We start from the raw sequence: 57,671 nt of genomic DNA, 5'->3' as shown, positions 1-57,671 counted from the left end.
GAACAAGCCGGAGAGCCCGTTATTAACTATTGTGCAATATGTGAGTTTTAACCTATTTTTGCTATAATGCGGGGGGTTCAACCCCTGTAGGACTGTCGGTAAAACGCGCGGTATAGTTGACAGCAATATCCTATAAAATAAGCCTTGTCCGCATAAAAAACCTCTCAACAAGCCGCAAATAATGAAGACAAAAAAGTATAAAAGTTGGTTGATATTAGCAGGACTTACAGCATTTTTATGCTGCTTGCAAGTGCCTATTTCTACTAGGATTGCAGGTGCGATCGCCCCTCAAACCAGCACCCAACTAATCGCCGCCCAAAATCTCCAATCAGCCGGACTTTACCGCCAAGCTTGCAATAGTTTGCTCCCTGTTTTAGAAATTGGTAATTTCAACTGCCAAAGCTTGATCGACAATCAACTATCTCCGACAGAAAAAGCGACAGTTGAAAACTTGGCAGACACGGAACTCAGCGCATCGGGATTGAGAACTTTAGGCGATGTACTGCGCGTCACGGGTGCTTTGAAAACTTCCGCAATCATGTTAAACCGCAGTTTAAAAATTGCCCAAAATTTGCAGTTAAATGAAGCTATCAGCGCCGCTTATCTCAGTTTGGGAAATCTCCAGCGAGCGATCGCCAAACGGCAAGAAGATATCCGCAAGGATGCTAAGGTTAATTATGCCCAAGCTTTGGAATTTTACGAAAAGGCGATCGCCCTTGCTGCCCAAACCGAACAATTGCAAGCTAAATTAAGTAAACTGAGCCTGCTTGTGGAAACTCAACCATACTCAGATATCAGCAATTTGTGGCAAGAAATCCAGTCAAAAGTTGACAATTTGCCCGTCACCACTGAATCCATCTATGCCCGCATCGACTTTGCCGAAAGCCTGACTTGTTTGAAAGTGCAAACAATGGAGCGATCGCACATCGAGAAAATCTTACTACCTTTGTCGCCTGCAGTCCAACACTGTGCTGTCGCAGCCAAAAGTCAAACCCTAGGAAACCCAGAATTAATTTATGTTGCGAAACTATTGGCATCCGCAGCCAAAGATGCTACAAAATTAGGCGATTTGCGAGCAGAATCCTACGCCAAAGGCAGTCTCGGCGAATTGTACGAAATCACCGGACAATTATCCGATGCCAAACAATTAACCACGGAAGCTTTAGGTATTGCACAGTCAATTCAGGCGGCAGATATTGCCTATCGATGGCAGTGGCAATTAGGCAGATTGACGGTGAAAAGTAAGGGAGACAAAAAAAGTGCGATCGCAGCTTATCAAGCATCAGTTCAAACCCTCCAATCTTTACGCAAAGATTTAATTGCCGTCAATCCCGACGTGCAGTTTTCCTTCCGAGATAATGCCGAACCAGTTTACCGCCAACTCGTAGATTTACTCGTGACAACTGAGGGAAACACTCAACCAAATCAAGCAAATTTAGAACAAGCAATCCAACAGATTGACGCACTTCAACTAGCCGAAATTGAAAACTTTTTGCGGTGCAGTTTATCTCCTACCGTTGCCATCAATCAAATACCCGATCCAGAAGCTACACTAATTTATCCAATTATCTTAGAAGACAAAATAGCACTAATTTTTCAAGTAGCAGGAAAGCCCCTGACATATCGCGAAACTCCTGTACCTCGAAAAACAGTAGAAACTACCCTGCAACAACTCCGCAAGAATTTGCAAACACCGGGCAATAATCCTGAAGTAATAGCGGATGCCAAAAAAGTATACCAATGGTTGATCGCACCGCTGAAACCCGAACTCGACAAAAATCCTCAAATTGAAACATTAGTATTTGTCCTTGATGGCGATTTGCGGAACATCCCGATGGCGGTGCTTTACGATGAAAAAACAGAGCAATATTTAGTACAAGATAAATATGCGATCGCCATTTCGCCACAACTCACACTTTTTGCACCTCAACCGCTACAACAAAAACTCAAAGTCTTCGTCGGCGGCATCGGTCAATCACAAAACATTGACGGCAAACAGTTTGAAACAATCCAAAAATTAAAGGAAGAATTAGAAGGAATTAGCCAAAAAGTTCCCGCCAGTCAACCCCTGCTTGAGGCAAATTTCACCAAAGCCAATATTCAAAATAAGCTCCAAACAGGCAACTTTTCAGCAATACACCTAAAAACTCACGGCGAATTCAGTTCAGACCCAGATGAAACCTATATTGTGGCTTACCAAAAACTCCTGAAAGGTCAAGATATCGCTAATTTAATCGAAACCGAAACTCCGCAGCAGCAAACTAATATTGAATTGCTTGTTTTGAGTGCTTGTCAAACTGCATCGGGAGATAATAGAGCAGTTTTAGGACTTGCGGGAATAGCGGTACGTGCGGGGGCGCGCAGCACTTTATCAACTTTGTGGGAAGCGCAGGATGCACCAAATACGGAACTGATGTTACGGTTTTATGAGGAACTGTCGAAACCCGGAATGACTAGGGCAAAAGCGCTGCATTTTGCACAAAAGTCTCTGTTGGAAAGATATGAGCCGGCGAATATTTGGGCGACATATATTTTAGTTGGCAATTGGTTGTAATACCATTTCTCTAAATCATGCAATACTCTTTGACCCCCCCTAGCCCCCCCTTGCTAAGGGGGGGGACAAGAATACTGTTGCATTATTTTTTGAAAGTGCTACAAACGGTTTTTGTTACGGTAATCGATCAGACATCATATTAGTCGATCGCCCGTTAGCCTAAGCCTCCCGCAATTTGCGATCGTCCCGCGCCCCATTGCGAAGTTTTGGAGTTGCCATCCGCAACACAAAATCTAGCAACCAAGGAGCAATTCGGTGACACAAAACTGCTAGATGACTTTGGTATCCCACCAAGATTTCCGGCGCATCTTTGTGCAATCCCGCCACAAGCGCTAGGGCAACTTTTTCGGGAGTTGTGGGCACTACCCACCGGAATTGTTCCAAATCTCGCACCATGTCGGTATCTGTTAGAGATGGTAATAAAGCTGTGACTCGAACATTGTACTGAGTTAACTCGCTACGCAAGGCTTGGGTGAATCCCAAAATTGCAAATTTTGTAGCAGAATACGTCGCCATTGTCGGAGCCGCAATTTTGCCCATCAAGCTCGAAACATTGACAATTGTTCCCTCTTTTTGCGCCGCCATTCGCTTCGCTATTAAGCGGGTAATTGTGTAGGTTCCGAGCAAATTTAAGGCGATTTCTTCCTCGATTAACGGTAGCGGGGCACGCAAGAATGATGCTTGGTGCGCTACGCCCGCACAGTTGACTAGCAGGTGAATTGGGCCGCAATCGCGCCAAGCTTGGGCGATCGCAATATTCACCGCTACTGACTGAGTTAAATCCAAAGCTAACGGCACTATTTCTGTACCAAAAACATCGATTTCCTCTGCCAGTTCAATTAATTGCCGGCGGTTGCGCGCTACTATTACCAAGCGTTTGATTCCTTGTCGCGCTAATTCCAGAGCGATCGATCGCCCAATTCCGCGCGAAGCTCCTGTCACTAGAGCTGTTTTTCCTTGAAGTTGCATACATTAAACCCTCTGGATTTGAAGTGATCGCCGCGCGCGGAGTTATAAGTTGCGAGTTGTGAATTTTGTGGAGTTAATTCAAAACTTTTGAATCGCTAACACGCGCGCGATTTAAACTCAATTAAACCGTGACTTATGCAAAAAATCCTTCGATGTGGTATTGCTGTAAGGTGCTTGTGGGCGAACCGTACAAACAGAGTTTGTGCATAAGTCCTCTAAACTTTTGGTTGGCATAAATTTGCTAGAAATTTGCCAGAAATTTGCCAGAAATTTGCCAGAAATTTGCCAGAAATCTGGCTGCTATACCTTACTCAAGCAGATAAACTTGAGATTGTAAAACAAGGTAAGAAATCTTACCGAATTTGGTTGGCTTAATTCCCCTGTTTGGTTAGTCAGCGCAGGCGGACTTTGTTTGTGCAGCCGCGAATTATATTCGCCGGGGATTTTTGAGCAATATAGAGCATCAATCACATACCTCCTAGATATGAGTTTTTCGCTTCTACACACACCTTAACAACTTGACAGAAAAGTGGCAACAATTTTTAATAAATCTTCCGCAACACTTCTTTACAATTTTCTCATCAGGCGGATTTCCAAGTACCGTGAAAGCTCAAAGGTATGACACCGGGCAATTCTAGCTGACAAATAGGAGCGCTGTTTAGTCCGTCGCTGTCAAATATCCAGACTTCGCTGCTATCAGAATTCCCATCATAAACAACTGTCAAAATCCAACCTTTCTCCGAGGAAATATCTGGAACGTAGATGGGTTCTGTGGGGTAGCGATTTTCGCCGCAATCGGCAATTGTGAGATTTCGGGTTTGTGTGTCCAAACGGGCGATCGCCCCGTAACGTTCCGCTACAATATCAACATCAGACCGATATATTGCCAGATAAATATACCGCGAGTCTTGACCAATTTCGGAAGCAGGTACAACCGGAAACTCGCAAGCTTGATCCAGCAATTGTTCGGCTGCTATCACCTCGGCAGTTTCAGGATTTAAACATACCCGCCACAGAGAACCTTCCGCGTCAGTGCGAGTTTCACCTGTCGGTACTTCTTTCAGTCGCTGATTAGTTTGAAAGTCAGCGAAACGCACAAAATCTACCACCACCGAACCATCTTCCTTGACAAAACCGTTAGCAAAGTGCCACTGAAACCAAGCATCAGTTTCGCCACAACTAACCAAAGACAGAGTTTCCGAATCAATAACTAATATCTGCGTTTTTAACTCCGGTTTCCAGTCAAACGAGTCGCCATAACTACTAATTCCAGCTAACACTGGCAAAACATTGAGTCGAATCGGCGGCACAAAAAATATTAGATACTTTCCCGCCAAAACAAAATCGTGTACGAGAGAAATCCCCTTTAAAGGAATAGTTGCTTTTTGCACGATTTTGCCCGTGCAATCGCTTTTATACAAATTCAACTTGGGACTCGCACTGCTGGTAATTCCAAAGTTAAAAATATTGCCAGTAATCGGGTCGCGCTTGCAGTGAGCTGAATAAGAAAATTTACTATCTAAATTGCCTAAATTGTCGATTCCTTTAGTTTCCAGAGTTTGCAAATCTAGGCTGTGAGGCGGGCCGCCTTCCCATAATGCCAAAAGGCGATCGGGCAAAGCTAAAACTGAAGTATTGGCAGCATTTTTAACAGATTTAGTCCACCGCAACCACGCAGGCCCCGGTGCTGTCATGCCATAATTAGTATAGATAAATCTATTAGCTTTTTCTTCAGCTAAATATCCCGCTGTTTGCACGTAGCGATAAACAGCAGTAGCACCTACATCAGTAAAATGTACTGCCAAAATTGCACCGTCGCCATCAAACCAGTGTCCCGCAGTCATGCCGCCGCGTTCCAAACGTCCAGGCCCGTTGCGATAGAGACTGCCGCGCAATCCGTCGGGAATTTTACCGCTTTTAACCGATAGCTGAGTCAACGGAAACTCCGCAGCCGGAGTGGCTAAAGCTTTAGCCCAGGATTTTTTAGCTGAGATGTTAGTGTCTGTTTTCATGTTAAACTGGCAATTTTTAACTGGGCTGGCAGCAATTTCAATATACAATTATATAGCCTTTCAAGCTCTCATAGGAGGTACTGTGCGGCATAGGCCAAACCGGGCATAGGGCATAAGGCATACCTTACAACGCGATCGAACCGCTATAGCAGAAGTTATCTATAGCCGTTCTCAAGCGAGTCAAGTATTCACCAATTAATTAACAATTCCTCAAATATAAAATTTAAAACTCGTACTGAGCGAAGCCGAAGTATCTAAAATTTCACTTAATTGAAAAATGGTATAACATTTATGACTCTCCCCCGCCGCTATCTGCTCAAAACTTTTGGGTTGACTGCTATTGGCACGATACTTTTGCCTATCGCCCAAAACAACATTTTACCCCAAACAATTATTAAGCCTCCCCGCCTGCAAGTCGGTGATACAGTTGCTTTAATCAATCCTGCCGCTTTCAGTTACGAAAAAGAAATCCAGGATTTTTTTAAAGTATTGGATAACCTGGGTTTAAAAGTTAAACTGGGAAAGCATTTTTACGATCGCTACGGCTATTTAGCAGGGAAGGATGCCGATCGCGCCGCCGATGTCAACAGCGCCTTTGCCGATAACTCCGTGCAAGCTATTTTTACCGGGATGGGCGGCTGGGGCTGCAACCGAATTTTGCCGCTCCTAGATTACAATATTATCCGCAACAATCCTAAAATAATTATGGGATTTAGCGATATTACAGCACTTTTATTAGCGATTTATGCTAAAACTAATATAGTTACTTTTCACGGCCCTTTAGGTGTCTCAAGTTGGAGTCCCTTTACAGTAAATTACGTCAAAAAAGTTTTGTTTGACGGAGGTGCTGTCACCATGCAAAACTCCCAAAGCGTGCAAGTTCAAGTTATCCGGCGCGGCACAGCTAGGGGAAAACTAATCGGCGGCAATTTATCAGTAATTGCAGCAATGGTAGGCTCTACTTATTTGCCGGAATGGGAAAATAGTATTTTGTTTGTCGAGGAAGTGGGCGAAGAAGTTTATCGAATCGATCGAATGTTAACGCAGCTTAAATTAGCGGGCATTCTCGATAAAATATCCGGTTTTATTTTCGGACAGTGTACCAAGTGCGAAGCTGAAAAACCGCAAGAGTCCTTAACCTTAGATCAAGTGTTGACGGATCGGATTCGCCCCTTGAATATTCCCGCGTGGTACGGTTCCATGACGGGACACATTCGGGATAAGTTCACTTTGCCGATCGGCAAAGAAGTCGAAATCGATGCAAATGCTGGTACAATAAAACTGTTAGAATCCGCTGTCAATTAAATAGTGAAATATTTTCGCTCTTGCCGAGGCAGAGCCTCTGGATCTGCGTTCCCAGGCAGAGCCAGGGAACGAGAAACAACGAGCCAATATTCAAACACAAAATCCGAAATATCGTCGTGAAAAAAGCCGCACAGTTGATTAAACCATTAACAGTAATAATCCTGACAATTATTTGCCTGTTCTCCCAGACTGCTTGCACCGCAGCACAAGCAAATAAAATTGTCGGCAGCGACACCATTTATCAGCAGCGAACCGTCCACAATCCCGACGGTATAGGCAAATTTTACATGGGTCGAGAAATTGCCCAAGTCATGGGATATGAAGGCGCTGGTTGGCTGGAAAGACCATCTCGCGGCATGGAAGAAAAATCGGCTCGATTAGTCAACAATCTCGATTTAAAACCAACTGATATTGTAGCAGATATTGGAGCCGGAACCGGGTATTTTAGCTTTCGCATCGCTGCCCTAGTTCCCGAAGGAAAGGTTTTCGCCGTTGACGTGCAGCCGGAAATGATTAATTTTCTTGAGTTGAAAAAACAAGAAAAAAATATTACTAATGTTGAGCCAGTTTTGGGCAGTTTCGACAATCCGAATTTGCCGGAAAATAGCGTGGATTTAGTTGTGATGGTGGATGCTTATCACGAGTTTGCATATCCTAGAGAAATGATGGAAGGAATTGTCAAAGCACTAAAGCCGGGAGGGCGCGCGGTATCGATCGAGTATCGGGGCGAAAATCCAATGATTCCCATTAAAGGCTTGCACAAAATGACCCAAAAACAGGTAAAAAAAGAAATGGCCGCCGTCGGTTTAGTATGGAAAGAGACAAAAGATATGTTACCCCAGCAGCATTTAATGGTGTTTGAGAAACAATCTCAAGTTTAGTAACAAAAAATACCAATTGTTTACCATATTTTCTAAGTTTTGTCAAGGGACATAAACCGTATTAATCTGAACGAGCGATCGCCAAAAAAAACTCATCTCAGTTTCACAAAAAATGTTACCGCTCCTCTTAGCTCCAAACCCTTAGAGCATAAGTCATTCCCCATCAAAAATATCAAATCAGCAGCAATCAAAAATGGTATAAGCCTTAAGTAAGCATTAAGATAGGGATTGCACTCAAAATGTCAATTTACAATTAAAAATTGACAACCCAGAGTTGCTTCCCTAATTGTTCAAGCGAAGAAGTGTCGCTACTACTAAGGTATCAGCGTGAACATTCCAAGTTCCATCATCACCATGCTCGCCGGTATCGGAGTGACTCTGATCAGTCTCTGGTACGGGCAGAATCATGGTTTAATGCCGATCGCCGCATCTGAGGAGGCATCCCAGATAGACGGACTCTTCAACACAATGATGACCATTTCCATCGGACTATTTATCATGGTTCAGGGAGTGCTGATCGTTGCTGCAATTAAATACCGCCGTCGTGAAGGAGACAACACAGACGGCCCGCCTTGGCATGACAACTTTCCTTTAGAAATTCTATGGACAGCCGTGCCAGCGGTGATAATTTTAGGAATCGGAGTCTACAGTTTTGAGATTTACAACTCAATGGGAGGCCTCGATCCGATGGGCAATCACGACCACGGCACCATGCAATCGCAATCTCAAATGCGCGGAAGTGCGATCGCGGCCACACTGTCAGATACACCCCAAAACGCCCCTAAAATTCCCTCTCAAAAGCTCGTTGCTCTTGGCGTTGGCGCATCCCCAAAAAATGAAAATAAAGCACCAGACTTAGTTGTAAACGTCATGGGTTTGCAGTACGCCTGGATTTTTAGCTATCCAGAAAGCGGTGTTAGTTCCGGCGAACTGCATATGCCAGCCAACCGCGACGTGCAGCTAAATATTGCAGCTCAAGACGTGCTGCACGCATTTTGGATGCCGGAATTTCGCCTCAAACAAGATGCAATTCCCGGGCGGCCGAGCGAACTAAGATTCACAGCAAATAAAGTCGGCGAATACCGGGTTGTTTGTGCAGAATTGTGCGGCGCTTATCACGGAGCGATGAAAGCTTTAGCATTCGTTCATACCCCCGAAGACTTCGATAGTTGGGTGAAGGAACAGCAAATTGCTAGCACTCAAAACTTAGAGGAAGCAATAGCAATTAATCCTGGGGAAATGTCAGACGGAGAATTTTTAGCTCCCTACGTCAGGGAAATAAAAATTAATCCAGAAACCCTAGAAAAACTTCACCCAAACCATCACTAAAAATAGTCCGTACCTTCATCTAAAAGGTTCGTAGTAAGGACTTTAGTCCGGCTCAAGATTGCAATGACTAAAATCCTTACTGCAAAAAGGTTCGTAGTAAGGACTTTAGTCCGGCTCCCAAGGGTAGAAAAAACTGAAAAAGTTACTACAAACTAAGATTGAAGTTTTCACGGCAAACTAGGAAGCCTTTATATTGTTCTTATGACACAAGCACAGTTCCAAGAAACTGCCAACCTTGAGGCTCGCGGCACAGCGCCCGCCGACAGACATTGGCGAGATTACTTCGGTTTTAGTACCGACCACAAAGTAATCGGCATTCAATACCTAGTTACAACTTTTTGTTTCTATCTAATCGGCGGCGTGATGGCGACAATAGTGCGAACCGAACTCGCCACCCCCGATAGCGATTTTGTCACCCCCGAACTCTACAACAGTTTATTTACCGTTCACGCCACGGTGATGATCTTCCTGTGGATCGTACCAGCCGGAGCTGGATTTGCTAACTTTTTGATCCCCTTAATGATTGGGGCAAAAGACATGGCATTTCCTAGGCTGAATGCGGTTGCCTTTTGGTTAATTCCAGTAGGCGGCGTATTGCTGCTGAGCAGTTTTTTGGTGGGAGCTCCGCAGGCTGGTTGGACTTCCTATCCGCCTTTGAGCTTAGTTACTGCTCAAGCCGGAGAAGAAATCTGGATTCTCAGCGTCTTGATTCTCGGAACTTCTTCGATTTTGGGAGCGGTGAATTTTGCCGTTACCATCTTCACGATGCGGGTTCCGAGCATGAGTCTCAATGAAATGCCTTTGTTTTGCTGGGCAATGATTGCGACGGCAGCGCTGACTTTAATTGCTACTCCAGTGTTAGCTGCAGCTTTGATTTTGCTGTCGTTTGACTTGTTAGCGGGAACGGCATTTTTTAACCCGACAGGTAACGGCGATCCCATCGTCTACCAGCATTTATTCTGGTTTTATTCGCACCCAGCAGTTTACATTATGATCATGCCCTTTTTTGGGGTGATTTCAGAAGTTTTGCCGGTGCATTCGCGTAAGCCAATTTTTGGTTATTTGGCGATCGCCTATTCCAGTCTCGCGATCAGCTTTTTGGGCTTAATCGTGTGGGCGCACCATATGTTTACCAGTGGCACTCCTGGCTGGCTGCGGATGTTTTTCATGATCACAACTATGATCATCGCCGTGCCCACTGGGATTAAAATATTTAGCTGGTTGGCCACTATTTGGGGAGGAAAACTCCGCCTAGTTAGCGCCATGCTATTTGGGATGGGTTTTATCTCCACATTTGTCCTCGGTGGCATCACCGGGATCATGGTAGCTTCCGTACCTTTTGACATTCACGTTCACGATACTTATTTTATCGTCGCTCACTTACACTACGTGCTGTTTGGCGGCTCAGTGTTTGGAATTTACGCTGCTTTTTACCACTGGTTCCCGAAAATGACGGGGCGGATGATTAATGAATTTTGGGGTAGAGTTCACTTTGTTTTAACCTATGTGGGCTTTACTGTAACTTTCTTGCCAATGCACGCTTTGGGGATGCAAGGAATGCCCCGGCGGGTGGCAATGTACGACCCGAAATTTACCACGATTAATGTCATTTGTACTGTGGGCGCTTATATGCTGGCAGTCTCGACAATCCCGTTTATTGTTAACGTGATTTGGAGCTGGAGATACGGCCCGAAAGCAGGTGACAATCCTTGGCAAGCTTTGAGTTTGGAATGGATGACGACTTCGCCACCGCCGATAGAAAATTTTGAAGGAGTGCCGGTATTAGCAACCGGGCCTTACGATTACGGCATGGAAAAAATTCAGCATACTGGGGAACGTCTCAGGCTGAAGTTGAGGGAAAATGCCACCCGTAACGCCAAGAAAGAAGGTATTCCGATTGCAGAGGCTCAAGCTTCAACTTTCTTTGGCGGTACTGCAACTTTAGTCGCTCCTGAATCGGAAATAAAAGCTGATTCTCCTGCGGATGAAAGTCAAGATGACAATTAGTCATCAGTCATTAGTTATTGGGAATTGGGAATTGGGAATTGGGAATTGGGAATTGCTAATTAGTTATTATAACCAACAACTAACAACCAACAACTAACCGATGACTGATGACTGCTAAGTAAGAAGGGCGGGCACAGGGGCACCGCCCCTACTGATGACAACAACCAACTGCCAACAATCAACTGCCAACTGACTTCTTGATTACCAACTAGCAATTTATCATGCAACAAATTCCAACGATAGATCCAGAAAAAACAGCTCTCAATTACCACCACAGCGCCGAAATAGAAGGGCACGAAGAGCATCCCGACCACCGAATTTTAGGGGTGATTGTGTTCTTGGGCGCTGAAGGCATGATTTTTCTCGGTATGTTTGCGGCCTATTTGATTTATCGAGCGATGGCCCCGGCGTGGCCGCCTGAAGGTACGCCCGATCGCGAGTTATTGCTGCCGGGAATTAATACGATAATTTTGATTGCTAGCAGTTTTGTGATTCACAATGCCGATACTGCAATCAAAAAGAACGATGCGGCGGGTATGAGGAATTGGTTGCTTGCAACTATCCTCATGGGCGTAGTGTTTTTGTGCGGTCAGGTTTACGAATACACTCATTTAGAGTTTGGCCTGACAACTAATTTGTACGCTAGTTGCTTTTACGTTTTGACTGCTTTTCACGGCTTGCACGTTACGTTTGGAGTGCTGCTGATGGCCGGGGTAGTTTGGCGATCGCGCGTGGAAGGTCATTATTCTAGCGAACACCACTTCGGCATCGAAGCGACCGAGATTTACTGGCACTTTGTCGATGTGATTTGGATTGTTTTGTTTGTACTGTTGTACGTGATTTGAACCTGTAGGTAGTTCTACTTAGGGGCAGGCAAGAAGGCTGCCCCACTAGAAATTAATATGACCCCCCGTTGGGGGTTTTTTATTGTTTGCAAAGTGCGATCGACCTTTATATCGTTTCCGGTTGCATCGGAATGATTTAACCTTACTAGAACACAGAGAACACAGAGAGATTAGAGAGAAATGAATACAGGACGATGAAGAGAGGAATTGATATTACTCACTTTCTGAAAGCTGATCGCCCTAAACTACGCTAAATTAAAAGAAGCAATTGCCTATCAAACAGCATTGAAAAAATTATGCAGTGCGAATTGTGCGATCGACAAATGGCAGCATTAACCGCCCACCACCTGATCCCCAAACAAAACACCAAGCGGAAAAACGAAGATCCCAGCCCGACGATCGACATTTGCTCCGCTTGTCACCGCCAGATTCACTCTCTGTTCGACAACAAACACCTCGCCCAAGAGCTCAACACCCTAGAAAAGCTCAAAAATGACCCCCAATTCCAGAAATTTCTCTCTTGGGTGAAGAAACAAAAAACCGACAAACGCATTCAAGTACACGGCAAAAAAGCGCGACTGCAAAACTAGCACTCAGATATAGCCTTTTTCATAAAGATGAGGTACTATGCGGCATAGGGCATGGGGCCTAGGGCATAGGGCATACCTCACCACGCTTGATAACCGCTATATCTAGTCCCCAAGTTCGATCGTTCGGACTTTAGTCAGCATTTATCAAGGACTCAAGTCCGAACGATCGAACCAATTTTATTGTTTTTAATTAATAGATAGCAATTGCTCAAACACCGGGTTATGGCTGCTGAGAAAGCCCGTGAAACTTGCGGTAAAGCATCGCCTCTACCGGCTTTCCTCCCCGCAAATGTCGATCGGTAATTGCCGCAACTTCCTCAGCACAAACCCCACTGTACCAAACCTCTTCGGGCAGCACCAACACCATCGGCCCGTTGCCGCACTGTCCCAAACAACTGCTAGCAACAACTTCAACTTCTGAGGGGGACAATTTCTCAAATGCTGCTAGTACCTCTGCTGCACCTTGCTTGCGACAAGTGCGGTTTTGGCAAACAAGAACTCGCCTAGAAGATTCTGTGATTTTCATGTTTTTTTACTTGACATTCGACTACATATATGCTATTTTTTTATCATGGGAATAGGTGCGGCCATATATAACCAAATCTGACTATCGACCTTTTAATGCTAACTATTGGCTCGCCTGAAATAAATTTTTGATAAATCGGTTAACCGCAGATTTCAGGCAGATGCAACACCGATTGACGCGGATAATTTCCAGATTGATCTCGATACACCTGTGCAATGCGGAGGCTAATCTGATGATAAACCTTTTGAGGCCAACCATTGGCGATCGAACAAACGCGACTGATACCTCGCCCCGCCGTCGCAGAGTACCGTAACAATCGTATGTCCCGGCCCCATTTGCTTCGCCAAAGCCACCGCCGCCCCCACATTAATCCCCACAGAACCGCCCATAAACAGCCCTTCTTTCCTCAACAATTGGTAAATCACGCGGACAGCTTCAGCATCATCAATTTGAATAGCATCATCTACCGGCGCATTCTCCATATTCCCAGTGATGCGACTGGTACCAATTCCCTCAGTAATCGAACTACCTTCAGTCTTAATTTCTCCAGTTTTGAAATAACTGTAAAGCCCGCTGCCCATCGGGTCTGCCAAAACAGCTTGAATCGCGGGATTTTTTGATTTCAAAAACATTGCTACACCCGCAAAAGTCCCGCCCGTACCCGTCGCAGCCACCCAAGCATCAATTTTTCCCTCGGTTTGTCCCCAAATTTCCGGACCGGTTGTCTCGAAATGAGCTTGGCGATTGGCTAAATTGTCAAATTGATTTGCCCAAACTGCATTTTCCATTTCGGCTGCTAATCTTCCCGACAATTTGACATAATTATTCGGGTCTTTGTAAGGAACAGCAGGAACAGTCCGAACTTCCGCGCCCAAGGTTTTCAAAGCATCAATTTTTTCTTGGGATTGAGTATCGGGAATCACAATCAAACATTTGTAACCTTTGGCGTTGCAAATGTGTGCTAAACCGATGCCCGTATTGCCTGCAGTGCCTTCTACAACAGTGCCGCCCGGTTTTAACAAGCCTTTTTCTTCGGCATCTTGGATGATGTAAAGTGCGGCCCTATCTTTAACGGAACCGCCGGGATTTAGAAACTCTGCTTTGCCGAGAATTTCGCAGCCTGTTTCATCGCTGAAACTGTTTAACCGAATTAACGGCGTGTTGCCGATTGTGCCTACAAAGCCGCTTTTGATATCCATATTTTTTGCCTACTGCATTCTATTATTAAGTCTGACAATAAGTTGATATTTATTGTTGTGCTACCAAATTTTGCTCATATTGAGTACGAATCCCGGCAAAACTGGGTCGCCGCTGACTGTAGCCGGATTCTCCAAACATTCTTCTGGCAAATCGGGACGGTAAATGTAAACTCGGCGATTTTTGCGGTCTATTAACCAGCCCAACTGCACTCCTGGTTCTCTCATGTATTCTTGCATTTTTTCTTGCAGCGGCTTGAGATTGTCTGAAGCAGACCTGAGTTCTACTACAAAATCCGGGCAAATAGGAGCAAATTTTTGCTTTTGTTCTGGTGACAAAGCATTCCATCTTTCCAGTTTAATCCAAGCAGCATCTGGAGACTTTTCTGCATTAGTTGATAAAGTAAATCCTGTACTGGAAGTAAACGCTAAACCTGTACCATGTTGTTCTGACCAAACCCACAGAGGCCCAAATATATTGCCTTCTCGGTTTCCCGTTTCCGAACCAGTAGGGGGCATAATTAGCAATTCTCCCGATTTGTTGCGTTCAATGCGTAATTCACTATTGATTTGACAGAACTCGAAAAAATCGTCGTCTGTCATTTGCAATTTGGGCGGTATTCGCAACAGGATTTTTGATGACAGCATAATTGAGTTTTCAGGTGGGTTTCTCCTGTGCTAAGCTTACCAAATTTTGCTCATATTGAGTACGAATCCCGGCAAAACTGGGTCGCCGCTGACTGTTGCGGGATTGTCCAAACATTCCTCTGGCAAATCGGGACGGTAAATGTAAACTCTGCGATTTTTGCGGTCGATAAGCCAACCCAGCCGCACTCCTGGTTCTCTCATGTATTCTTGCATTTTTGATTGCAGCGGCTCTAAGTCCTCAAAGTCGGGTCTGAGTTCAACTACAAAGTCAGGGCAAATCGGCGCAAATTTTTCTTGCTGTGCTTTTGATAAAGCATTCCACCTTTTCAGTTTAATCCAGGAAGCGTCGGGCGATCGCACGGAGCCGATCGATAAAGTAAATCCCGTACAAGAAGCAAAGCCAACGCCTGTTCCGTCTTCCTGTGCCCAAATGCCCAGTTCTCCAGTTAAAATAGCATTGCGGTTGCTGCTGATTCCGCCAACAAGAGTCAACAATAGTATTTCTCCTTGCTGGTTGCGTTCAATTCGCAAGTTGCGATTTAATTGACAGAAGTCGAAAAATTCGTCCTCTGTCATTTGCAATTCTGGCAACATTCGCAATACGATCGGAGATGACAGCATTTTGCCTTTCCTCAAATCTAAATTGTTCTGAACAAGATTGCAAAATTTATTGGTTTGCAGTGAGGACTTCAGTCCTCAAAAATCACGAAGGACTAAAGTCCTCACTACAAACTTGTTTGTAAATCAAACCTATTTATTCGGTTGAGGAGTCATCCGCAAATAAGGTTTGACTGGTGTGTAACCTTTAGGGAATTTTTCTGCTAACTCAGCAGGGTCGGTAATCGAAGGTATAATTACGCAGTCGTCGCCGTCTTTCCAATCAACCGGAGTCGCAACGCTGTATTTGTCCGTAAGTTGCAAGGAGTCAATTACTCGCAGAATTTCGCCAAAATTCCGACCGGTGCTGGCTGGATAAGTAATGCTCAAACGCAGTTTCTTTTCTGGGTCAATTACAAAAACGGTGCGGATTGTTAAGTTGTTGAGGGAGTTGGGATGGATCATGTCGTAAATGTCGGAAACTTTACGATCGCCATCTGCTAAAATCGGATAATTGAGGGTGACATTTTGAGTTTCCTCAATATCTTTGATCCAACCCATGTGAGAATCTACATCATCGACGCTGAGGGCGATGGTTTTCACGCCACGTTTGTCAAATTCCGACTTGAGACGGGCTACTGCACCGAGTTCGGTGGTGCACACTGGGGTATAGTCTTTCGGGTGTGAAAACAATACCACCCAACTATCGCCGGCCCAGTCGTAGAAATTGATTTCCCCTTTAGACGAGGCTTGGGTAAAGTTGGGAACTGTATCGCCTAATCGCAGTGACATAACTGATTTCCTCTAATTTTATTTAACGACGGTTCTCTATCATCCCATAATTGCCCGGTTTATCGATCGCACTGTAAATGATTCTAAACTTTTTGGTCGATCGCCCGCCAATTCCATTACTGTAATCTATAGCCCGCCTTGTACCGCTAAATTTTCTGCCTATGCTTTATTTTTTGCTTCAGGCAATACGACCTATTTTAGTTCCGCTGTGTTTTGTCTCCGCTTGGGCTTTAGTTTTTTTGCTGTGTTCGAGTGTCGGGCGCGCTGTCGCCGACTCTGTGCACCGAGCTGGGCGGATGCACCAAATCCCTTGCGCTAACTGCGTATTTTTTACCGGCAACTACCACCTCAAGTGTCCCGTTCAGCCTACAATAGCTTTATCTGAAGATGCGATCGACTGTCCTGATTATCGATCGCATTCGGGAACTTACGGTTAAAAAATCGACCGCCTTTTTAAACATTTCTTAATATTCCTCGCTCTTTCAATTAAACTTAAGTTGTGCTCAAGAGATTTTCAGGAGTGTGGAAAGAATGCTAATTCAAAAGCTCAATGACTGTGACGAGTTTATTGCTGGCGACGGTACTCAACTGCGAGAATTGCTGCATCCAGACAAACAAGCTGTGGATTTGCGTTACAGTTTAGCCCACGCCGCTTTGCCAGCGGGACAAACTTCGGCGCTGCACTCCCTGACAACTTCTGAAGTTTACTACATCCTCAGCGGCGTTGGAGAAATGCACATCGACGACGAAAATCAATTCGTGGAAGCCGGAGATGCAGTTTACATTCCGCCCAACGCCAAGCAGTTTATTTACAACTGCGGTCAAGAACCGCTAATATTTATTTGTATCGTCGATCCCGCGTGGCGAAAGGAAGACGAGACAATTTTTCAGTAAGTGTCGATAATTCTGTTTTAACAACTTTAACAACAACAGCACCCAGCCATATATACCGAGTGATTTCCTCTTTTTCAACTTTGATTCGGAGCTGCAATAATCCTCGGATTAACTTGCATTTCTCCCTTCTAATTAGTTGAGGAAGTATCAGCTTTGTTGGTGGGTGCTGCTATTGGTTTTTAATGAGACAGATGTGAGATTAAACAGCGTTTTACTCCTTAGATTCTATTATGAACTTCGCTGTGGTATCTGGATGTGGTATCTGTCAGAGAAGCTTTTTGTTCGCTTCATATTTTTAATTTACCACCTTTTTCGAGAGGCGCAAGTACCTGCAACTAAACTTTACAAAAGAAGTCATTAGTCATTAGTCATTAGTCATCAGTCATTAGGAAGAGGGAAGAGGGAAGAGGGAAGACAACCCTCTAGGGGCGTAGATAATTGCGGAAAATTGTGAAGTTAAATGAAGCATTGAGCTTTGTGGATGCTCAGGTAAAATCCTAGAGTTCGGCTGTGGTTGCTGCTGCGAGAAACAGGCATAATATTTTTATGAAAACAACCAAACTCATCAAACTGTGTGTTTTATCGCTGAGCATTTTCCTGCTGTGTAGCAATGTGATAGCGACAGCAGAACCGACTGTGAAGCCTCAACCGCAGCAAACTTACACTAACCAAGAGATTCTGCAACAGTTGGTGAAGGCGAAAATTGTGTATCTGGGAGAAACTCACGATAGCGCGGCAGACCACCAGGCTCAACTGAAGATAATCCAAGAAATGCAGCGACAAAATCGTAAAATTGCGATCGCCCTAGAAATGTTTCAGCGTCCCTTTCAAAGTGCGATCGACAACTACTTAGCAGGTAAACTCACAGAAGAGCAATTAATCGAGCAAACAGAGTACGATCGCAGGTGGCGTTTTCCCTGGGAATATTACGCTCCCATTTTGCGGTTTGCCAAAGAAAATCAACTACCTGTCCTCGCCTTAAATACACCATCCGAAGTAACGAGAAAAGTTGCCAGTCAAGGTTTAGAAAGCCTCACAGCGGAGGAAAAAAAGCACATTCCGCCAATATCCGAAATTCGCACCGACAACGCCGAATACCGGCAAATGCTGCTAGAAGTTTACCAGCAACACCAAAAGGCAGGACAGGGAAATAGTTCGGCTTTTGAAAGATTTTTGCAAGCCCAAGTTTTGTGGGACGAAACTATGGCGGAAAAAATAGCTGAATTTGTCAAAGCCAACCCCGACTATCAAGTTGTCGTGTTGGCGGGTAAAGGACATATTATTTACGGTTACGGCATTCCCAGCCGCGTCGAGAGGCGTTTGGGAGTCGGGAATGTAAAAGTGCGATCGGTTTTATTCAATTCCAGTGACAATCCTGCTTTATCGGCAGATAGACCCATTGCTGACTTTGTTTGGAAGCATTGATTTGATATGATTTCAAAAATATAACCCACTAAGCCAGAGGGAGAACCAAATCGTGAAAGTCAAGCGTCTAAAAATGAACTCATTCCGAGGCATCAGCGATTTGACCCTGGAGTTTGATAAAGATGAGCCGACTGTGTTCATCGGTATCAACGGTGTGGGGAAGTCCAGCATACTTGAGTGTTTGGCTATTCTTCTCTACTGGCTGACAAAGCGAATTCAAACTACCAATAGTCATGGACGTTTTTTCCACGAAGATGAGATCAAAAAAGGATGCAAAGAAACTCACAACGAAATTACAATTTCAATCAATGACTGGCCGGAAGTGGTATGGTCTTTAACCAAGGTCAGGAAAGGGCGAAGCCAGGATACTAGCAGCAACCTTGTGGAGTTAAAAAGAGTTGTTGAGCACATACACAGTCAGTTATATGCTAATTCTTACGCAACATTGCCTCTGGCTGTTTACTACCCAACTAACCGTGCCGTACTTGATATTCCTTTGAAGATTAGGACGAAACATTCGTTTGAGCAGATAACTGCTTATGACGAGGCTCTCACGGGAGGGCAGATCGATTTTAGGCGCTTTTTTGAATGGTTTAGAGATCGGGAAGATTTAGAAAACGAAGTACGACTAAATGATTCCGATCAGTATCGCGATCGCGAACTAGAAGCAGTCAGATATGCGATCGCTAACTTACTAGACGGCTGGTCAAATTTACGGGTTAGGCGATCGCCTTTACGAATGACTGTAAACAAAGAAGGCGATGAACTGATCGTCAATCAACTATCCGATGGTGAAAAATGCTTGTTAGCACTAGCAGGAGATTTAGCAAGGCGTTTGGCGATCGCAAATCCGAATCCAGATTGCAATCCGCTTGAGGGTTCCGGCGTTGTTTTGATTGACGAGATTGAGCTCCACTTGCACCCAAAATGGCAACGGGCGATTATTCCGAATCTGAAAAAAACATTCCCAAATTGCCAGTTTATAATTACGACTCATTCGCCACAGGTAATCAGCGATCTCAAATGGGTTCATCTTTTGAGGTCAACATCTGAAGGAATTGCGATCGAGCGAGTACCATCCTTTGGGAAAGATAGTAATCGGATTCTAGAAACGCTTATGGGAACTCCAGAACGTCCGCAGGAAATTAAGGAAGATTTACGTGAATTGTTTCGCTTGATAGACAAGGGCGAACTCGGAAAGGCACGGAAATTTCGCCAAGAATTAGCACACAGAATGGGAGAAGAAGATCCTGAATTTGTGAGAGCAGATTGGCTAATTCAACGCAAGGAAATTCTCAATAAATGAAATATATTCAAAAGGGGAAAGAACCTCAAATTCTTTCCAACTGGAAGGTTATACAGAAGCCTACCCCCAACTATCATTACAAACATTTTCTCAACCCTGAGAGAGCAGCGGTACACATTTCTTTGCTAAGTGAACAAGGCTATATTTGCTGCTACTGTTGTCAAAGAGTTGATAAAACCAATAGCCATATTGAACATCTAGACCCTCAGAGCAAGACAGATGCAGAATTATCTGTTGAGTACACAAATATGCTAGCTTCTTGTGGCCGAGATACAAATAAGCCAGGGTATCGTTGGCCAGAGTATTGTGGTAATAAGAAGGGGGATCGTGCGATCGGGGTTTCGCCACTACAAGCCAACTGTGAAGAATTTTTTGATTACTCTAGCACTGGTGAGATACTGCCAACTGCAAATAATTTAGCTCATCAAATAGATGCTCAAACAACCATTGAAGTTTTGGGACTCAATCATTATGACTTAACACAGGGACGAATTCAAGCACTTGAAGCATTGCAAGGAATCATGACACAGGAAGAGGCAGAATTATTAGCTCAAGTTTGTCAACGAATGAATGCACAAGGGCGATACCAGCCTTTTTGTAACGCGGTTTTGTATTTTCTCAAACATTATTTTGGTGTTTCTTAACTTTAATGTTACCCAAAGATTGTGCGATCGCGCCTTCCTTTGCTAAAATTTATCTTGAAAATGTCAAGATTATCTTGTCAAAATATCAGGAAGTACCATGAACAATACACCAAAAATACTGGCATTTGCCGGAAGTACCCGCGAAGCATCCTACAACAAACTGCTGGTAAAAGTTGCTGCTGCTGGTGCTAGGGCGGCGGGTGCAGAAGTTACCTATGTAGATTTGCGCGATTTGCCGTTGCCGATATTTGACGAAGATTTGGAAGCAAAAGAGGGAATGCCAGAAAATGCCCGGAAGTTGAAGGAATTGATGATAGCGCATCACGGGTTTTTGATAGCTTCCCCTGAGTATAACAGTTCGGTTACGCCTGTGTTGAAAAATGCTATCGACTGGGTGTCGCGCCCCGCTCCCGGCGAACCGGGATTAGTGGCATTTACTGGCAAAGTAGCGGTAATTATGAGTGCTTCTCCTGGCGGACTTGGCGGTTTGCGGGGATTGGTTCATTTGCGCTCTATCCTGGGGAATATTAGCGTGTTTGTCCTCCCGGATCAGAAAGCAATTCCCAAAGCTTTTGAAGCGTTTAATGATGACGGTACGATGAAAGATGCCCAACAGCAGGAATCTGTGGAAAATCTCGGTGCTAAATTGTCGAATATCCTGTCTAAATTAATCGCATAAGGCGATAAATTGATGGGGCGGTAGGGACATAACAATGTTGTGTCCCAATCCTAATTTTTGTTATTTTAGTTGCTGTATAAAGTACGTGCATCTGGGCTATCCCGATCGCAAATCGCGTCCTAAAATTGCTACAATTATATAGCGGTTATCAAAAAAGTGAGGTATGCCCTATGCCCTATCCCCTATCCTATCCCGGATAGTACCTCATCTTTCTGAGAAAGGCTATAGTTGATTGCTGGTGATTCTCACCCCAAAATTAACATGACATTCACCGGAAATCCAAACTCAGCACCTGTATTACTTACAACTGAAGAAGCAGCGCTAGCAAAAACCAGCAGCCGCGCTTTAGCATCGCACTTAGAAAATCATCCGTCTGACGAATCCCTGAACTCGCAGAAAGATTACCACAAATTTTACCACTACCGCATCACCCGATCGACCTAAAGAAAACCACCCGATCGCACATTGGCAGAAATGCACAAGAGCAAGCATAATTTAACCATCGGTCATCGGTCGGTTATACTTGTTACAAACCGCACGGCAGGCGTGGGAGACTCCTCCGTCACACCTGCCATGCAGTTTTATTTAAAATTGTCCGATTAGGTCATCCCTGCACGACGATAAAACAGGTTCGAGGCTACATTAATATCAGCCCATTTTCTTTTTCTTCCAAGCTTCCACAAACGGCAAAAATACCGACACTAACTCCTGCCGGTTCATTACCAAAGTCGGATAAGAAACCCTCCCGTAATTCTTCCCCACTTCCAACGGAAAAATCGCCTGGGACTCCAGCGGCAACCAAACCGCACCCGCAGCCTTCACAATTACCCAACTCCCGGCAATATCCCAAATTTTCGGAGTCGCTTCCACGCCTCCCATAGCGACACCCGAAGCCACCATCAAAAAATTGTAACTAGCCATCCCCAACATCCGAATTTTACTCGGAAGATTAGGCCCGATTCCCACACTCCGGGAACACAAATTAAAAATATGATTTCCGCTCATTTTATCAGGACTAGGGCGAATTGGGCGATCGTTTAAAAACGCACCTTGAGGCATATTTGTCAATACATCATTGCCCGCCAAATCCTCTGCATAAAAACCGTGAAAAGTTTGATTCAACGGCGGCAAATGCACGCAGCCAAAAACTGGAGTTCCGCGATACAATAAGCCTAAAGAAATCCCCCAAATTGGAATTCCGCGAGCAAAATTAGTCGTAGCATCCAAGGGATCTACAACCCAACACCATTCAGTATCGGGCAAAACGTGTTCTCCTTCTTCGCTCAAAATCCCGTGGCTGGGAAACGCAATTGCGATCGCACTTCTAATTTCCGCATCCGCCCAATTGTCAGATTGCGTAACCAAAGTGCCATCATCTTTCTCATCCGCTTGTACGCAACCGAAATCTTTCAAAAACTGCTGTCCAATTGTCTTGACAGTAGTTTGAGAAAAAGTTAAAATAGAGTCCCAAAAATTAGTCATTAGTTATTGGTTATTGGTTATTGGTTATTGGTTATTTGTTGTTGGTTATTGGTTATTGGTTATTTGTTGTTGGTTATTGGTTATTGGTTATTAGTTATTGAAACTAACAACGGGCAACGGGCAACGGGCAACTGCCAACTGCCAACTGCCAACTGACAAAATATCAGTCTAGTTCATTTTCAAGAATAGTGGCGATCGCACTTTTAGCATTATCCTGAAACTCCCGCACATCCACCCTACCCAACAGCCAAACAGCCAGAATCATACCCACCGCCGGCACAGCAAATACTAACCCGTAAGCCAACATCGGCACCCCAAACAAACTCCTGCCAAAATCCAAAATAGCACCGCCGCTAACAGTCGCCACACCCCGCGCCATCGCTTGCGACAAACCCCAAGCGCCAATAAAAGTCCCCGCCGTTTCTGCAGCAGTCAAATCCAACATCAAACTTAGCGCACCAGTCGTCGTAATTCCTGAAGCTAATCCGAAGCACATTAAAGCCGACTTAAACACAATTGGATTACCAGTAAATCCCGATAAAATAATCAAACAAAAACAAGCAGCCACCGACAAACAACCCAACCTAATCGTATTTTGCTTGCCAATTCGCGGCACAATTAAAAAACCAGTGGCACTCAAACCAAACAGCACGCCAGTACCGTAAATAGCATTCAACCGCGTAGTTTCCGAAATCGGCATCTTAAAAATTTCCCCGCCGTAAGGTTCCAAAACCGCATCCTGCATAAACAAGCAAATTGTCATAATCAGCAGGAAAGTAAAAAATAAACCGGTTTGACGGCTAGCAGTCAAAATCCGCAGCGCACTTCCCAGAGTAATTTTATCTTCTCGATTAACTGAGATCGATCGCACCCCGTACCGCGAATACTTTTTCTCAACCCCAAAAGTTGCAACCGCCACCAACAGCAAAACAACTGCCGGCACTTTCACAAACAAACCGTTAATCGAAGCCTGCAACACTTCCCGAGGCACATCCCCATCAATTTGCTTCAGCAAACCGCTGCTGACAATCGCCCCGATAATGATACCAACCATCAGCATCGACCACACAACACCAATCAACTTCGATCGGTCTTCCTCATCCGAAACATCCACCAACAAAGCAGTAAAAGGAGTCGAACTCGAACAAATCGCGATACCGTAAATTGCAAAAACCAAACCCAACAAACCCACCCAACCGTAAGTAGGAGTCGTCCATCCCACAGCCTCCAAACTGTCGCCCAAGCACCACATCACCTGCACCGCCAAAAAAGCCGAAATTACAAACAACAGCCCTCCCAGCCACACATAACCCGTGCGGTGATGCCCGAACAAAGGCTTAGCATCAGACATTTGCCCGAACCACACCCTAGCCGGGGCGACAAACTGGTGCATCGCCAGAGTACCCGCCACCACAGTAGCCGGAATCGCCAACTCCTTAATCATCACGCGATTGAGCACCCCCAGCGTCAAAATCGACATCATACCCAGCCCCATCTGAAACAAACCCAGCCGGAACATAGTCACGAGGGTAACTCTCTTGATAGCAGCAGTCGCGGAATCTGTTAATCTAGAATCTGGCAAACGGTCGATCGACATAACTATTAAAATAAATACAGCATGACTCATTTATAGTAACTGAGATACAGCCGCCTTTCCTCCCAAAGCCCGAAGCTCAAATGCGATTATTCGTATAAATTCATATAAAAATAAAGAGAATCAATAACTGTGGATTTACCAACCGTGACAACCATTACCCTAGGACAAAACGGCCCAGCCGTCATTCCCCTGTGCGTCGGAACTTGGGCTTGGGGCGATAAACTATTTTGGAACTACGGCAGCAACTACGGCGCCACCGAAGTAGAAGCAGCATTCAAAACAGCCCTAGACGCAGGAGTCAACTTTTTCGACACAGCCGAAGTCTACGGTAACGGCTTGTCAGAAGAATTGCTGGGACAGTTTATCAAAAAAACCAGCCAACCCGTCCAAATAGCCACCAAATTCGGCCCCGTACCTTGGCGGATTACCGGAAAATCTGTTTCCGACGCTTTGAGTGCCAGCTTAAAACGCTTGCAAGTAGAACAAATAACCCTCTACCAAGTCCACTGGCCTTTCACTTTTTTACTGAGTCAAGAAAGCCTAATGAACGCCTTAGCAGACGAAGTAAAAAAAGGCAGAATTCAAGCAGTAGGAGTCAGCAACTATTCAGCAGAACAAATGCGAGAAGCCCACAAAATACTCGCAGCCAGAGGCGTACCCCTAGCAACCAATCAAGTCCGTTATTCATTGCTGTCGCGGCAAGTAGAAAAACAAAAAATTGTCAGTACAGCCTCGGAATTGGGAGTAACAATTTTAGCTTACAGCCCCTTAGCCCAAGGATTGCTGACAGGTAAATACACCGCCGAAGAACAACCGGCAGGAGCCCGGAAACTGGATTCCCGCTTCAGCAAAACAGGCATCGAAAAAATCGAATTAGTCATGTCCACCCTGCGGAAAATGGGCAAAAAGCGATCTCGCACGCCCGCCCAAGTAGCCCTAAACTGGCTAATAGCCCAAAACGGAGTCATCCCCATTCCCGGCGCTAAAACCGCAAGACAAGCCCAAGAAAATGCAGGCGCATTAGGTTGGACTTTAAGCCAAGATGAAGTCAACCAACTAGAGCTAATGACACGTCCTTGGCTAGAATAAATTTGTTAATTGTTGACTGTTGATTGTTGACTGTTGACTGTTGATTGTTGACTGTTGACTGTTGACTGTTCGGCGTAGGTTGGGTTTTAAGCTGTAGCGCATTTTAATTGCATATTCAGGGCGGGCAGGATGTCCACCCCACAAGAGTTTTATTATTTGTTGACATACAGTTTAAATGCCGCAACAGCTTACTTCCCTCTTCCTTATTCCTGATGACATTGGACGGAAAGCTCGGCGGGGACAGCACTAATGACTAATGACTAATGACTTCTTCCCAATTCCCAATTCCCAATTCCCAATTCCCAATTCCCAATTCCTTCAACTATGAAAATTTTAACTGACTGGGGTTTCACCCGCGAAAGCTTGCGTCACAACAGCCGTGGCGAATATTTAGTATTACTGCAAGGAGCATTACTAGCAGGATTTGCCATTTTACCAGTTTATCAAATGCCGGGATTCAAAATTCAATCAACTCAATTAATTTATGTTACCTGGTTTCTCGCAGCTATGCTCGGCTTAGGCGCGCTAATTTTAATCGTCAAAGGATTGATAGACTTAGGAAAAAACCTCACACCTTTACCCTATCCCATAGAAAACGGAGAATTAATCCAAACAGGAATTTACAGCATAGTGCGGCATCCCTTATACAGCGGCTTAGTTTTAGCAGCTTTCGGTTGGACAATTTTTCAAATGAGCATATCGCACTTAATAGCAACTGCAATTTTACTGATATTTTTTGATATCAAAGCCAATCGTGAAGAAACCTGGTTGAGTGAAAAATATCCCGACTATTCAGAATATCGCCAGCGAGTCAAAAAACTCATTCCGGGCATTTATTAATAGAACCCATCGACCTCTGAGTTAATCCGCGTAAATCTGCTTCAATCTGCGGTAAAAAAAATATGAAAAATCGCAAAAAGTTACACATTAAAATGTGTGCATTAATCCTATTTTTGTGCTCGTTTTTAACAATAATTAATGGATGTAGCTTTTTTATTGCAACAAAATCCTTTAAACTTCCCGACTCAGCCAAACAAGAACCCTGGCCAGTACAAACAGGCCTCCGAGTCAACATCCTCCGCGAAAACATCCCAACAGTTAATCGCATAGTTTTAGTACCAGACGAAGCCACATTCTTAGCAGCAATCCAAAAATGGAATCTCAAAGGAAACTGGCCCATTCTCATCGAAGATAAAAAATATGCGCCGATGTTTGTACAGCGCTTCCAACCCGAAGAAATCATCCGTTTGCCGAGCATCAAACAGCAACTCCCAAAAGGTCAAAAACTCCAACAATTAATGCTCAACAGCGCAGCAGCAGCCTGGAATGCCACGGATACTAAAACCTTAAAAGCAAAATGGACTGAGCTGGGCTGGGAACCTCCAGGAGTAGTAATCACATCAGAAAACGACCCCGCACGTACAGCAGCAGTTGCCTTAGCAGCAGCCCGCGGCGAACCTTTAGTATTTCTCGAAGGTAACTTCGGAAAACCCAACGATAACCTCAATGATACACAGTGGAAAAATCTGCAAGCAGCGGTTACAAAAGCCGTCGAATCCACTGGATATTTTTACTCTCAACTCGGAGATCCGATCGACACAATTACCATTGTACGCCAACTAGCAGTAAAATATCAATCCCCCAAAAACAAAGACGAACAATGGGCTGTTACCGACGGTTTAGGAAGGCATCCCAACGGCGAACGGTGGGCCGCCGCAGGCTGGATTTACGGCTCCGAAGTGCGATCGATCTATCAAGCCATGTGTGCGATATTTCTTGACAGCCAAACAGCTATGCTTTATAACAGCTACCCCACAGAAGGAAACTGGGGAAAATATGGAATGGAAGAAGCATCTAACAAACTAAAAAGCATAGGCATTAACGTAGAATTAGTGCAACAACCACAAGCTAGCTTGGAAAGATGGCGGAGTTTAGCAGCAATACCGTGGGCATTTGACTTAATATTGATGAATTCCAAAGGCTATCCAAAATCATTTCAAGTCGGTAACGGCGACGCGGCAGTTGACGACATACCAAAGCTGCAATTTCCTGCAGCAATCCACATGATTCACAGTTGGTCAGCATCAGCTCCCGATGATGTAAATACCGTTGCTGGTAGGTGGTTGCAAAATGGCGCTTACGCCTATATTGGTAGCGTCAACGAACCTTTTTTGGCTGCATTTCTTCCACCTAAAATAATGGTCGATCGCCTAACACGAGGTGCACCCTTTTTAATGGCAGCCCGCCAGCTAGAATCCCCTCCCTGGAAAGTCGCCACCATCGGCGATCCGTTAATGTTAATCGCCAAAGCCAGACCAAGAATCCCGCCGGATAAACAACATATCTGATGTTGCGCGCGATCGATTTTAGCTTTGAGATTTGTGGTTTTAAGGTAGAATCTCGCATCGCCAATTCTTCAATCGGAATGTTGTATTTCACTGAATTATACGATTTTACAAGTTCATGGATGCGATCGCCCGCTAGCGCCAACACTGTAAATATAGTTAATGAGCATTATCGCCAGAATCTATCTAAGTTTGAATGTAACTGAGAATTAGATCGCGCCCAATTTGCTGACTCTCAGAATCGGTCGTTCCACCCCAGCCACTGGCCGCCAAAATCTACCGTAAAATACGCCTTAATTAAGTTGTCAATTCCCCTAAAATCACTCAAAATGAAAATAAGAAATAAAATGTAATATTTATCTAACTTCTCACAGAAGAATTAACCGTTCAATGACAGCCACCCCTCCTGTGGATCTGCCGCCACCTGAGCCAACCGCAGAAACTCCCGACGCCTCCCGCCTCAGCCCGTTGTTCACCCGCCTGCACCCTAGCCCCGAAACCCTCCTGCTGATCCTCTCCCTAGTCATTGGGGGAGTTACGGGCGCGGGCGTTGTCACCTTTCACTATCTGATCCACTTCATCCACAGCGTGATGCTGGAAGACTTCATGGGGGCGATCGCCTCGAAAGGCCCTTGGACGCTAGCCTGCATTCCCACCCTAGGCGGAGTCATCATCGGGCTGATGCGCTGGCGGTTTCGGGATTTTGGCCCGAATATGTCATCGTTAATTGCAGCCACCCGGGGGCTGCAAGAACTCTCCCCCCTCAAACCCATCACCAAAATGGTGGCCGCCTCAGTATCCCTCGGCACCGGCGCATCTCTCGGCCCGGAAGCCCCCAGCGTCGAAATCGGCGCCAACTTCGGAATGCTGCTAGCTCAAGTCTTGCAGCTCTCCCCAGAACGGCAGCGCTTGCTCCTGGGCGCGGGAGCAGCAGCAGGTTTATCCGCCGGGTTTAACTCTCCCATCGCCGGAGTCTTTTTTGCGCTAGAAGTCGTGCTCGGCAGCACCTTCGCCACTTCGTCAGTCAGCGTTGTCTTGCTCTCTGCTGTCGTTTCGGCGCTGATCGCTCAAATTTGTTTGGGAGCTCAGCCGGCCTTTGCTTTGCCTGTCTACGATGTCCGCAGCCCCCTGGAACTGCCGCTATACATGGGATTGGGGCTTTTGGCGAGCTGTGTGTCCCTAGCTTATACAGAAGCAATTCAATTGACCGATCGCTGTTTTCAAGGAAAAATCCGAGGATTTGGTTGGCTCGGACGACTGCCCCGCCCGTTTCATCCGATCGTCGGCGGTGCGATTGTCGGTTTAGTCGCCCTGCAATTTCCTCAAGTTTTGGGCGTAGGCTACGAAACAGTTGAAGCCATGCTGCAAGATGTGAAATTTTCCTTGCCTTTGCTGTTGTTGCTGCTATTCGTCAAACTGGCGGTGACAGCAATCAGCCTCGGCAGCGGTTTGGTAGGGGGGATATTCGCTCCGGCGATGTTTTTGGGAGCTTGTCTGGGTTCGGCTTACGGCATCTTTTTGGAAATGTTGCCGGCAATGAGCGATCGAGTTGCAGGCCCTGCTGCCTATGCAATGGTGGGCATGGCCGCGATCCTTGCCGGCAGCGCCAAAGCACCGCTGACAGCCATCCTGTTGATGTTTGAATTAACCCGCGATTACCGCATTGTCTTGCCTTTGATGGCTGCTGTCGGATTGAGCGTTTGGTTGGTGGAGTTTGTCAACCGCCGATCGACCACTCACAGCCTTAACCTGCACCAAATGGGCGTAGATGTTGCTGTCAATTCCCCGATCGCAGCCAGAGAACAGTTGCAGGATTGGGAAGATGCTCTGGGCGATCGGATTGTCACAGAACTAATTTCTTGCCAGCTCCCCATTGACGGCGAACAAAGGGACGATGAGTCTGTGCTGGCGATCGCTAATGCACATTTACCCAAAGATGTCAAGTCTTTGCCTGAAACAAAATCAGCAGTTTGACTGCTCTCAAATCCCCTACTCCGTCACAAAACTAATAACCAAAAACCTAAATATTAAAGCCATGATATTTATCAACCCAAAAACCGATTACGCCTTCAAAAAAATCTTCGGTTCATCAGAAAGCAAAGATATTCTGATTAGCTTTCTCAACGCCTTAATTTATGAAGGCAATTCTACCATCGAAGACCTAGAAATTATCAACCCAAATCTGCCGCCCAAACTTGAAGGCTTAAAAGATAGTTATCTGGATGTGAAAGCCAAACTTAGTGACGGCACTTTAGTCATCATTGAAATGCAAGTGCTAAACGTCCAGTCTTTTGGCAAGCGAGTTTTGTACAATGCAGCAAAAACCTATGCTTTTCAATTGGAAGCAGCACAAGGATATCGATTGCTGAAGCCAGTGATTGCTTTGACAATTACGGATTTTGAAATGTTTGCTAACAGCGAAGAATGGATTTCGAGATTTGTGTTCAAAGAAGTCAATAAAAACTTTACGTATCCCGAAAACGACCTGGATTTAGTGTTTGTAGAGTTGCCCAAGTTTACTAAAGGAGAGGAGGAACTAGAAACCTTAGCAGATAAATGGATTTATTTCATGAAAAATGCCAGAAGTCTCACATCAATCCCAGAAGCAATGGATAGCATACCCGAAATACAGTCAGCTTTTAATATTGCGAATCAATCCAAGTTAAGCCGGGAGGAAGTGGCAGATTTGGACAGAAGAGAACAGTTTATTTATGACCAACAGGGGGCGATCATGAAAGCGGCTCTAGAAGCGCGAGAACAGGGCATAGAACAGGGCATAGAACAGGGCATAGAACAGGGCATAGAACAGGGCATAGAACAAGGCATAGAACAAGGAAAGCGATTGGAGAAGTTGGCGATCGCCCAACAATTACTTTCACAGCTAGATAATGCCGCCATCAGCCAAGTTACGGGGCTTAGCGTTGAGGATGTGGAAAATTTGCGATCTTCGGGCGATTCCTGACACTTACAACAAACTACGCTTCAGTGATTTAACCCCTACTACCAAATTAAAGCCATGATATTTATCAACCCAAAAACCGATTACGCCTTCAAAAAAATCTTCGGTTCATCAGAAAGCAAAGATATTCTGATTAGCTTTCTCAACGCCTTAATTTATGAAGGTAATTCTACCATCGAAGACTTAGAAATAATCAACCCAAATCTGCCGCCCAAACTAGAAGGCTTAAAAGATACTTACCTCAATGTCACAGCCAAACTAGACGATGGCAGCTTAGTCATTATTGAAATTCTAGTTCTCAATGTTCAATATTCTGGCAATCGGGTGTTGTATAATGCAGCCAAAACCTACGCATTTCAATTGCAAAAAGGAGAAGGCTATCGAATGCTCAAGCCATTAATAGCTTTAACCATTACAGATTTTGAAATGTTTCGCAACAGCCCTAACTTAATTTCGAGATTTGTGTATAAAGAAGTTAAAAGCAATTTAAACTATCCGGAAAATGACATGAATTTAGTGTTTGTAGAATTACCTAAATTCTCTAAAGAAGCAAGTCAACTAGAAACTTTGACAGATAAATGGATATATTTCATGAAATATGCCAGAATTCTCTCAGAAGTTCCCGAAACAATGGATAGCGTACCGGAAATCCACAAAGCATTCGATCTTGCCAATGAAGCCCGGTTAAGTCGGGAAGAAGTAGAAGCTTTGGAACGCAGGGAACAGTTTATTCACGACCAACAGGGGGCAATTATTAAAGCTTTTGAAGAAGCAAGACAGGCAGGAATACAGGAAGCAAGAGAGGAAAGAAAACGAGAAGAAACGCTAGCGATCGCCAAACAATTAATTTCACAGCTAGATAATGCCACGATTAGCCAAGTTACGGGGCTTAGCGTTGAGGATGTGCAAAATTTGCGCTCGGGCGATTCATAGCTTAAAGTAATTGGTACAGGGAGTAGACCTCGACATAGTGATGAACGATTTTTGATTATGGATTCTATAAAAAAACTATTGATCCTCGATCTTGATGAAACTTTAATTTATGCTACCGAAGCATCACTACCTCGGCAAGCTGACTTTTTAGTGGGGCCATATCACATTTACAAACGACCGTTTCTTGATGTCTTTTTGAAAAATTGCTTAGACTGGTTTGAGGTGGCAGTTTGGACATCTTCAACGCCGTCTTATGCGATCGCAATTGTGTCAGCCATCTTTGAAAATCCTAAAACTTTATCGTTTGTGTGGGCAAGCGATCGCTGCACAGTTGCTTACGATTACGATATGGAATGGTTGGAATATTACAATCGCAAAAATATAAAAAAGGTCAAGCGCAAAGGGTATCGTCTAGAGTCAATCATTGCAGTGGATGATACGCCTCAAAAGTGGGAGCGCAGCTATGGCAATCTGGTGCGAGTAAACCCCTTTGAGGGGGAGGAGACGGATGATGAATTGAAGTATTTGCTGCTTTACTTGGATCGACTCAGATATGAAGAAAATATCCGCAGTGTCGAGAAAAGGTTCTGGCGGAATCAGCTTGCCAGATCGATCGGCGAGTCAGAAATATCAAACCCACAGCAAGTGACATCCCCAATCGATGAAGTTGATTAACCCCCAACTTTAGGCTAAAATGATTGAAAAGTATTCATAACAAGCCTAGAGGCGCTGAGGTGAATCCTAACCAGGCAACTGCTAAAAACAAAAGTCAGAAAACACCAGGCAAAACCCCCTTGGGTTCCAGTCATTACGGCTTGTTAGGACTCCATCCTTCCGCATCGCCGATCGAAATTCGCCGATCGTACCGGGAACTGAGCAAACTCTACCATCCCGATACCACCGACCTGCCGCCCTCCGTCGCCACCGCCAAATTTCAGCAGCTTAACAACGCCTACGCCACCCTCAGCAACCCAGAACGCCGCCTCGCCTACGACCTCAAAATAGGCTACTCTCGCGTGAACGTGATTCAGTCGCCCCCTGGTTTTAACACTCCGGTTTCTCGATCGCGTGAAAAAACTTCTAACTCGGCTTATCTAGACCCCACGGATCGCCCTCTTTCCCCAGGAGAAATATTCGCCCTGTTTATCATGGGAACTACTTTAATCGGATGTTTGGTACTGGCGATCGCGATCGGCTTAATTCGCGGCAATTAAACGCTCAAATCCCCAATCCAAAATCTCCCAATCTAAAATCTAAAATCTAAAATCCCATGACTCTTCCTTCCGCTGATACTCCTTTGTACAACCATCCGCTGCCAGAAATCGAGCAGTGGCTAAAAAGCCGCGGCTGCGAGCAAGACCGGCAAGAACTACACTGCTGGCAGATCGATCGACCTACCTGGAAAGCAGAACTTTTCCTCGATATCGACCAAATCACCGTCCGCTACATTGACGCAGGGGCCGACGGTAAAGACATTCAACGAGCCTTCAAATACTCTCTCTCGCGTCACGACATTGAAGATGCCGTTTTCTCGGGCCCCTAATTTGATTTTAGATTGGCGATTTGAGATTTTTAGATTTGTAATCAAATCGACGATCTAAAATCGGATTGTTCTGTCGATCGAGACATCGGTGAAATTGCTATGAGATTTTAGATTGGGAATCAAGCGAGAATCCACATCTAATTAGAAACTGACAAATCAACCAAAAAATCTCAAATCTCAAATCCCAAATCCTTAGACTTTGCCAAATCGGCGGCTGCGTTTTTGATAATCCGACAAAGCGCGGTGAAACTCCGATCGATCAAAATCCGGCCACAGCGTCTCAGTAATGTAAATTTCCGCATAAGCCATTTGCCACAGCAAGAAATTGCTCAACCGCATTTCCCCGCTAGTCCGAATCAGCAAATCCGGATCGCAAACATCAGCAGTATACAAATAGCGTTTAAATAAAACCTCATCAATCTCCTCCGGCTGCAACTTGCCTTCTTGTACTTGAGTGGCGATCGCCCGACAAGCCTGTACAATCTCCTGGCGGCCGCCATAATTCGTCGCCACCCGAAACAAAATCCCCTGATTGTGCTCCGTTGCGGCTACAGAACGCTCGATTTCTGCCTGCAAAGACCTCGGCAAAGCCTCCAAATTCCCCATAAATTGAATTTGTACGTCCTCGTCCACCATCTCCCGCAATTCTTGTCGCAGCTTGCCTTCAAACAAACTCATCAAAAAATCCACCTCTCCAGCCGGCCGCCCCCAGTTCTCCGTCGAAAAAGCATAGGCCGTTAAAGCTGGAATCCCCCAATCTTTGCAGCAGCGCAACAATTCCTTCAGGGCGCTAGCCCCCCGGCGGTGTCCCGCAATCCGCGGCAACCCCTTATTCTTAGCCCAGCGCCCGTTGCCATCCATAATCACTGCTATGTGCTTAGGCAGTAGTTCTTGTTGTAGATCCTCCGGCAGCTTTTCCAAGCAAATTCCTTGACTCATGGTTTCTCCCGATTACCCGACTAACGGCGCAGTATCCGCTTTAACAGTGTCACTCCCTTCAATCCTATCTGCCGTCCGAAATTGCCGATCGGAATTGGAGCCACAACTCTTTCTCCCTCCGACGGAAACAGCTTTGCTTCCAGCAATTCCTTAAGTTTGCTGCTAGTCAAAGGTCGATTTAACATTCCCATCTGCGCTAGAGAAATCGAACCCGTTTCCTCAGACACCACCACGCACACGCAAGCTTGCACCCGTTCGGTAATCCCCATCGCCGCCCGGTGGCGGGTTCCCAACTGTCGCGACGCGCTGCGATCGGACAAAGGCAAAATTACCCCCGCCGACACAATCCGCGAAGCTCGAATCAACACCGCACCATCGTGCAGCAAAGTTTGCGGCTGAAAGATTGTCTGCAACAATTCTTTAGAGACTTCAGCATTTAGCTTGACTCCCGGCACTGAAAAATCCCGATCGTCGATCGGAGAATCTGTTTCTACAATTAATAAAGCGCCCGTGCGGTTTTGCGAAAGTTCTTTTACTGCGTCCACAATTTCATCTATTACGCTGTCCGGTGCGGGAGTTGGTCGGCGATCGCGTCCAAACAATTGTACAATTTCCCCCCGCCCTAATTGTTCCAGAAATCGGCGAAACTCCGACTGCAATATTACCGCCATTGCCACAGCAGAACCTGTCACCAAGCTGTTGAGGGCAACGTGCAACAGTCTCAATCCAGCCCAGTTGCTCAGTGCCGTCGCCAGCATCAAAATAATAAATCCCCGTACCATCCACAGCGTCCGGCGCTCCCCGACAATGACGAGCACCAAATACGCAAGCGTAAATACCAGTCCAATATCGATCGCCTGAACCAATAAGGACTCAACGAGGCCAAAGTTATAGCCAGATTGTTGATTGTTCATGGTTCATCGAACGCTACCGCCTGTGAACCGCGAACCGTGATGCACTCGAACCCGTGAACCATGAACAGTTGTTATTCCAATCGCGTGACTAAACAAGCCAAAAGTAAAAAGTTAAAAGACAATCATCAAGAAATCAAAATGAATTATCTTACTTTTTACTCTTTACTTTTTATTTTTTACTTCTTACTTTTGAGTTCCGAGTCGTGCCGGAAGGCGATCGAGCCTCAGCAAATCCTGGTAAGTTTCCCGCTGTAAAATCGTGTTAACTTCCCCATTTTTCACTAAAACCGCTGCCGGTCGGGGTACTCGGTTGTAGTTAGAAGACATACTGTAATTGTATGCTCCTGTCGCCGTAACGGCGAGAATATCTCCGGCGTGACACTCTGGCAATTTAGCATCTTTAATCAGAACATCGCCTGACTCGCAGTGTTTTCCAGCAATTGTCACTGTTTCCGTTAAGGGATCGCGCATTTTGCCGGCTGCGAGGATTCGATACACTGATTGATAGGTAATAGGACGCGGATTGTCCGACATTCCCCCATCCACAGCTAAATACGTCCGCATTCCCGGAATAACTTTTTGAGAACCTACGGTGTAAGCGGTGACGCAGGCTGTACCGACGAGCGATCGACCAGGTTCGCAAAGCAATTTCGGTAATGGCAATTGGTGCCGCTCGCAAGCTGCTACCACTGCGGTGCAAATTGTCCGAGCCCAATCGTCAATGCTAGGAGGATCGTCCGTTTCAGTATAGCGAATGCCCAACCCACCGCCAATATTAATTTCTGTCGCAGGCAAATCATAACTTTGTGCTTTTGTCAAGGCCTGAATTATGACCTCGGCTAAGTCGTCGTGGGGTTGAAGTTCAAAAATCTGAGAGCCGATGTGAGCGTGCACTCCCACACAATATAAGGACGGCTGTTCGCTGATGAACTTAAATACTCGATCGAGCGAATTGGGATCGAAGCCAAATTTACTGTCGATTTGACCAGTCTGAATGTACTCGTGGGTGTGACACTCAATTCCCGGAGTAAACCGCACCATAACTCGTGTCGGCCCGCCTGTTTTACTGGTGACACCCAATTTTCCCAACTCAGAAAGAGTTTCTAAATCCTGCCAATTGTCGGCTACGGTAATGCAGCCGCTTTCGACAGCTAGCTGTAATTCCTCGCGGGACTTGTTGTTACCGTGGAAATAGATTTTGTCATGGCTAACGCCAGCTTGCAGTGCAGTGTAAATTTCCCCTGCAGATACTACATCTATTCCTAAACCTTCGGAAGCTGCGATCGCGCAAACCGCCAAACAACTCCAAGCCTTAGAAGCATAGAGCACTTGAGTTTCGCCCGGATAGTAACGCCCAAAAGCATCCCGGTACTGCGTGCAAGCCGCCCGCAGCGTTTCTTCGTCTAAAATGTACAGTGGCGAGCCAAATTGCTCCACCAAAGCTGTCACTTCGCAGCCTCCGATTTCCAGCCGGTCTCGGCTGTTAACGCGGGCTGTCAGCGGTAAAAGTTCTTGATTGGGCGATCGGCTTGAGAGAGCCTCTTGAGACTCAGACAGGTACTGAAGTCCAGATTCCGCCCTCAGAGATTGAGTAGATACCATCGGCGCAATAACTATCCTTGGTGATTATTCATGTGTCAGCAGTCCTCAGCCGGCAGCGAACAGTCGCTGCTGTAGACTAATGTTAGGAGACTGATTAGCAATTACTCGACAATAGCAAAAAAAAACTAATCGCTACTTTATTTTCTAGTGTACAATTTACTGCCGTGCGTTTTCTAGAAATTAAACAGATCGCCACCGAACACCTCAACAGTGCGGTCGAACTCGATCGCCTTTGTTTTGGCGGACTTTGGACGATCGAAGGCTACAGGCGCGAATTAGACAGTCCTAACAGCGATTTACTGGGTTTGTGGACATGGGAAATTGAGGACTCTGAATCAAGTCAAAACCGGGCGGGCACGCACCATCCACCGCCCCTACAGATTCCCCCAACTCTCATCGGTTTGGGTTGTCTGTGGGCAATTTTAGAAGAAGCTCACATTATTATGCTGGCAATTCATCCTCAGTTTCAAGGGCAGGGTTTCGGGCAAGCTCTGCTTTGGGCGCTGCTAAAATCGGCTTGCGACAGGCAATTGGAGCGATCGACTTTAGAAGTGCGGGACTCGAATTTGGCGGCAGTGGCGCTGTACAAAAAATTTGGATTTAAAGAAGCCGGACGGCGGAAACGATACTACGAAGATACTGGAGAAGATGCTCTGGTGATGTGGCGCAGCGGTTTGGAGAAACCGGAGTTTCAGCAATATTTGGCGGTTGAAAAAGTGCAAATTTGCGATCGGTTGCAGAGAGAAAACTTCACATTGGGCGATCGATTTAAATACTTGTGATTCTGAGTGATGCGAAGAATCTACCGTATATGTGAGTGTTGCAGTTTGTTGCTGAATCGGGACTTGAACGCAGCGATTAATTTGGTCGAAGTCCCACGAAATCGAGTCAAGATAGCTAATCCTGAATTCACGCCCTCTGACGCTTAATCGTAACCGTATTTTTCAACTATATTGCGAAAAACCGGGTGGTAGCGGGCGTGAACGCGGCTGTAAGCGCTGGTGTCGCCTAAATTGTCAAGAAGAAGTTTCTTGCCAACAGGGTTGAGGTTAGCAGCGATGTAGTGCTGGTGTCGCCTGGATTGTCAAGAAGAAGTTTCTTGCCAACAGGGTTGAGGTTAGCAGCGATGTAGTGCTGGTGTCGCCTGGATTGTTAAGAAGAAGTTTCTTGCCAACAGGGTTGAGGTTAGCAGCGATGTAGTGCTACTGCAACTAACGGGCAGCAGTTGTTTTTCGCGTGTAGGATGCGATAACGGGCGAACCCTGGTTAGTTCGCGTTAGTTTGGTTAGAAATTGTGTACTGTAGGGCGTTGCTGATTTACGGTATGAAAGGCTAAATATGCAAGTCATAGAAACCAGAATCCACAAAACTTCTAAATTTTCAATTTATTTTTTTCATACCCTGATTAAGCGACGCCTGAATTTACTATTCCGATGAAGAGAGGATTTAATATAAGGCAGATTAAGCCAGAGCGACGCAGATAGTTTCAAGAGATGAACAAAGCGAGGGTGGGCGGGTTTTTTATGATTGTTTGCGAGTGTCAAAATCACTAGCTAAACCCGCCCTGCAAAGATGCGTTTTTTACCAGAAAGCAACAGTCAACAGTCAACAGTCAACAGTCAACTGAAGCTTACTTAGCTTGACAAAAGGTTTCGTAAACCCCATCAAGCAGTAAATTAAGAGCAGAAGTTGCTTTCTCAGCAGCTAACAGCGCTTCCTGTTGTGCTTCTTCAGTTTCACAAACCTGTAACAAAGCTTCGCGAGTGGCTTCGGAGTGGAACTCGTCGGCTTTTTCGTGAACTTGAAAGAAAGATAAAGCTGCTTGTGAATCGATGCCGTAAAATTCCTTTAAACCAGCGATTTTGGTGGTGGAAACTTCGGGGATTTGTGCTTCGTAAGCGTAGAGGGCGGCTAAACCTTTGGCGGGAGATTCGCTGCGGGCTAAGTCTTTGAGAATGCGGACGGATTCGGTGGTTTTTTCTAAGTGTTCGCGTTCGAGAACTGCGTTTCTGTCTAAACCCAAACCTTCGGCAAAGCGCAGCCACAGTTCGGGGTGATTAGCAGCGCCTCTCTCTTCTTCTATCAGGTTTTCGAGGAGCATTTGACGAATTTTGATGTCGTCGCAGGCGGCGTGGGTAGCGCTGACGTAGGTGGGGAAGTTGTGGACTTGCAGGTAGTATTCTTGTGCGTATTCTTGCAGCATTGCGATGTCTAGTTTGCCTTCGTTCCACATTTGGTAGAATGGGTGTTTCAGCAGGTGATTTTGGTCGAGAATGCTGTTGAGTTGTTCGAGAAATTGCTGTTTGTTCATAATTGTCGATCGCCCTTAAGGATAGTGCAGCAAACCTGCGATAAAATGGGTTAGTAGTGAGGAATTCAGTCCTTGACTAAAATGTTATCGTAATCTAGCATTTTGTCAAGACTAAATTTTCAATTGTTTGTGTTTGGATCGAATCGTTGTTGATGCTGATATCGCGGGCGATTATTATTAACCGCCATCGAAGTTGTTAGCGGGTGCCTCTGTAAGTGTCCACAGCATAAAGCGGACTGAAATCCGCACTGCGAACCGTTTGTAGTGAGATCGTTCGCACGCGATATGACTAAGAATTTCGGATAATTAACTGCTAATTATAGCTGCAATTCGATCGCGCTCTAACTCTCTTCCGATCAGCACTAATTTGGTTTGACGGAGTTCGGAAGGTTGCCAAGGGCGATCGTAAAAATATTCTATACGATCGCCCACACCTTGCAACACCATCCGCATCGGCTTCTTGGGAACCGCCACAAACCCTTTAATCCGATAGATTTCTTCTTGCTGCATCAAGGCTTTCAGCTTTTTCACCAAAGCTTCGGGTTCAAATTCGCGATCGGAAACAAAGAAAGTCGAGTTAATATCATCATCGTGCTCGTGTTCCTCCTCCGTGTCGTGGTGACTCGGGCGGGACTCCAAATCATCCTCAACCGCCGCATTAAATCCCAACAGCACATCAGGGTTAATTTCGCCACCCTTAGACGGAACAATTTTCACACTCGGGCGCAACTCTTGCTGCAACCAGGTTTGAACTTTCTGTTGAGTTTCCGCATCCACGCGATCGACCTTCGTTAACAGTACCATATCAGCACAGGCCAACTGGTCTTCAAACAATTCCTCGATCGGAGTTTCGTGATCCAAACTATCATCAGCCTGCCGCTGCGCCATCAAAGCATCGATATCACCGACAAAATTACCGCTAGCAATAGCTTCGCAATCAACAACAGCAACCACACCGTCTACAGTAGCGCCAGTGCGAATTTCCGGCCAGCGAAAAGCTTGAATCAAAGGCTTAGGAAGTGCCAAGCCAGAAGTCTCAATCAAGATACAATCAATTTGGTCTTTGCGCTTCAATAACTCCTGCATAGTCGGCAAGAATTCCTCTTGAACAGTGCAGCAAAGACAACCATTTGTCAGTTCAACAATATTGCTGCTGACAGTTTCTTCTTCATCGCAAACTTGGCAATCGCGCAGCAACTCTCCGTCAATTCCAATCTCGCCAAATTCGTTAACCAGAACAGCAATGCGGCGGCCTTGATTGTTTTGCAACAAATGGCGAATTAAGGTAGTTTTGCCGCTACCGAGAAAACCAGTGATAACCGTAACAGGAATTTTGTGCATTGATAATTTTGTTTTTTGTTTTGTGATGGGATCTTTCGTTCCCAGGCTCTGCCCATAGGTGAGAATTTAAGACTAAAACCCACAATAAATGTCGTTTTTATGCGAAGTCTAGATCCCCCTAAATCCCCCTTAAGAAGGGGGACTTTGAGCATATTTCTTGTCCCCCCCTTATTAAGGGGGGTTAGGGGGGATCTAGACTTCGCATAAAAACAAGAGATCCGGTCGGCTTGACGTTAAGTTGTCACCAATAAGCAGAGCCTGGTAACGAGAAAAGGCTCTAATTAGGCAGCGGCGGAATTTTAGCCAAAACGCCTTTTTTCAGAGCTTGAGGACGCTCTGACCAAGGCAACAAACCATCCGGTTTAGCATAGTATTGACCCGCGCATTCCAGTACAGCCTCGATGCTTTCCGGCTCATTTGCAGGCAAATCACCAAATAGATAAGTGTACTTTCCCACAGCAGCAAAAGACACCGCACAAGAGTGACTGCAAGCACTCATGCACTCAACTTCTTGAATCTCAAATCGATCGCAAAACTCCCAATCTTTAGCAAGTTTCGATAAATCTTCCATAAATTGTTGGCCGCCGCTTTTGCCTTCGCGCTTGCCGTCTTTCCAAATACTAGCGCAAGCAGTACAAACAAACAGACTGTGCTTTGTGCGTACAGCAGCATTAATTCCATCCATCATCCGTACCTCGCAGATGCGTTCAAAAGTGAGTTAGATATCGGCGGGCATTCTGACTTTATAAACCACAAGGGTTTCATTACAGTTGCGGGACAGCGCCGGACTTGCACCGAACTTTCCCCGTTTCCTCTAGCGGCTGCTCCCCGCTAGAACCGATCGCAATTTCACATCATACCGCACTTGGCGCCCTTTTCCAAAAAAGTTATCTTGGTAAAAGCAAGTTTTAATATCTACACACATAAATCAACCCCGTTCTTAGCAAGGATTTTAGTCCTGACATTCCAATTTTTTAAGGATTGAATTCCTGTATAATTGTAAGTACGATAGTCCGAGGATGTACTATGACTGCATTAACAGAAATCCGCGAACAAGTAGTTGAGGAAAAAGTTGAGAAAAAAGTAAATACTTATTACTCTCCTGAAGAGTATTTAAAACTGGAAGAAATCGCAGAATTTAGAAGTGAATATCAGGATGGCAGGATAATCCCTATGACAGGCGGAACACCAAATCACAATCAAATAGCTCTTAATTTGAGCGGTACACTAAATTTTGCTACGAAAGGACAACCGTATCGAGTATTTATCAACGATTTGCGTTTGTGGATACCGTCGAAGCGGGTTTATACTTATCCTGATGTAATGTTGGTGGCGGGGAAATTGGAGTTTGCTGAGGGTAGGAAAGATACGATTACTAATGCGGTGATGGTGGCTGAGGTTTTATCGCCATCGACGGAGGATTATGACAGGGGCGGCAAGTTTAAGCTTTTCCGTTCTATTCCTAGTTTTCGAGAGTATGTTTTGATCGATCAATACGAGATGCACGTTGAACATTTTTGCAAGACGGATGATAATAAGTGGGTCTTGTCTGAGTATGATGGTGCTGATACGGTATTACAATTGAGTTGTGTGGAGTTTGAGATGCGGTTGGGTGATATTTACGATCGCGTGGATTTTGAATCTGAATCTGAGGAGTGAGGGTGATATTAAAACCACTAATTTCGGGGCGATTGGAAATCGCGTCTACACAAACAAAGTCCGCGCAACGCGAGACGGGGAGAACAAGTAGAATCTCGGAAACATTATGAGATTTGAAAAGTCTGCCTGTAAAAGTTGAGAAAAACCTAATGATTGCCAGCAAAAATTCTCCTGATGTTTCAGTTAAAGACTATTTAGAAGGTGAACTAATAAGCTCGATCGCCCTTTGTCAGAGAATGCTGAGAAGAAGAAGGGCGATCGTAATTATTAAGATGTTTGCTGAAAGGCGATCCTTACTAAAACCCAAACGCTTTAGTAATCAATGGTAGTAACTTGCTACACGATTCTACTAATTGGGTTGCTGTTGGTATCCCAGAGATAATACGTCCAAGCATCCTACCTGCTTTTGCAGCTTTCTCCTTCATTCCCCCATCATTAGGATTTTGAGCAGCTTCAGCTAAATCTTTTACTTGATCTAAAGCGTCATTTCTGTCAATTTCACTCAAGTTTGGATCGGCTTTAATTGCTGCTTCTAGCTGCGTCAGTAATTCTTTGATTCCGGGTTTATCGGCTTCAGACGATGAAGGTAACTCGTTTATAGCGAATGAAACATTTCCTCCAACGTGACTTGATGAACTACCTGCAACATCACCAGCGTTAACAGAACCTCCAACACTTCCTCCGACTTGAACTTTACCTTGTTTATCTTCCATTATTCCCTCCTAATTAATTTTTTTTTTGGATAACACCGTTATTTCTAGTCGTTTCGCGAGACATCTCTTCCAACTTGACTTGATGAACTGCCTCCAATATCACCTGCTGTGACAGAACCTCCAACACTTCCTTCTATTCGGATAGATCGGTCGCTTGAATAGACTACATAACTACCTTCTGCATTACTTTCCATGAAGTTGTACAAGACGTAAACTACTTTTTCTAGTCCTTTCATATCGGTGGTTACAAATATGGGCAAAGGAGAACCGGAATTCAGGTATAACTTAAGGCCGTATTTTTCGGGCATAAAAGTATTTAGAATTAACTGGATAATTGCTACTATTGCCATAATTATTCCTCCCGCTCTAAGTTCAGGCTTATTAAAATAACTAGCTACCACAAGTCCAATGACAAACAATCCCAAAATCCATTGGATTGGAAATTTTTCAGTCTTAACTGGGGATATGCCAAAACCTGTTACGTTGCGAAATTGATATATCTCTGAACCAAATTTAACTGTGTTTTTGGTAATATATATCTGGGTGTCATCCCAAATAGGTCTGTCAGTATTTTGTGGTGATATATTTGCAGCCATCCTTCCCCCTTTCAAAAAAATTGTGAACCCACCAGCTAATCAGAATTAACTTGCTCCCTCCATATATGAAGTCATGGGGACGGCATCTTAGTGCTTGGCCCTTCATATCCCTGTGGCTCTAGAGATAGAATAGCAACTCTATATCAGGTTCAACAGTAATAAAAAGTAATAAAATAGTAATGAAAAAGTAATATTAAGCGTCGGTTGCGGTACAATCTATACTAAGCCTACCTTAACGCTCCGCTAGTAAGGGACTTTCACACATGACCGTTGACGAAGCCATCACGATCGCAGAAACAGCCCTCAACTACGATCGCCTCAACAAAGTTCAAGAAATAGTGTTTCGTCAATCCTGGGAAGGGCAGTCTTATATAGAAATTGCTAAAACCGCAGGCTATGAATACGATTATATCAAAGATGCTGGTGCTAAACTGTGGAAACTACTTTCAAAAGCACTAGACGAAAAAGTTAAAAAAGATAATCTTAAATCTGTATTAAAGCGATATCTACGGCGAAGTCAAGTGAATTTACAGCGCAATCTGACCATCGAAGTTAACCTCAGCGGTGCAAATCTCAGCGGTGCAAATCTCAGCGGCGCTAGATTATTCGCAAACTTGAATGAAGCTGATTATGTTCAAGCTGATTTAGATAAAATAACTTCTAATAATGAAACTGAATTATCTAACTCAAATAAAGAAATTGACTGGAACGGTTTTTGTTTTCACTGCGACGCACAAGTGAAAATAGCCGAAATTCTCGATCGCACTTCCACACTCTTCATCCCCAACTCCCAACTCCGACTCGCCACACCGGAAGGGAGACAAAACCAAGAAGCTGACTTTCTGATATTCCACCAAAACAAGCTAGGAATGCTGAAAATTGACAGCGAATCATCCGATCGAAACGCAACAGAAGATGAAATGTGCGGGCTTTTAATAGATTCCGGAATCAGTCTTATCAAGCATTACGATTCAACCCGATGCAGCCAACAACCCGATTTAGTTGTGCAGGAGTTTTTGGCAATATTGAGTCAGAAATAAGTATGAAGCGATTTCAATCGTCGAGTGATATCAATTGTTGCATCGGAATGATTTAACCGCAGAGGCCACAGAGAACGCAGAGGAAGAGAAGAAAGAGATCGATAATTCCGATGCTAATTGATTTGGTATGATTTATATTACCTTAAAAAACAAGGTGGGCATTGCCCACCCTTCAAATTAAGCTGTTTCGTGCTTCCGCCATGCGGGATGCCACAGCAATTCCGCAGTCGATCGCTTCTCGACCATTTCCTTGGTAATCATACAGTTAGCAACATCCTTACGAGAAGGCAACTCGTACATCACATCCAGCATTAACTCCTCTAAAATGCTGCGGAGAGCTCTCGCGCCGGTTTTGCGCCGATAGGCCTCCTGGGCGATCGCCCGCAGCGCATCCGGCTCAAATTCCAACTCCACACTGTCCATCTTCAACAGCTTTTGATACTGCTTCACCAGCGCATTCCGGGGCTCAGTCAAAATCTGCATCAACGCCGCTTCATCCAGCGGCGAAATCACCGTCACCACCGGAATCCGCCCGACAAACTCAGGAATCAAACCAAACTTAACTAAATCGTCCGGCTGTACCTGTTGCAAAATATCAACAGCCCGCTTATCCTTCGCAGCCAGTGTCGAGTTGCTGTCACTTTCAGTTGGCTGAATAAAGCCCAAGGATTTTTTACCCAAACGCTGATCGACTATTTTTTCCAAACCGACAAAAGCACCGCCGCAAATAAATAGAATCTTGCTAGTGTCAACTTGAATAAAATCTTGGTAAGGATGTTTGCGGCCGCCTTGCGGGGGAACATTAACCACCGTTCCTTCCAACATTTTCAGCAGCGCTTGCTGCACTCCTTCTCCCGATACATCTCTGGTAATCGAAGTGTTTTCGCTTTTGCGAGCAATCTTGTCAATTTCGTCAATATAAATAATCCCGCGCTGTGCTGATTCGACATCAAAATCCGACATTTGCAACAGCCGCAGCAAGATATTTTCTACATCGTCGCCAACATATCCAGCTTCTGTTAGCGTTGTTGCGTCGGCTACCGCAAAAGGAACTTCGAGCATTTGTGCCAAACTCTGCGCTAACAAAGTTTTACCGCAACCTGTGGGCCCGACTAGCAGGATGTTGGATTTTTGCAGTTCGACATCGCCGTCGGGGGAAGATTTGCCGCTGTCTTTGGCTTGGTCGGCGCTCAAGCGCTTGTAATGGTTGTAAACTGCGACAGAAAGGACTTTTTTGGCTGAGTGCTGGCCGATGACGTGGTTGTCTAAATGCTGTTTAATGTCTGTGGGTTTGGGAATTTGGGCTAAGACAATTTTAGATTTGTTCGATCGACTCGGGCGTCGCGTTCCTTGTCCCTGAGACTCTCGCACCTCTGATTGAGGAATCTGTTGACCAATTGTTTTGCTAGAGTCAAAAAATTCTTCCTCTAAAATTTCATTGCACAGTTCCACGCATTCATCGCAAATGTACACGCCGGGCCCAGCTATTAACTTGCGGACGTACTCCTGCGACTTGCCGCAAAAGGAGCATCTGAGATTGGAGTCATACTTTGACATATTTGCCTCTTACTTTACGGTTGCGGTTGCTTGTTTTGACTGGGGAAGTTGCGGCGGGAGCGATATCTTTGCCCTAGAAAAATTTCCCGAAAGAACACCCAAGCCAGTCTGTCGATTTGAGATACTTCGGCTTCGCGAGCGTACGAGTTTGAGATTTGAGATTTGAGATTTACTCCACAAATAAATTTTTGAAGTTGAACCTTGGTCTAAAACTTGGGGATATACACGAGTTAAGTCAGGGGCTAGTCTCAATTTTTGCCTGGTCAAGCTTCGCGGTCTCTATTTCTAAGTTAGCACTTTTGAGGCACGGTCATTAGTCGTCAGCCCTGCGACCATATTTTAAATTTTAAATTTTCACTTTCGGGCAAAGCGGCACGGGCTTACCATTTTTTGTAGGGCAAAAATTTGCCTGACATAATTATTTTTACTCGATCGCCTTTTGGGTCTGCTTCTTTCTCGACATCCATAGTAAAGTCGATCGCGCTCATAATCCCGTCACCAAATTTTTCGTGGATTACTGCTTTGAGCGGCATTCCGTACACCTGCATGATTTCATAGAAGCGATAAATCAACGGATCTACCGGAACAGCAGCATCCAAAGAACCTTTTAACGGAGGTTCGGTCAGCACCGCAGCCATCTCGCCCGACAGTCCCAAGGCTGAGGCAATTTTCTCTGCTTCATCGATCGATGCCGTAGCTTGACGGTAAATAACCGCAGCAATCCAAACTTCGTCGCGATCCAAAAGTTTTTCCAATTCTGCCAAACTAATTCCTTTAGCTTTTTTAGCAGCCAAAAGCTTTTCTGTAATTTCAGAAATTGCCATTAAATATTCTCCAACTCACTGAGATGCTAGATGTGAAATTTCTCTCACATTTTGGGGATTTTGTCAATAGCAAACCGAAAAAACAAACTGAATTGATAACTCGGAATTTCAGCAAAAGCTGGTCTCGTCAACTTCCACAACTTGCAACAGATCGATCGCCAAATAACTCATAAAAGCCCGGCCGCAATGGTAGAGTTGGCAGTAGATGCAGTGCAAGTTACACCAACTAAGGCATTGGGCCACATTTAGGCAGAAATTCGATCGCTCCAGCCTGACCTACGGGTGGCTGGCTAACGCAGCCACAACTTCTTTACCGTTCACAACCGGCAACTGAATTATGGAGATTCAGGTTAAAGATTATAGCATCGAGTACGATCGCGCTGCCCAAACAATCACCTGCTGCGGCTCGTTCCGGCTCAGACAGACCCAAGAATACGCGCCGATCGCCCATGCTGCTCAAGTTCGTTGCTGACTCCTCGCCAAACACGATTGCTTTAGACTTACCAAAGCCAGAATTCTTAAATATTTCGGGAATTAACATCCTCTCAAAATTTGCGATCGAAGTGCGCCAGCAAAAAAATATTCAAATAACCCTAAAAGGCTCTAAACAAATACCCTGGCGGGGAAAATTCCTGAAAAAATTACAGCGGCCGATCCCTTCCTTGCACTTACAATTGGAATAGTAAATCGCAAAAGCTCTATGTGAGTCCCACCCCAAGTCCGAGAACCGAGATCGGGAGACTCCAGTGAATGATCATCAGTCATAGTTAAGCTAGCACCAAACCTTAAAAAACTTCCGACCCAACTAAAAAATACCAATTGTCAATTGCCATGCAGGAAGAACCATCGAGAGAACAGCTACTTTTGGACGTTCAGCGGCTGAGTGCGGAACTTGAAAACTTGAAGCGCGAAAAAGCTGACCTAGAAATTTTGCTGGAGACTACCACCGAACATTCGGACACGATGGACGCTCAATTGCTCTCTAAAGCTGATGTGGCGCTGCGATCGAGCGAAGAGCAGTTTCGGGCGATCGCCTCAACAACTCCCGTTCCGGTATTGGTTTCTCGCCTCGGTGACGGCTTAATTATGTATGCGAATTCTCAATTGGCTTCTCTGCTGAACATACCCCTAGAAAAATTGATCGGCAGCAGCACCCCAGACTTTTATTTAAACCCGGACGATCGCCCAAAGGTACTAGAAGCCCTCGCCAAAAACGGATACCTCCAAAACTACGAACTCCACTGCAAAAAGTCAGACGGTACTCCCTTCTGGGCCACAATCTCCGTTGAGTCCCTGCTGTTTAACGGTCAACAGACAGCATTGTGCGCCTTGTACGACCTCACCCAGCGCAAGGAAGCAGAACAAACCCTCAAAGAGAGCGAAAAGCGTCTCCGCCGCCAGAGTCTGGCTTTGTTGCAGCTAGGCCGGCAGAGGACTTTCAACAGCGGTGCGCTGAATGTGGGAATTCGCGAAATTACCGAGGCTGCAGCCCGCACTTTGGAGGTGGAAAAAGTCAGCGTCTGGCTTTACAACCATCTCAGATTTGGCAGTCGCTATTCGATCGAACCCCAGCTAAATTTTATCAACAGAGCGATCGCCCGCAGCCAAACAGAATCACTCGATCCAGAAACCGCCGCCCGAGAAGAAAACCCAGATTTGGTCAATCATTCTAAATTTAAAATCTCCAACCTCAGATTAGTTTGTCTCGACCTGTACGATCGCACCAGCGAGAATCATTTGAGCCGCCAGCCCCTATCGGCGACAAGCGATTTACAACTTTCATCAATCTTAGATGATGTCGAAGGCGACGCACCGGGCGAAAACTTAGCTGAGGACAAAGCATTAAAAACTGCGCCCAACACTTCAAACTCGATCGCCACAAATTTGTGCCACTCATCTCCGGTAGCCCAACACTCCGCCGCGCTACCGAATCAGAGCAAACCAAATTCATCCATATTAAACGTAGCAATCAGGCTCGGCGGTCAGATCGTAGGCATCCTCTCCTTGGAACACGGCGCGCCCCGCCAGTGGGCTCTGGAGGAACGAACCTTCGCCGATTCTTTAGCAAATTTGGTCGCGCTGGCGATCGAAGGATTTGAACGCCAGCGCGCTCAGGAAGCACTTTCCAAAGCCAAAGCCCAGCTAGAAATGACCGTCGATCAGCGCACCGCTCAACTCACCGCCGCCAACAAACTGCTCCGCATCGAAATTGCCGAGCGCAAAAGAGCCGAAATAGCCTTGCAAGAAGCCTTACACAAAGCTGAAGCAGCTTCCAGAGCTAAAAGCACTTTTTTAGCCAATATGAGCCACGAGCTGCGAACACCGCTCAACGCCATTATCGGTTACAGCGAAATGCTACAAGAAGAAGCACTCGAATCGGGACTAAAAAACATCATTCCCGATACCCAAAAAATTCGTAACGCAGGCAAACACTTGCTGACTTTAATTAACGACATTCTCGACCTTTCTAAGATAGAAGCAGGTCGGATGGAGCTTTATTTAGAAGAATTTGACATCGGTAATTTAATAGAAGAAGTCGTTGCAACTTTGCACCCTTTAGTGGAAAAAAATCACAATCAATTGCAAGTTTCTTACTCTCCGAATTTGGGAGTCATGTACGCAGATTTAACTAAAGTCCGGCAAATTCTCTTCAATTTGCTCTCGAATGCCTTGAAGTTTACCGAAGGTGGAACTGTGCTGCTGAGTGCGACTAGGGAACCAGCAGGGGGCAGCGATTGGGTTTATTTGCAGGTATCTGATACGGGCATTGGAATGTCGGTCGGGCAGCAGCAGAGTTTGTTTCAACCTTTTGTGCAAGGCGATGCTTCGACTACTCGCAAGTACGGCGGCACCGGTTTGGGATTGACGATTAGCCGCTTGTTTTGTCAGATGATGGGCGGCGATATTAGTCTTGATAGTCAGTTGGATGTCGGCTCTACTTTTACTGTTAAATTAAAGGCACAAGTTGAGATTAGTCATTAGTCATTGGTCATTGGTCATTAGTCATTGGTCATTGGTCATTGGTCATTGGTCATTGGTCATTGGTCATTGGTCATTGGTCAACCGATTCTCAATGACAAACTCCTAATAATATCATGTTCGGTGGATTGAATGCAATCAATAAAGTCCGCACTACGAACCGTTTTTGTTGTGGTAATCGATCGCACTTAATCTAGCAGTTCTCACAAAAATGAGGTATCAATCCCTCAATCCCCCAATCGAAAATCTAAAATCTAAAATCCTGAGCTTTTTGAGACAGGCTATATGAGCTATTCCTAAAGACCTATCCCCAATTATCATAATCTGTTAATTGTGACACCGATCGCGATCGACCTCTGTTGCTCATCACACAATAATATTTGTTCCCAGCTTAGAATATCTTATTATCCTAGACTTGTGCTGTCGCCCGGATCTAGCGCCTCGCTGCATTATTCAAAAGTCGCACCTCAATCAGATTGAGGGGGGATTGCTTGTAGAAAGACAATTTGGTAAAAATAATGCTAGGGTCGCTAACCAGTAGAAGGCAAAAGTTAACAGGAAATCAGGAATTCTCACAGGCTTAAGGAGGCAGAAACACCATAGGTGTCTTTTGCCGAATCCGAAGGGCCTTCCAACAGCAGCCTCTACAGGCTTCATAGCAATGCCGCCTTCAACAGCGCGCAAGTTATCAGAATCAAAGGAGTGCATCTATATGTCGATTAAACCTTGCAGTCAACCGCTAAACACAAATCCTTTCACTTGTCATCGCGATCCCGCTACAGGCAGGTGGACTACTGTAATCGCAACAGTTGAGAACCCTTCCGCAACAGAGTCTAGTTGGAAAGCAAAAGCCGAAAGCGAAAACGCAGGTAAAGCAGAAACAACAATTCCTGCTTCGCCTACAATATCGTTGCCGAACAAACGCCTTTCCTTCTCATTGCCTCCGTTCAAAAAGCTGGCTAAAAAATCTGTTGTCACTCTCAGCAGGTAGCCATCGCCCCGGGCCGGATCTAGTTTCCACGGTTACGCCCGGGTTCGCGCACAACAAAAAAACCAACTTAATCAATAGCATAAATTGCCAAAAAGCGATATACTGCCAGCAAACTTTCTCCTTGAAGATCCGTGAAGTATTTGCTCGATCGCTTCGTCAAACTGATCTGGACAAACCGACCAATTCGCCAGCGGGGAACGGTCATCGTTGCTATCCCCCTGATTGGTATGTTTGCCTCGCTGATCGCAATTTCAGGACTCCGCGAGAGTGCCATACAAATCAGAAAGCAAGCAAATACTAATAAGGAAATACTTCAGGAAACTAACCGCTTGTTAACAACGGTGGTGGATGCAGAAACCGGAATTCGCGGTTACGGGTTGACGAAGCAGCGCGAATTTCTAGAACCATATTTAGAAGCAAAAAATAATTTGCCTCCGCTGCTAGCTAAACTCAAGTTGATGGTGGGGAAAAATCAACCGCAAGCTCAGGAATTTGCAGAAATCAAAAAAAGTACCGAAGAACACATCAATTTCTTGCAAAACACTTTAAAGCAGCTCGACAGTTCGGCAACAAGAGTGCCGTCGCCAGAAATAAATCAGGTGTTCGGTATAGGCAAATTGAAGATGGAGAAGCTGCGCGATAAAATTGATGCGTTTGGTGAAGCAAACAAAGCTTACCAGAACGTTCAAGAGCGGCAAATACGGGAGTTGAGAGATTTAACTAATTTCCTGCAAATAGGTGGTTTGCTTGTCGGCTGTTTGGGTGCTGTGGCTTGCTGGTATTTATTTGATAGTTTAGAGAAGGAATTGAAGAAGCGGGAAGCTGGCTTAGAAGAAAGCAAAACTCGCATTCAAGCTGTGGTAGATAATGCGGCTGACGCGATCATTACTTTGGATGAACGGGGAAATATTGAGTCTTTTAATACTGCTGCCGAAAAGATTTTTGGCAAAAGTGCCGATCGCGCAATGGGCTCGAACCTGCGCGGGCTGATAGCTCAACCGCAACCGCACTGCAGCGCCGGAGATTATTCGATCGAATATTTTACATTAAATCCCAATGCTAAGCTGAAAACTTACCAGCAAGAAACAATAGGACTTCGCAGCGACGGAATCAAGTTTCCGATGGAGTTGGCCATCAGCGAAATGCGTCTGGCAAATCAACACTTGTTTATTGCGATTTGCCGCGATGTCAGAGGACGGAAACAAACTGAGGAAACTCTCCGCAAGCAAGCGCAAATGCTTGATTTGGCGAACGATACGATCGCGGTACTAGACTTGAAAGGGGAGATTTATTATTGGAATTTGGGGGCGAAGTGGCTCTACGGGTGGCGGAAGTCGGAAGCAACAGGCAAAAATATTCACGAGCTTTTGCAAACTGAATGGAAGCAGCCTTTTGAGCAAATTCAAAAAATGCTTTTTGAGCAGGGTTCTTGGCAAGGGGAACTGGTGCGAACCAAGCAAGACGGCACAAAAATAACGGTGGCCAGCAGGTGGACTTTGCAGCGCGACGAGCAAGATATACCGCTGGCTATTTTGGAAATCAGCAACGATATTAGCGATCGCAAACGTTCAGAAATTGCCTTAGCTGAAAGTGCCCTGCGGTTTCGCCATACTTTTGAACAAGCGGCAGTCGGCATGGCTCAAACCAGTGTAGAAGGCAAATTTATGTTGGTCAATCAAAAACTTTGCGAAATTTTGGGCTACAGCCGCCAAGAATTGATGGAGAAAAAAAATCATGAGATTACTTTGCCGGAAGATTTGGCAAAGGAATTAGAATTTTTGCGCCAATTGTTAGCAGGAGAAATTGATAATTACTGTGTAGAAAAGCGCTTTGTCCGCAAAGATAGAGAGTTGGTGTGGGCAAACTTGACGGTTTCGCTGCTGCGAGAACAAAATGGTCGTCAATTTTTGATGTGTGTGATAGAGGATATTAGGGAACGCAAACAAGCTGAGGAATCGCTCAAGTTGCGCGCTAGAGAGTTGAGTTGGACGGCGCAGTCGCTGGCTAAAATGACGAGTGTTTTGAGAAAGCGGAATCAAGAATTAGACCAGTTTGCTTATGTAGTTTCTCACGATTTGAAAGCGCCACTCAGGGCGATCGCAAATCTCAGCAGTTGGATAGAAGAAGACCTCAGCGACTCGATGACAGAGGATACTCTGCACCAAATGAACCTGCTGCGCGGCAGAGTTCACAGGATGGAAGGATTGATTGAGGGACTGCTGCAATATTCCCGCGTCGGGCGCATTCAAGTAGCTTCAGAAACGGTAAAAGTTGAGAACTTATTAGCAGAAATTATTGATTCCTTGGCACCGCCGGCTGGATTTGAGGTGAAATTTGAACCGGGAATGCCAACTTTTGTCGCCGAAAAATTGCTGTTGCACCAGGTTTTTGCTAATTTAATTAGCAACGCTATCAAGCACAATCGAAGTGAATCCGGTCACGTAAACATATCCGTTAGAGAGTTAAATGATTTTTACGAATTTTCAGTGGCCGATGACGGGCCGGGGATTGCTGCTCAATATCACGATAAAGTTTTTGTGATTTTTCAGACCTTGGAAGCTCGCGATAAAGTTGAAAATACTGGTATTGGTTTGTCGCTGGTGAAGAAGATTGTGGAAGGCCAAGGGGGCACTATTTCGCTGGAATCTGCGGAAGGTGAAGGAGCAATTTTTAGATTTACTTGGCCGAAGCAACCTGTTAGCAAAGAGGGAAGTGAAACAACTCTAAATCTAGTAAATGTAGGGGGTGGATAGCGCACCGCCAACCCGATAGCTACCGTTTAATCTGCATCGCAGCGGATTTCGATGATAAATCCGTCGGGATCGTAAAAGTAAATGCCGCGTCCTGTAGCGCGCGTGACGGGGCCGCTGTCGATCGCAATTTGATTAGATTTTAGCACTTCGATCGCGCGATCGAACAAATCGCGATCGATATCAAAAGCCAAGTGGTTGGCGCGAGTAAAAGCTTTCTCCGGGTTTGGGTTTGGCGGTTCCAAATCTGGCTGCCAAAATAAGTCAATTACAGTCCCGTCTGGGGTGATGAAATTAGCCACTTTACCCGCTGCTACCATTTCTGTTAAACTTGCGGGAATTTCTGCACCTGCGAGTTCGTGCAAACCGAGAATTGTACCGTAAAAGTAGCGGGAAGCTTTCATGTCCCGCACGTTTAAAGCGATATGGTGAACGCGGCGCAAATTCCCCGGCGCGAGGACAATTTTGACGGTGTTTTCGCTAGTTTGCATGGTTGTCAATTGCGAATGTTATAGAAGAAGTCATTAGTCATTGGTCATCTTGCCCGATCGCGACTTGTGAGCCAGCGTCTTGCCCGCTCGCGAAGCCGAAGGGAGCCGAAGCAAGTCGAATGGTGGTCATTTTAGCTGCTCGCGAAGTCGAAGGGTAGTTATTAGTCATTTTAGCCGATCGCGAAGTCGAAGGGTAGTCATTGGTCATTAGCATTTTGTAGATACTGTCTTGATCTGTCAAGGGGGAGCGAGTAAATAGGGCTTGCTGAATAAGTCTAAAACCCTTACATCAAAAGACTTTGTTTCGTTTAGGCGCTGATAATGTTTAAGACTCTAGCAATCCTAAATCATTATCTACACTTATTATGATATATAGCCTTTCAAGCTCTCATATGAGGTACTATCCGGGATAGGGCATAGGCCTCCGTGGGCATAGGGCATACCTCACTTTTGTGAGAACCGCTATAATTATATGCAATAATTGATTGTGACAATAAAAAGATTAATAACTTACAACTGCCACAGAAAGATAAGAAAAAGAAAGAGCGGCGTTAGAATCTATCATTAAAAGCGATCGAACTGTAAGAGAACTCAAGCGAGCAATAGCTGTAAGGATAGCTATCAAAGGTAAGCTCTACCATGAAATTAGCAAAATATGGCGTGTAAGTAAATTTTTTATTGGTTATTGGACAAAACAATTTAAAACCAAAGGATCGCAGGAATCAAACTAGGGCATAAAGGGTCAAAAGGATATTTAACATCTCTACACAAAACTGAAGTAATCGAAGGGCTAAAGAATAAAGAATATTGGGATTTTGATGAGCGAGTTACTTATTTAGAGCGAGAATTTGGTGTTAGCTATAAATCTAAACAGAGCTATTATGAACTTTTATCTCTGGCGAAGATCATCTGGAAAAAAACTCAGAAAATCAATCCCAAATCTGAACCCGAACTGGTAAAAGAAAGAGGGAATAAATTAACAATATTTTAGCCAAAAACAAGGTTGGTATAGAATCTAGAGAAATAATAGTATTTTTTTTAGATGAATGTCATCTACTTCATGGCGATATTAATGGCGAAGCTTGGGGTCGCTCCGATCTAAGAATTGAAGTCCCAATTACCAATCAAAAAAATAGACAAACTTATTTTGGCGCACGCTCATTATCAAACCAAACAATTCCATGTTAAAGTTTATAAATCTGGGGATTTAAAATCAACATTTTAATTCATAAAAAAATACTTACAAAATAAATACAAAGAGCGGAAAATTATCTTGATTTGGGATGTAGCTATTTATCATAGATATGGAGAATTTAGAGATTATTTGTCAGAAGTTAATCGTGAGAAATAACCTGATGATTAATCCATCACTTGTATTTTATTTGCTCCCAATGCTCTCGAACAGAATCCCGTGGAAGATATTTGGTTACAATCTAAAAATTTTTTACTAAAGTATTGGTATTTATGTAAGTTTTTTAAGATAATTAAATTTTTGTTTGAGTTTTTCACAAAGGAACATAAATTTGATTTCCCCAAAATCCATCAGTACACCTATACATAGAAAATGAGTGAAGATTACTATAGTAAGTAAGGAAGAATCCAAAAAAAGGGGCAACTCGCGTCGCCCCTCATCTATTTAACCAGCCACAAAATTAAGCTTCCACAGCTATCTTTTGTTCCGAAGCTTCCGGTGAATTTGCTTCACTCGGCGGCACAACTTGCCAGAATTTAGGTAAATATTCCGACCAATTTGCCAGAATCTTCGCGGCTTTTTTGCTGCCAGTTCGATCGCGCTGCATCTCGATCAACTCCTTCAATTGCAGCTCCCCAGCGGCCGTACAAACCCGCTGCATCTTCACAATCTCCCCGTTGACGTGCGCCGGGAAAGTCCCATCTTCATCGAGGAAATAACCCAAGCCGCCAGTCATTCCAGCGCCGACGTTGCGGCCGACTTTTCCTAACACGACAATTACGCCGCCAGTCATGTACTCGCAGCAGTGATCGCCGGCACCTTCAATGACTGCTTTCGCCATTGAGTTGCGAACCGCAAACCGTTCGCCCGCTTTACCCGCAGCCAACAGAGTTCCCCCCGTTGCGCCGTACAAACAAGTGTTACCGACGATCGCATTTTCCGAAGCATCGTAAGTCGCACCAGCCGGCGGTGCGATCGCAATTTCGCCACCGTGCATTCCCTTACCAACATAGTCGTTAGCTTGGCCTGACAGTTGCAGCGTCATTCCCGGCAAATTGAATGCGCCGAAGCTTTGGCCCGCGCTACCCGTGCAGTTGAGGGTGATTTGACCGCTAAAGCCGGTGTTACCGTATTGCTTGGCGATCGCACCTGATAAACGTGCTCCCACAGTGCGATCGGTATTCACCAATTTTACACTCTTGCTAACACTGGTTTGATTGGCGATCGCGCTTTGAATTTCAGCATCCGCGAGCAAATCGTCATCCAACACTGGCCCGTTGGTGTGTACGTCGCCGTGAATCAAGAAAGATCGATCGCCCTTAGTATCAGGTAACTTAGTCAAACAATCCAAATTAATCGCTTGAGTTTTAGTTAATTGCACCCCTTCGCGCATTGTCAGCAAATCCGCGCGGCCGATAATATCTGCGATCGACTTATAACCCAATTTCGCCAACAAACTCCGCACTTCTTCTGCTACGAAATAGAAGAAATTAACAACGTGCTCCGGCGTTCCGGGGAACCGTTTCCGCAAATGTTCCTGTTGAGTTGTTACGCCCACGGGACAACTGTTCATGTGACAAACGCGAGCCATAATACAGCCTTCAGCAATCATTGCCACCGTGCCAAAACCGTACTCTTCGCCGCCCATCAAAGCACCGACAATCACGTCCCAGCCGCTTTTAAAGCCACCGTCAACCCGCAGCAAAACTCGATCGCGCAACTTGTTTTCCATCAACACCCGGTGAACTTCAGTCAAACCGAGTTCCCACGGAGAACCTGCGTGCTTGATCGAACTCAGTGGAGACGCACCGGTACCGCCATCGTGACCGGAAATTTGAATCACATCAGCATTTGCCTTCGCAACACCGGCGGCTACAGTCCCGATGCCGACTTCCGACACCAACTTCACCGAAACTCCAGCTTTTGGATTGATTTGATGCAAATCAAAAATCAACTGCGCCAAATCCTCGATCGAATAAATGTCGTGGTGAGGAGGCGGCGAAATCAAAGTGACACCCGGTTTCGATCGGCGCAAATAAGCAATATACTCGCTCACTTTCGGCCCCGGCAATTGACCGCCTTCACCCGGTTTCGCACCTTGTGCGATTTTGATTTCGATTTGTTTGGCGTTCATCAGGTACTCGGGAGTCACGCCGAAACGCCCGGAAGCTACTTGTTTGATCGATGAAGAAGCTGTATCGCCGTTTTGCAAACCTTTCAAGTGAGGTAGAGTTTGTGAGAAACCCGCCTCGCTGACATCGTTGAGCACTTTGTAGCGCACCGGATCTTCCCCGCCTTCGCCGGAGTTCGATTTGCCACCGATGCGGTTCATCGCAATCGCTAGCGTTTCGTGGGCTTCCGGGGACAAAGCGCCGAGGGACATTCCGCCGGTTGCGAAGCGCTTGACAACATCTGCTACAGATTCGACTTCTTCGATGGGGATGGCAGGGCGATCGCTCACAAAATCCAACAAATCCCGCAAAGCCGTTACCGGGCGGTTTTCGAGCAGTTGCTTGTAAACCTCGTAATGGTCGTAGGCAGTCTCCGAATTTTTGTCACCAATTGGTGTCATTTTTGCTTCGGTGGCAGTTTCAGGATTTTTGTCACCAATTGGTGTCATTTTTG

The 57,671-nt window shown here is 45.3% G+C and carries 54 protein-coding genes and 1 riboswitch; of the genes, 30 read left to right on the top strand and 24 right to left on the bottom strand.

Annotated features, from left to right (window positions below; all coding sequences use genetic code 11):
- The first annotated feature begins 181 nt into the window (after positions 1 to 181).
- Positions 182 to 2,554: a CHAT domain-containing protein gene (locus QUB13_RS00890; RefSeq protein ID WP_333377851.1), complete on the top strand. Its 2,373-nt coding sequence runs from the start codon at positions 182 to 184 to the stop codon at positions 2,552 to 2,554.
- 159 nt (positions 2,555 to 2,713) lie between these two features.
- Here QUB13_RS00890 and QUB13_RS00885 read toward each other — a convergent pair whose 3' ends face one another.
- Entirely contained in the window at positions 2,714 to 3,523 is an 810-nt protein-coding gene (locus tag QUB13_RS00885) for an SDR family NAD(P)-dependent oxidoreductase (RefSeq protein ID WP_194068224.1), read from the bottom strand.
- A gap of 581 nt (positions 3,524 to 4,104) precedes the next feature.
- Positions 4,105 to 5,535: a carotenoid oxygenase family protein gene (locus QUB13_RS00880; protein ID WP_333377848.1), complete on the bottom strand. Its 1,431-nt coding sequence runs from the start codon at positions 5,533 to 5,535 to the stop codon at positions 4,105 to 4,107.
- Between the two features lie 291 nt (positions 5,536 to 5,826).
- Between QUB13_RS00880 and QUB13_RS00875 the strand changes: the two genes are divergently transcribed.
- The 6 genes from QUB13_RS00875 (at position 5,827) to QUB13_RS00850 (ending at position 12,492) form a co-directional block, all read left to right on the top strand.
- Entirely contained in the window at positions 5,827 to 6,840 is a 1,014-nt protein-coding gene (locus QUB13_RS00875; protein ID WP_333377845.1) for a S66 peptidase family protein, read from the top strand.
- A 116-nt stretch (positions 6,841 to 6,956) separates the two neighbouring features.
- Positions 6,957 to 7,721, top strand: coding sequence for a class I SAM-dependent methyltransferase (locus QUB13_RS00870; RefSeq protein WP_333377842.1), 765 nt, complete (start codon positions 6,957 to 6,959; stop codon positions 7,719 to 7,721).
- Between the two features lie 327 nt (positions 7,722 to 8,048).
- Entirely contained in the window at positions 8,049 to 9,050 is a 1,002-nt protein-coding gene (locus QUB13_RS00865; protein ID WP_333377839.1) for a cytochrome c oxidase subunit II, read from the top strand.
- 201 nt (positions 9,051 to 9,251) lie between these two features.
- Positions 9,252 to 11,057, top strand: a complete 1,806-nt coding sequence (ctaD, locus tag QUB13_RS00860) for a cytochrome c oxidase subunit I (RefSeq protein WP_333377836.1) — start codon at positions 9,252 to 9,254, stop codon at positions 11,055 to 11,057.
- A gap of 221 nt (positions 11,058 to 11,278) precedes the next feature.
- Positions 11,279 to 11,902 carry a cytochrome c oxidase subunit 3 gene (locus tag QUB13_RS00855; protein ID WP_333377832.1) on the top strand — a complete coding sequence of 208 codons (624 nt, stop codon included), beginning with the start codon at positions 11,279 to 11,281 and terminating at the stop codon, positions 11,900 to 11,902.
- Positions 11,903 to 12,198: 296 nt separating this feature from the next.
- Positions 12,199 to 12,492, top strand: coding sequence for an HNH endonuclease (locus QUB13_RS00850; RefSeq protein ID WP_333377828.1), 294 nt, complete (start codon positions 12,199 to 12,201; stop codon positions 12,490 to 12,492).
- Between the two features lie 220 nt (positions 12,493 to 12,712).
- Here the strand turns inward: QUB13_RS00850 and QUB13_RS00845 are convergent, their stop codons facing one another.
- The 5 genes from QUB13_RS00845 to QUB13_RS00825 all read right to left on the bottom strand — a co-directional run bounded on the left by QUB13_RS00845 (position 12,713) and on the right by QUB13_RS00825 (position 16,251).
- Complete coding sequence (locus QUB13_RS00845; protein WP_333377826.1) at positions 12,713 to 13,018, bottom strand: (2Fe-2S) ferredoxin domain-containing protein; 306 nt, start codon at positions 13,016 to 13,018, stop codon at positions 12,713 to 12,715.
- 224 nt (positions 13,019 to 13,242) lie between these two features.
- Positions 13,243 to 14,217, bottom strand: a complete 975-nt coding sequence (locus tag QUB13_RS00840) for a cysteine synthase A (protein WP_333377823.1) — start codon at positions 14,215 to 14,217, stop codon at positions 13,243 to 13,245.
- 60 nt (positions 14,218 to 14,277) lie between these two features.
- A complete protein-coding gene (locus QUB13_RS00835) occupies positions 14,278 to 14,862 on the bottom strand; it encodes a Uma2 family endonuclease (protein WP_333377820.1) in 585 nt (194 codons plus the stop codon).
- A 36-nt stretch (positions 14,863 to 14,898) separates the two neighbouring features.
- A complete protein-coding gene (locus QUB13_RS00830; protein WP_333377817.1) occupies positions 14,899 to 15,483 on the bottom strand; it encodes a Uma2 family endonuclease in 585 nt (194 codons plus the stop codon).
- A gap of 129 nt (positions 15,484 to 15,612) precedes the next feature.
- Positions 15,613 to 16,251: a peroxiredoxin gene (locus QUB13_RS00825; protein WP_333090025.1), complete on the bottom strand. Its 639-nt coding sequence runs from the start codon at positions 16,249 to 16,251 to the stop codon at positions 15,613 to 15,615.
- Between the two features lie 161 nt (positions 16,252 to 16,412).
- On the opposite strand from QUB13_RS00825, the gene QUB13_RS00820 reads away from it, so the two are divergent.
- The 7 genes from QUB13_RS00820 to QUB13_RS00790 all read left to right on the top strand — a co-directional run bounded on the left by QUB13_RS00820 (position 16,413) and on the right by QUB13_RS00790 (position 21,643).
- Positions 16,413 to 16,688 (top strand): hypothetical protein, encoded by a 276-nt coding sequence (locus QUB13_RS00820; protein ID WP_333377814.1) that lies wholly within the window; start codon positions 16,413 to 16,415, stop codon positions 16,686 to 16,688.
- A 94-nt stretch (positions 16,689 to 16,782) separates the two neighbouring features.
- Positions 16,783 to 17,145 carry a cupin domain-containing protein gene (locus tag QUB13_RS00815; RefSeq protein WP_333377812.1) on the top strand — a complete coding sequence of 121 codons (363 nt, stop codon included), beginning with the start codon at positions 16,783 to 16,785 and terminating at the stop codon, positions 17,143 to 17,145.
- 546 nt (positions 17,146 to 17,691) lie between these two features.
- Positions 17,692 to 18,570, top strand: a complete 879-nt coding sequence (locus QUB13_RS00810) for a ChaN family lipoprotein (protein ID WP_333377809.1) — start codon at positions 17,692 to 17,694, stop codon at positions 18,568 to 18,570.
- Between the two features lie 52 nt (positions 18,571 to 18,622).
- Entirely contained in the window at positions 18,623 to 19,876 is a 1,254-nt protein-coding gene (locus tag QUB13_RS00805) for an AAA family ATPase (protein WP_333377806.1), read from the top strand.
- Positions 19,873 to 20,520, top strand: a complete 648-nt coding sequence (locus QUB13_RS00800; protein ID WP_333377803.1) for a retron system putative HNH endonuclease — start codon at positions 19,873 to 19,875, stop codon at positions 20,518 to 20,520. The genes QUB13_RS00805 and QUB13_RS00800 overlap by 4 nt, the downstream gene beginning before the upstream one ends.
- A 97-nt stretch (positions 20,521 to 20,617) precedes the next feature.
- On the top strand, positions 20,618 to 21,199 hold the full coding sequence (locus QUB13_RS00795) for an NADPH-dependent FMN reductase (protein WP_333377802.1): 582 nt from the start codon (positions 20,618 to 20,620) through the stop codon (positions 21,197 to 21,199).
- 228 nt (positions 21,200 to 21,427) lie between these two features.
- Positions 21,428 to 21,643, top strand: coding sequence for a hypothetical protein (locus QUB13_RS00790; protein ID WP_333377799.1), 216 nt, complete (start codon positions 21,428 to 21,430; stop codon positions 21,641 to 21,643).
- Between the two features lie 204 nt (positions 21,644 to 21,847).
- Here QUB13_RS00790 and QUB13_RS00785 read toward each other — a convergent pair whose 3' ends face one another.
- Both QUB13_RS00785 and QUB13_RS00780 read right to left on the bottom strand, forming a co-directional pair.
- Positions 21,848 to 22,681, bottom strand: coding sequence for an inositol monophosphatase family protein (locus QUB13_RS00785; RefSeq protein WP_333377796.1), 834 nt, complete (start codon positions 22,679 to 22,681; stop codon positions 21,848 to 21,850).
- 163 nt (positions 22,682 to 22,844) lie between these two features.
- On the bottom strand, positions 22,845 to 24,278 hold the full coding sequence (locus QUB13_RS00780) for a BCD family MFS transporter (RefSeq protein ID WP_333090085.1): 1,434 nt from the start codon (positions 24,276 to 24,278) through the stop codon (positions 22,845 to 22,847).
- 144 nt (positions 24,279 to 24,422) lie between these two features.
- Between QUB13_RS00780 and QUB13_RS00775 the strand changes: the two genes are divergently transcribed.
- The 9 genes from QUB13_RS00775 (at position 24,423) to QUB13_RS00735 (ending at position 33,147) form a co-directional block, all read left to right on the top strand.
- Positions 24,423 to 25,367, top strand: a complete 945-nt coding sequence (locus tag QUB13_RS00775) for an aldo/keto reductase (protein WP_333378223.1) — start codon at positions 24,423 to 24,425, stop codon at positions 25,365 to 25,367.
- Between the two features lie 324 nt (positions 25,368 to 25,691).
- A complete protein-coding gene (locus QUB13_RS00770; RefSeq protein ID WP_333377793.1) occupies positions 25,692 to 26,207 on the top strand; it encodes a methyltransferase family protein in 516 nt (171 codons plus the stop codon).
- A gap of 62 nt (positions 26,208 to 26,269) precedes the next feature.
- On the top strand, positions 26,270 to 27,715 hold the full coding sequence (locus QUB13_RS00765; protein ID WP_333377790.1) for a hypothetical protein: 1,446 nt from the start codon (positions 26,270 to 26,272) through the stop codon (positions 27,713 to 27,715).
- 387 nt (positions 27,716 to 28,102) lie between these two features.
- Positions 28,103 to 29,686, top strand: coding sequence for a chloride channel protein (locus QUB13_RS00760; protein WP_333377789.1), 1,584 nt, complete (start codon positions 28,103 to 28,105; stop codon positions 29,684 to 29,686).
- Positions 29,687 to 29,747: 61 nt separating this feature from the next.
- On the top strand, positions 29,748 to 30,674 hold the full coding sequence (locus tag QUB13_RS00755) for an Rpn family recombination-promoting nuclease/putative transposase (protein WP_333377785.1): 927 nt from the start codon (positions 29,748 to 29,750) through the stop codon (positions 30,672 to 30,674).
- A 54-nt stretch (positions 30,675 to 30,728) separates the two neighbouring features.
- A complete protein-coding gene (locus QUB13_RS00750) occupies positions 30,729 to 31,604 on the top strand; it encodes an Rpn family recombination-promoting nuclease/putative transposase (protein ID WP_333377781.1) in 876 nt (291 codons plus the stop codon).
- 57 nt (positions 31,605 to 31,661) lie between these two features.
- Positions 31,662 to 32,279: an HAD family hydrolase gene (locus tag QUB13_RS00745; protein WP_333377779.1), complete on the top strand. Its 618-nt coding sequence runs from the start codon at positions 31,662 to 31,664 to the stop codon at positions 32,277 to 32,279.
- A gap of 59 nt (positions 32,280 to 32,338) precedes the next feature.
- Positions 32,339 to 32,818, top strand: coding sequence for a J domain-containing protein (locus QUB13_RS00740; RefSeq protein WP_333378220.1), 480 nt, complete (start codon positions 32,339 to 32,341; stop codon positions 32,816 to 32,818).
- Between the two features lie 56 nt (positions 32,819 to 32,874).
- Positions 32,875 to 33,147 carry a DUF3143 domain-containing protein gene (locus QUB13_RS00735; protein WP_194069554.1) on the top strand — a complete coding sequence of 91 codons (273 nt, stop codon included), beginning with the start codon at positions 32,875 to 32,877 and terminating at the stop codon, positions 33,145 to 33,147.
- A 192-nt stretch (positions 33,148 to 33,339) separates the two neighbouring features.
- Here the strand turns inward: QUB13_RS00735 and QUB13_RS00730 are convergent, their stop codons facing one another.
- The 3 genes from QUB13_RS00730 to lysA form a co-directional block, all read right to left on the bottom strand.
- Entirely contained in the window at positions 33,340 to 34,086 is a 747-nt protein-coding gene (locus QUB13_RS00730; protein WP_333377776.1) for an isoprenyl transferase, read from the bottom strand.
- 20 nt (positions 34,087 to 34,106) lie between these two features.
- Positions 34,107 to 35,000, bottom strand: a complete 894-nt coding sequence (gene cdaA / locus QUB13_RS00725) for a diadenylate cyclase CdaA (protein WP_194011314.1) — start codon at positions 34,998 to 35,000, stop codon at positions 34,107 to 34,109.
- Between the two features lie 183 nt (positions 35,001 to 35,183).
- Positions 35,184 to 36,602: a diaminopimelate decarboxylase gene (lysA, locus tag QUB13_RS00720; protein ID WP_333115195.1), complete on the bottom strand. Its 1,419-nt coding sequence runs from the start codon at positions 36,600 to 36,602 to the stop codon at positions 35,184 to 35,186.
- A 164-nt stretch (positions 36,603 to 36,766) separates the two neighbouring features.
- Between lysA and rimI the strand changes: the two genes are divergently transcribed.
- On the top strand, positions 36,767 to 37,384 hold the full coding sequence (gene rimI / locus QUB13_RS00715; protein WP_333377772.1) for a ribosomal protein S18-alanine N-acetyltransferase: 618 nt from the start codon (positions 36,767 to 36,769) through the stop codon (positions 37,382 to 37,384).
- Positions 37,385 to 38,232: 848 nt separating this feature from the next.
- Here the strand turns inward: rimI and QUB13_RS00710 are convergent.
- The 3 genes from QUB13_RS00710 to QUB13_RS00700 form a co-directional block, all read right to left on the bottom strand.
- On the bottom strand, positions 38,233 to 38,913 hold the full coding sequence (locus QUB13_RS00710; RefSeq protein WP_333089996.1) for a CADD family putative folate metabolism protein: 681 nt from the start codon (positions 38,911 to 38,913) through the stop codon (positions 38,233 to 38,235).
- 306 nt (positions 38,914 to 39,219) lie between these two features.
- Complete coding sequence (gene cobW, locus QUB13_RS00705; RefSeq protein ID WP_333377769.1) at positions 39,220 to 40,254, bottom strand: cobalamin biosynthesis protein CobW; 1,035 nt, start codon at positions 40,252 to 40,254, stop codon at positions 39,220 to 39,222.
- A gap of 277 nt (positions 40,255 to 40,531) precedes the next feature.
- The gene (locus QUB13_RS00700; protein WP_333377766.1) at positions 40,532 to 40,942 is read right to left on the bottom strand and encodes a DUF1636 domain-containing protein; all 411 of its coding nucleotides are present in this window, start codon (positions 40,940 to 40,942) and stop codon (positions 40,532 to 40,534) included.
- A 22-nt stretch (positions 40,943 to 40,964) separates the two neighbouring features.
- Positions 40,965 to 41,111, bottom strand: a riboswitch (cobalamin riboswitch).
- Positions 41,112 to 41,280: 169 nt separating this feature from the next.
- Between QUB13_RS00700 and QUB13_RS00695 the strand changes: the two genes are divergently transcribed.
- Both QUB13_RS00695 and QUB13_RS00690 read left to right on the top strand, forming a co-directional pair.
- Positions 41,281 to 41,913, top strand: coding sequence for a Uma2 family endonuclease (locus QUB13_RS00695; protein ID WP_333377763.1), 633 nt, complete (start codon positions 41,281 to 41,283; stop codon positions 41,911 to 41,913).
- A 149-nt stretch (positions 41,914 to 42,062) separates the two neighbouring features.
- Positions 42,063 to 42,242, top strand: coding sequence for a hypothetical protein (locus QUB13_RS00690; RefSeq protein WP_333377761.1), 180 nt, complete (start codon positions 42,063 to 42,065; stop codon positions 42,240 to 42,242).
- On the opposite strand, the gene QUB13_RS00685 is transcribed toward QUB13_RS00690, so the two are convergent.
- Both QUB13_RS00685 and QUB13_RS00680 read right to left on the bottom strand, forming a co-directional pair.
- On the bottom strand, positions 42,210 to 42,626 hold the full coding sequence (locus tag QUB13_RS00685; RefSeq protein WP_333377758.1) for a hypothetical protein: 417 nt from the start codon (positions 42,624 to 42,626) through the stop codon (positions 42,210 to 42,212). The genes QUB13_RS00690 and QUB13_RS00685 overlap by 33 nt on opposite strands.
- 44 nt (positions 42,627 to 42,670) lie before the next feature.
- Positions 42,671 to 43,222 carry a hypothetical protein gene (locus QUB13_RS00680; protein ID WP_333377755.1) on the bottom strand — a complete coding sequence of 184 codons (552 nt, stop codon included), beginning with the start codon at positions 43,220 to 43,222 and terminating at the stop codon, positions 42,671 to 42,673.
- Between the two features lie 263 nt (positions 43,223 to 43,485).
- Between QUB13_RS00680 and QUB13_RS00675 the strand changes: the two genes are divergently transcribed.
- Entirely contained in the window at positions 43,486 to 44,262 is a 777-nt protein-coding gene (locus tag QUB13_RS00675) for a pentapeptide repeat-containing protein (protein ID WP_333377752.1), read from the top strand.
- Positions 44,263 to 44,439: 177 nt separating this feature from the next.
- Here QUB13_RS00675 and clpX read toward each other — a convergent pair whose 3' ends face one another.
- From clpX to QUB13_RS00660, 3 genes are all read right to left on the bottom strand, one after another.
- Complete coding sequence (gene clpX, locus QUB13_RS00670; protein WP_333377749.1) at positions 44,440 to 45,819, bottom strand: ATP-dependent protease ATP-binding subunit ClpX; 1,380 nt, start codon at positions 45,817 to 45,819, stop codon at positions 44,440 to 44,442.
- Between the two features lie 380 nt (positions 45,820 to 46,199).
- The gene (gene cynS / locus QUB13_RS00665; RefSeq protein WP_333377746.1) at positions 46,200 to 46,643 is read right to left on the bottom strand and encodes a cyanase; all 444 of its coding nucleotides are present in this window, start codon (positions 46,641 to 46,643) and stop codon (positions 46,200 to 46,202) included.
- Between the two features lie 310 nt (positions 46,644 to 46,953).
- A complete protein-coding gene (locus QUB13_RS00660) occupies positions 46,954 to 47,184 on the bottom strand; it encodes a hypothetical protein (RefSeq protein ID WP_333377744.1) in 231 nt (76 codons plus the stop codon).
- 290 nt (positions 47,185 to 47,474) lie between these two features.
- On the opposite strand from QUB13_RS00660, the gene QUB13_RS00655 reads away from it, so the two are divergent.
- Positions 47,475 to 49,625: a sensor histidine kinase gene (locus tag QUB13_RS00655; protein WP_333377741.1), complete on the top strand. Its 2,151-nt coding sequence runs from the start codon at positions 47,475 to 47,477 to the stop codon at positions 49,623 to 49,625.
- 759 nt (positions 49,626 to 50,384) lie between these two features.
- Here the strand turns inward: QUB13_RS00655 and QUB13_RS00650 are convergent.
- Positions 50,385 to 50,600: a hypothetical protein gene (locus tag QUB13_RS00650; RefSeq protein ID WP_333377738.1), complete on the bottom strand. Its 216-nt coding sequence runs from the start codon at positions 50,598 to 50,600 to the stop codon at positions 50,385 to 50,387.
- Positions 50,601 to 50,744: 144 nt separating this feature from the next.
- Between QUB13_RS00650 and QUB13_RS00645 the strand changes: the two genes are divergently transcribed.
- The gene (locus QUB13_RS00645) at positions 50,745 to 53,366 is read left to right on the top strand and encodes a PAS domain S-box protein (protein WP_333377735.1); all 2,622 of its coding nucleotides are present in this window, start codon (positions 50,745 to 50,747) and stop codon (positions 53,364 to 53,366) included.
- A 26-nt stretch (positions 53,367 to 53,392) separates the two neighbouring features.
- Here QUB13_RS00645 and QUB13_RS00640 read toward each other — a convergent pair whose 3' ends face one another.
- Positions 53,393 to 53,854 (bottom strand): VOC family protein, encoded by a 462-nt coding sequence (locus QUB13_RS00640; protein WP_194009915.1) that lies wholly within the window; start codon positions 53,852 to 53,854, stop codon positions 53,393 to 53,395.
- 37 nt (positions 53,855 to 53,891) lie between these two features.
- Complete coding sequence (locus tag QUB13_RS00635) at positions 53,892 to 54,062, bottom strand: hypothetical protein (RefSeq protein ID WP_333377732.1); 171 nt, start codon at positions 54,060 to 54,062, stop codon at positions 53,892 to 53,894.
- 504 nt (positions 54,063 to 54,566) lie between these two features.
- Here QUB13_RS00635 and QUB13_RS30360 point away from each other — a divergent pair.
- Positions 54,567 to 54,845, top strand: coding sequence for a winged helix-turn-helix domain-containing protein (locus QUB13_RS30360; protein WP_442922119.1), 279 nt, complete (start codon positions 54,567 to 54,569; stop codon positions 54,843 to 54,845).
- A gap of 661 nt (positions 54,846 to 55,506) precedes the next feature.
- Here the strand turns inward: QUB13_RS30360 and QUB13_RS00630 are convergent.
- A partial coding sequence (locus QUB13_RS00630; RefSeq protein WP_333377730.1) for a glutamate synthase-related protein occupies positions 55,507 to 57,671 on the bottom strand: 2,165 nt, incomplete at its 5' end.

The organism is Microcoleus sp. B4-D4, assembly GCF_036705185.1.
Lineage (GTDB): Bacteria > Cyanobacteriota > Cyanobacteriia > Cyanobacteriales > Microcoleaceae > Microcoleus.
The sequence above is the reverse complement of the archived record's forward strand: the minus strand, read 5'-3'. Positions and strand labels throughout refer to the sequence as shown.

Excerpts from the sequence above, each read along its gene's own strand:
- QUB13_RS00710 (WP_333089996.1), bottom strand. The coding sequence starts at position 38,913 with ATGAACAAACAGCAATTTCTCGAACAACTCAACAGCATTCTCGACCAA.
- QUB13_RS00660 (WP_333377744.1), bottom strand. The coding sequence starts at position 47,184 with ATGTTAATTCCCGAAATATTTAAGAATTCTGGCTTTGGTAAGTCTAAA.
- QUB13_RS00695 (WP_333377763.1), top strand. The coding sequence starts at position 41,281 with ATGACTGCATTAACAGAAATCCGCGAACAAGTAGTTGAGGAAAAAGTT.
- QUB13_RS00770 (WP_333377793.1), top strand. The coding sequence starts at position 25,692 with ATGAAAATTTTAACTGACTGGGGTTTCACCCGCGAAAGCTTGCGTCAC.
- lysA (WP_333115195.1), bottom strand. The coding sequence starts at position 36,602 with ATGGTATCTACTCAATCTCTGAGGGCGGAATCTGGACTTCAGTACCTG.
- QUB13_RS00735 (WP_194069554.1), top strand. The coding sequence starts at position 32,875 with ATGACTCTTCCTTCCGCTGATACTCCTTTGTACAACCATCCGCTGCCA.
- QUB13_RS00800 (WP_333377803.1), top strand. The coding sequence starts at position 19,873 with ATGAAATATATTCAAAAGGGGAAAGAACCTCAAATTCTTTCCAACTGG.
- QUB13_RS00765 (WP_333377790.1), top strand. The coding sequence starts at position 26,270 with ATGAAAAATCGCAAAAAGTTACACATTAAAATGTGTGCATTAATCCTA.
- QUB13_RS00835 (WP_333377820.1), bottom strand. The coding sequence starts at position 14,862 with ATGCTGTCATCAAAAATCCTGTTGCGAATACCGCCCAAATTGCAAATG.
- QUB13_RS00815 (WP_333377812.1), top strand. The coding sequence starts at position 16,783 with ATGCTAATTCAAAAGCTCAATGACTGTGACGAGTTTATTGCTGGCGAC.
- QUB13_RS00700 (WP_333377766.1), bottom strand. The coding sequence starts at position 40,942 with ATGATGGATGGAATTAATGCTGCTGTACGCACAAAGCACAGTCTGTTT.
- cynS (WP_333377746.1), bottom strand. The coding sequence starts at position 46,643 with ATGGCAATTTCTGAAATTACAGAAAAGCTTTTGGCTGCTAAAAAAGCT.
- QUB13_RS00830 (WP_333377817.1), bottom strand. The coding sequence starts at position 15,483 with ATGCTGTCATCTCCGATCGTATTGCGAATGTTGCCAGAATTGCAAATG.
- clpX (WP_333377749.1), bottom strand. The coding sequence starts at position 45,819 with ATGTCAAAGTATGACTCCAATCTCAGATGCTCCTTTTGCGGCAAGTCG.
- QUB13_RS00730 (WP_333377776.1), bottom strand. The coding sequence starts at position 34,086 with ATGAGTCAAGGAATTTGCTTGGAAAAGCTGCCGGAGGATCTACAACAA.
- QUB13_RS00680 (WP_333377755.1), bottom strand. The coding sequence starts at position 43,222 with ATGGCTGCAAATATATCACCACAAAATACTGACAGACCTATTTGGGAT.
- cdaA (WP_194011314.1), bottom strand. The coding sequence starts at position 35,000 with ATGAACAATCAACAATCTGGCTATAACTTTGGCCTCGTTGAGTCCTTA.
- QUB13_RS00755 (WP_333377785.1), top strand. The coding sequence starts at position 29,748 with ATGATATTTATCAACCCAAAAACCGATTACGCCTTCAAAAAAATCTTC.
- ctaD (WP_333377836.1), top strand. The coding sequence starts at position 9,252 with ATGACACAAGCACAGTTCCAAGAAACTGCCAACCTTGAGGCTCGCGGC.
- QUB13_RS00640 (WP_194009915.1), bottom strand. The coding sequence starts at position 53,854 with ATGCAAACTAGCGAAAACACCGTCAAAATTGTCCTCGCGCCGGGGAAT.
- QUB13_RS00880 (WP_333377848.1), bottom strand. The coding sequence starts at position 5,535 with ATGAAAACAGACACTAACATCTCAGCTAAAAAATCCTGGGCTAAAGCT.
- QUB13_RS00655 (WP_333377741.1), top strand. The coding sequence starts at position 47,475 with ATGCAGGAAGAACCATCGAGAGAACAGCTACTTTTGGACGTTCAGCGG.
- QUB13_RS00675 (WP_333377752.1), top strand. The coding sequence starts at position 43,486 with ATGACCGTTGACGAAGCCATCACGATCGCAGAAACAGCCCTCAACTAC.
- QUB13_RS00745 (WP_333377779.1), top strand. The coding sequence starts at position 31,662 with ATGGATTCTATAAAAAAACTATTGATCCTCGATCTTGATGAAACTTTA.
- QUB13_RS00840 (WP_333377823.1), bottom strand. The coding sequence starts at position 14,217 with ATGGATATCAAAAGCGGCTTTGTAGGCACAATCGGCAACACGCCGTTA.
- QUB13_RS00690 (WP_333377761.1), top strand. The coding sequence starts at position 42,063 with ATGATTGCCAGCAAAAATTCTCCTGATGTTTCAGTTAAAGACTATTTA.
- QUB13_RS00810 (WP_333377809.1), top strand. The coding sequence starts at position 17,692 with ATGAAAACAACCAAACTCATCAAACTGTGTGTTTTATCGCTGAGCATT.
- QUB13_RS00820 (WP_333377814.1), top strand. The coding sequence starts at position 16,413 with ATGCTTTATTTTTTGCTTCAGGCAATACGACCTATTTTAGTTCCGCTG.
- QUB13_RS00845 (WP_333377826.1), bottom strand. The coding sequence starts at position 13,018 with ATGAAAATCACAGAATCTTCTAGGCGAGTTCTTGTTTGCCAAAACCGC.
- QUB13_RS00885 (WP_194068224.1), bottom strand. The coding sequence starts at position 3,523 with ATGCAACTTCAAGGAAAAACAGCTCTAGTGACAGGAGCTTCGCGCGGA.
- QUB13_RS00785 (WP_333377796.1), bottom strand. The coding sequence starts at position 22,681 with ATGACTAATTTTTGGGACTCTATTTTAACTTTTTCTCAAACTACTGTC.
- QUB13_RS00750 (WP_333377781.1), top strand. The coding sequence starts at position 30,729 with ATGATATTTATCAACCCAAAAACCGATTACGCCTTCAAAAAAATCTTC.
- QUB13_RS00795 (WP_333377802.1), top strand. The coding sequence starts at position 20,618 with ATGAACAATACACCAAAAATACTGGCATTTGCCGGAAGTACCCGCGAA.
- QUB13_RS00875 (WP_333377845.1), top strand. The coding sequence starts at position 5,827 with ATGACTCTCCCCCGCCGCTATCTGCTCAAAACTTTTGGGTTGACTGCT.
- QUB13_RS00685 (WP_333377758.1), bottom strand. The coding sequence starts at position 42,626 with ATGGAAGATAAACAAGGTAAAGTTCAAGTCGGAGGAAGTGTTGGAGGT.
- QUB13_RS00760 (WP_333377789.1), top strand. The coding sequence starts at position 28,103 with ATGACAGCCACCCCTCCTGTGGATCTGCCGCCACCTGAGCCAACCGCA.
- cobW (WP_333377769.1), bottom strand. The coding sequence starts at position 40,254 with ATGCACAAAATTCCTGTTACGGTTATCACTGGTTTTCTCGGTAGCGGC.
- QUB13_RS00635 (WP_333377732.1), bottom strand. The coding sequence starts at position 54,062 with ATGACCAATGACTACCCTTCGACTTCGCGATCGGCTAAAATGACTAAT.
- QUB13_RS00855 (WP_333377832.1), top strand. The coding sequence starts at position 11,279 with ATGCAACAAATTCCAACGATAGATCCAGAAAAAACAGCTCTCAATTAC.
- QUB13_RS00850 (WP_333377828.1), top strand. The coding sequence starts at position 12,199 with ATGCAGTGCGAATTGTGCGATCGACAAATGGCAGCATTAACCGCCCAC.
- QUB13_RS00890 (WP_333377851.1), top strand. The coding sequence starts at position 182 with ATGAAGACAAAAAAGTATAAAAGTTGGTTGATATTAGCAGGACTTACA.
- QUB13_RS00825 (WP_333090025.1), bottom strand. The coding sequence starts at position 16,251 with ATGTCACTGCGATTAGGCGATACAGTTCCCAACTTTACCCAAGCCTCG.
- QUB13_RS00780 (WP_333090085.1), bottom strand. The coding sequence starts at position 24,278 with ATGTCGATCGACCGTTTGCCAGATTCTAGATTAACAGATTCCGCGACT.